Origin of the sequence: Sphingomonas sp. (genome assembly GCF_036387595.1) — a bacterium.
Classification (GTDB): domain Bacteria; phylum Pseudomonadota; class Alphaproteobacteria; order Sphingomonadales; family Sphingomonadaceae; genus Sphingomonas.
The window spans coordinates 1-57,671 of the sequence record NZ_DASVTL010000036.1; the positions used below are offsets into that span (position 1 = coordinate 1).

At 66.5% G+C, this 57,671-nt stretch carries 50 protein-coding genes (1 of these 50 running past the window's edge); 18 read left to right on the forward strand and 32 right to left on the reverse strand.

All coding sequences use genetic code 11. The features are described 5' to 3' along the window. A partial coding sequence (locus VF643_RS03260; protein WP_331041937.1) for a hypothetical protein occupies positions 1-237 on the reverse strand: 237 nt, incomplete at its 3' end. Positions 238-365: 128 nt separating this feature from the next. Continuing rightward, a complete protein-coding gene (gene rpoB, locus VF643_RS03265) occupies positions 366-4,547 on the reverse strand; it encodes a DNA-directed RNA polymerase subunit beta (RefSeq protein ID WP_331041938.1) in 4,182 nt (1,393 codons plus the stop codon). 671 nt (positions 4,548-5,218) lie between these two features. Here rpoB and VF643_RS03270 point away from each other — a divergent pair. Then, complete coding sequence (locus VF643_RS03270) at positions 5,219-5,851, forward strand: hypothetical protein (RefSeq protein WP_331041939.1); 633 nt, start codon at positions 5,219-5,221, stop codon at positions 5,849-5,851. Between the two features lie 146 nt (positions 5,852-5,997). Here VF643_RS03270 and rplL read toward each other — a convergent pair whose 3' ends face one another. Together rplL and rplJ are read right to left on the reverse strand one after the other, a co-directional pair. Further along, positions 5,998-6,375, reverse strand: a complete 378-nt coding sequence (gene rplL, locus VF643_RS03275; protein ID WP_331041940.1) for a 50S ribosomal protein L7/L12 — start codon at positions 6,373-6,375, stop codon at positions 5,998-6,000. 27 nt (positions 6,376-6,402) lie between these two features. Then, entirely contained in the window at positions 6,403-6,936 is a 534-nt protein-coding gene (rplJ, locus tag VF643_RS03280; RefSeq protein ID WP_331041941.1) for a 50S ribosomal protein L10, read from the reverse strand. A 417-nt stretch (positions 6,937-7,353) separates the two neighbouring features. Between rplJ and VF643_RS03285 the strand changes: the two genes are divergently transcribed. Next, complete coding sequence (locus VF643_RS03285; RefSeq protein ID WP_331041942.1) at positions 7,354-8,271, forward strand: manganese catalase family protein; 918 nt, start codon at positions 7,354-7,356, stop codon at positions 8,269-8,271. A 260-nt stretch (positions 8,272-8,531) separates the two neighbouring features. Here the strand turns inward: VF643_RS03285 and VF643_RS03290 are convergent, their stop codons facing one another. After that, positions 8,532-11,135, reverse strand: a complete 2,604-nt coding sequence (locus VF643_RS03290) for a CheW domain-containing protein (RefSeq protein ID WP_331041943.1) — start codon at positions 11,133-11,135, stop codon at positions 8,532-8,534. 141 nt (positions 11,136-11,276) lie between these two features. On the opposite strand from VF643_RS03290, the gene VF643_RS03295 reads away from it, so the two are divergent. Next, complete coding sequence (locus VF643_RS03295; RefSeq protein WP_331041944.1) at positions 11,277-12,110, forward strand: hypothetical protein; 834 nt, start codon at positions 11,277-11,279, stop codon at positions 12,108-12,110. Here VF643_RS03295 and VF643_RS03300 read toward each other — a convergent pair. From VF643_RS03300 to rplK, 5 genes are all read right to left on the reverse strand, one after another. Next, positions 12,105-12,689: a hypothetical protein gene (locus tag VF643_RS03300; RefSeq protein ID WP_331041945.1), complete on the reverse strand. Its 585-nt coding sequence runs from the start codon at positions 12,687-12,689 to the stop codon at positions 12,105-12,107. The genes VF643_RS03295 and VF643_RS03300 overlap by 6 nt on opposite strands. Then, positions 12,686-13,855: a M48 family metallopeptidase gene (locus VF643_RS03305; RefSeq protein WP_331041946.1), complete on the reverse strand. Its 1,170-nt coding sequence runs from the start codon at positions 13,853-13,855 to the stop codon at positions 12,686-12,688. Before VF643_RS03305 ends, VF643_RS03300 begins: the two co-directional genes overlap by 4 nt. 3 nt (positions 13,856-13,858) lie before the next feature. Next, positions 13,859-14,608, reverse strand: coding sequence for a hypothetical protein (locus VF643_RS03310; protein ID WP_414713784.1), 750 nt, complete (start codon positions 14,606-14,608; stop codon positions 13,859-13,861). A gap of 181 nt (positions 14,609-14,789) precedes the next feature. Further along, positions 14,790-15,482, reverse strand: a complete 693-nt coding sequence (gene rplA, locus VF643_RS03315; RefSeq protein WP_331041947.1) for a 50S ribosomal protein L1 — start codon at positions 15,480-15,482, stop codon at positions 14,790-14,792. A gap of 4 nt (positions 15,483-15,486) precedes the next feature. Further along, complete coding sequence (rplK, locus tag VF643_RS03320) at positions 15,487-15,918, reverse strand: 50S ribosomal protein L11 (protein ID WP_331041948.1); 432 nt, start codon at positions 15,916-15,918, stop codon at positions 15,487-15,489. Between the two features lie 209 nt (positions 15,919-16,127). Between rplK and VF643_RS03325 the strand changes: the two genes are divergently transcribed. From VF643_RS03325 to VF643_RS03335, 3 genes are all read left to right on the forward strand, one after another. After that, positions 16,128-19,295 carry an Eco57I restriction-modification methylase domain-containing protein gene (locus VF643_RS03325; protein WP_331041949.1) on the forward strand — a complete coding sequence of 1,056 codons (3,168 nt, stop codon included), beginning with the start codon at positions 16,128-16,130 and terminating at the stop codon, positions 19,293-19,295. Positions 19,296-19,689: 394 nt separating this feature from the next. Continuing rightward, a complete protein-coding gene (locus tag VF643_RS03330; protein ID WP_331041950.1) occupies positions 19,690-19,986 on the forward strand; it encodes a DUF6894 family protein in 297 nt (98 codons plus the stop codon). Between the two features lie 43 nt (positions 19,987-20,029). Continuing rightward, on the forward strand, positions 20,030-20,227 hold the full coding sequence (locus tag VF643_RS03335; protein ID WP_331041951.1) for a hypothetical protein: 198 nt from the start codon (positions 20,030-20,032) through the stop codon (positions 20,225-20,227). 138 nt (positions 20,228-20,365) lie between these two features. Here VF643_RS03335 and nusG read toward each other — a convergent pair whose 3' ends face one another. The 6 genes from nusG to pgi form a co-directional block, all read right to left on the reverse strand. Continuing rightward, on the reverse strand, positions 20,366-20,902 hold the full coding sequence (nusG, locus tag VF643_RS03340) for a transcription termination/antitermination protein NusG (protein WP_331041952.1): 537 nt from the start codon (positions 20,900-20,902) through the stop codon (positions 20,366-20,368). 14 nt (positions 20,903-20,916) lie between these two features. Continuing rightward, positions 20,917-21,120, reverse strand: coding sequence for a preprotein translocase subunit SecE (gene secE, locus VF643_RS03345; RefSeq protein ID WP_331041953.1), 204 nt, complete (start codon positions 21,118-21,120; stop codon positions 20,917-20,919). Positions 21,121-21,300: 180 nt separating this feature from the next. Continuing rightward, positions 21,301-22,650, reverse strand: coding sequence for a glutathione-disulfide reductase (gorA, locus tag VF643_RS03350; RefSeq protein ID WP_331041954.1), 1,350 nt, complete (start codon positions 22,648-22,650; stop codon positions 21,301-21,303). Next, positions 22,650-23,063 (reverse strand): type II toxin-antitoxin system VapC family toxin, encoded by a 414-nt coding sequence (vapC, locus tag VF643_RS03355; protein ID WP_331041955.1) that lies wholly within the window; start codon positions 23,061-23,063, stop codon positions 22,650-22,652. Before vapC ends, gorA begins: the two co-directional genes overlap by 1 nt. Next, complete coding sequence (locus tag VF643_RS03360) at positions 23,060-23,272, reverse strand: type II toxin-antitoxin system VapB family antitoxin (RefSeq protein WP_331041956.1); 213 nt, start codon at positions 23,270-23,272, stop codon at positions 23,060-23,062. Before VF643_RS03360 ends, vapC begins: the two co-directional genes overlap by 4 nt. A 44-nt stretch (positions 23,273-23,316) precedes the next feature. Next, a complete protein-coding gene (gene pgi / locus VF643_RS03365; RefSeq protein ID WP_331041957.1) occupies positions 23,317-24,807 on the reverse strand; it encodes a glucose-6-phosphate isomerase in 1,491 nt (496 codons plus the stop codon). Positions 24,808-24,916: 109 nt separating this feature from the next. On the opposite strand from pgi, the gene lepB reads away from it, so the two are divergent. From lepB to cyoD, 7 genes are all read left to right on the forward strand, one after another. Beyond that, entirely contained in the window at positions 24,917-25,723 is an 807-nt protein-coding gene (lepB, locus tag VF643_RS03370; RefSeq protein ID WP_331041958.1) for a signal peptidase I, read from the forward strand. Continuing rightward, positions 25,720-26,385, forward strand: a complete 666-nt coding sequence (gene rnc / locus VF643_RS03375) for a ribonuclease III (RefSeq protein WP_331041989.1) — start codon at positions 25,720-25,722, stop codon at positions 26,383-26,385. Before lepB ends, rnc begins: the two co-directional genes overlap by 4 nt. Next, positions 26,382-27,275 carry a GTPase Era gene (era, locus tag VF643_RS03380; RefSeq protein WP_331041959.1) on the forward strand — a complete coding sequence of 298 codons (894 nt, stop codon included), beginning with the start codon at positions 26,382-26,384 and terminating at the stop codon, positions 27,273-27,275. The genes rnc and era overlap by 4 nt, the downstream gene beginning before the upstream one ends. Positions 27,276-27,371: 96 nt before the next feature. Then, positions 27,372-28,268 (forward strand): ubiquinol oxidase subunit II, encoded by an 897-nt coding sequence (gene cyoA / locus VF643_RS03385; RefSeq protein WP_331041960.1) that lies wholly within the window; start codon positions 27,372-27,374, stop codon positions 28,266-28,268. Further along, positions 28,268-30,274 carry a cytochrome o ubiquinol oxidase subunit I gene (gene cyoB, locus VF643_RS03390; RefSeq protein WP_331041961.1) on the forward strand — a complete coding sequence of 669 codons (2,007 nt, stop codon included), beginning with the start codon at positions 28,268-28,270 and terminating at the stop codon, positions 30,272-30,274. The genes cyoA and cyoB overlap by 1 nt, the downstream gene beginning before the upstream one ends. Then, positions 30,271-30,933: a cytochrome c oxidase subunit 3 gene (locus VF643_RS03395; protein ID WP_331041962.1), complete on the forward strand. Its 663-nt coding sequence runs from the start codon at positions 30,271-30,273 to the stop codon at positions 30,931-30,933. The genes cyoB and VF643_RS03395 overlap by 4 nt, the downstream gene beginning before the upstream one ends. Beyond that, entirely contained in the window at positions 30,930-31,328 is a 399-nt protein-coding gene (gene cyoD / locus VF643_RS03400) for a cytochrome o ubiquinol oxidase subunit IV (RefSeq protein ID WP_331041963.1), read from the forward strand. Before VF643_RS03395 ends, cyoD begins: the two co-directional genes overlap by 4 nt. A 1-nt stretch (position 31,329) precedes the next feature. Here cyoD and VF643_RS03405 read toward each other — a convergent pair whose 3' ends face one another. The 9 genes from VF643_RS03405 to VF643_RS03445 all read right to left on the reverse strand — a co-directional run bounded on the left by VF643_RS03405 (position 31,330) and on the right by VF643_RS03445 (position 43,614). Further along, on the reverse strand, positions 31,330-33,045 hold the full coding sequence (locus tag VF643_RS03405) for a carboxypeptidase regulatory-like domain-containing protein (protein WP_331041964.1): 1,716 nt from the start codon (positions 33,043-33,045) through the stop codon (positions 31,330-31,332). 8 nt (positions 33,046-33,053) lie between these two features. Continuing rightward, the gene (locus tag VF643_RS03410) at positions 33,054-35,123 is read right to left on the reverse strand and encodes a DUF4175 domain-containing protein (protein WP_331041965.1); all 2,070 of its coding nucleotides are present in this window, start codon (positions 35,121-35,123) and stop codon (positions 33,054-33,056) included. After that, on the reverse strand, positions 35,120-36,226 hold the full coding sequence (locus tag VF643_RS03415; RefSeq protein ID WP_331041966.1) for a BatA domain-containing protein: 1,107 nt from the start codon (positions 36,224-36,226) through the stop codon (positions 35,120-35,122). The genes VF643_RS03410 and VF643_RS03415 overlap by 4 nt, the downstream gene beginning before the upstream one ends. Further along, complete coding sequence (locus tag VF643_RS03420) at positions 36,223-37,068, reverse strand: DUF58 domain-containing protein (RefSeq protein WP_331041967.1); 846 nt, start codon at positions 37,066-37,068, stop codon at positions 36,223-36,225. Before VF643_RS03420 ends, VF643_RS03415 begins: the two co-directional genes overlap by 4 nt. A gap of 4 nt (positions 37,069-37,072) precedes the next feature. Then, positions 37,073-38,059, reverse strand: coding sequence for a MoxR family ATPase (locus tag VF643_RS03425; protein WP_331041968.1), 987 nt, complete (start codon positions 38,057-38,059; stop codon positions 37,073-37,075). Between the two features lie 13 nt (positions 38,060-38,072). Then, complete coding sequence (locus VF643_RS03430; protein WP_331041969.1) at positions 38,073-38,768, reverse strand: DUF4159 domain-containing protein; 696 nt, start codon at positions 38,766-38,768, stop codon at positions 38,073-38,075. Positions 38,769-38,870: 102 nt separating this feature from the next. After that, positions 38,871-40,205 carry a TldD/PmbA family protein gene (locus VF643_RS03435; RefSeq protein WP_331041970.1) on the reverse strand — a complete coding sequence of 445 codons (1,335 nt, stop codon included), beginning with the start codon at positions 40,203-40,205 and terminating at the stop codon, positions 38,871-38,873. 13 nt (positions 40,206-40,218) lie between these two features. Then, positions 40,219-41,853, reverse strand: a complete 1,635-nt coding sequence (locus VF643_RS03440; protein WP_331041971.1) for a TldD/PmbA family protein — start codon at positions 41,851-41,853, stop codon at positions 40,219-40,221. A 126-nt stretch (positions 41,854-41,979) separates the two neighbouring features. After that, on the reverse strand, positions 41,980-43,614 hold the full coding sequence (locus VF643_RS03445) for a TldD/PmbA family protein (RefSeq protein WP_331041972.1): 1,635 nt from the start codon (positions 43,612-43,614) through the stop codon (positions 41,980-41,982). Between the two features lie 170 nt (positions 43,615-43,784). Here VF643_RS03445 and VF643_RS03450 point away from each other — a divergent pair, with 170 nt between their 5' ends. Both VF643_RS03450 and VF643_RS03455 read left to right on the forward strand, forming a co-directional pair. Next, positions 43,785-44,795 carry an adenosine deaminase gene (locus VF643_RS03450; protein ID WP_331041973.1) on the forward strand — a complete coding sequence of 337 codons (1,011 nt, stop codon included), beginning with the start codon at positions 43,785-43,787 and terminating at the stop codon, positions 44,793-44,795. A gap of 404 nt (positions 44,796-45,199) precedes the next feature. Next, positions 45,200-45,700: a MucR family transcriptional regulator gene (locus VF643_RS03455; RefSeq protein ID WP_331041974.1), complete on the forward strand. Its 501-nt coding sequence runs from the start codon at positions 45,200-45,202 to the stop codon at positions 45,698-45,700. Positions 45,701-45,828: 128 nt separating this feature from the next. Here VF643_RS03455 and pepN read toward each other — a convergent pair whose 3' ends face one another. Continuing rightward, positions 45,829-48,423, reverse strand: a complete 2,595-nt coding sequence (gene pepN, locus VF643_RS03460; protein ID WP_331041990.1) for an aminopeptidase N — start codon at positions 48,421-48,423, stop codon at positions 45,829-45,831. Between the two features lie 121 nt (positions 48,424-48,544). On the opposite strand from pepN, the gene VF643_RS03465 reads away from it, so the two are divergent. Further along, positions 48,545-50,224: a M20/M25/M40 family metallo-hydrolase gene (locus VF643_RS03465; protein WP_331041975.1), complete on the forward strand. Its 1,680-nt coding sequence runs from the start codon at positions 48,545-48,547 to the stop codon at positions 50,222-50,224. Further along, the gene (locus tag VF643_RS03470; protein ID WP_331041976.1) at positions 50,221-51,051 is read left to right on the forward strand and encodes an NAD(P)-dependent oxidoreductase; all 831 of its coding nucleotides are present in this window, start codon (positions 50,221-50,223) and stop codon (positions 51,049-51,051) included. Before VF643_RS03465 ends, VF643_RS03470 begins: the two co-directional genes overlap by 4 nt. On the opposite strand, the gene VF643_RS03475 is transcribed toward VF643_RS03470, so the two are convergent. The 6 genes from VF643_RS03475 to VF643_RS03500 form a co-directional block, all read right to left on the reverse strand. Next, a complete protein-coding gene (locus VF643_RS03475) occupies positions 50,961-51,875 on the reverse strand; it encodes a DMT family transporter (protein WP_331041977.1) in 915 nt (304 codons plus the stop codon). The two genes, VF643_RS03470 and VF643_RS03475, sit on opposite strands and share 91 nt — an antisense overlap. Next, positions 51,872-52,873 (reverse strand): threonine aldolase family protein, encoded by a 1,002-nt coding sequence (locus VF643_RS03480; RefSeq protein WP_331041978.1) that lies wholly within the window; start codon positions 52,871-52,873, stop codon positions 51,872-51,874. The genes VF643_RS03475 and VF643_RS03480 overlap by 4 nt, the downstream gene beginning before the upstream one ends. A 219-nt stretch (positions 52,874-53,092) precedes the next feature. Continuing rightward, the gene (gene pnp / locus VF643_RS03485) at positions 53,093-55,480 is read right to left on the reverse strand and encodes a polyribonucleotide nucleotidyltransferase (protein ID WP_331041979.1); all 2,388 of its coding nucleotides are present in this window, start codon (positions 55,478-55,480) and stop codon (positions 53,093-53,095) included. Between the two features lie 152 nt (positions 55,481-55,632). Next, entirely contained in the window at positions 55,633-55,902 is a 270-nt protein-coding gene (gene rpsO, locus VF643_RS03490) for a 30S ribosomal protein S15 (protein WP_331041980.1), read from the reverse strand. A gap of 20 nt (positions 55,903-55,922) precedes the next feature. Further along, positions 55,923-56,927 (reverse strand): tRNA pseudouridine(55) synthase TruB, encoded by a 1,005-nt coding sequence (truB, locus tag VF643_RS03495; RefSeq protein WP_331041981.1) that lies wholly within the window; start codon positions 56,925-56,927, stop codon positions 55,923-55,925. Beyond that, positions 56,927-57,529 carry a thymidine kinase gene (locus tag VF643_RS03500; RefSeq protein WP_331041982.1) on the reverse strand — a complete coding sequence of 201 codons (603 nt, stop codon included), beginning with the start codon at positions 57,527-57,529 and terminating at the stop codon, positions 56,927-56,929. The genes truB and VF643_RS03500 overlap by 1 nt, the downstream gene beginning before the upstream one ends. Positions 57,530-57,559: 30 nt before the next feature. Between VF643_RS03500 and VF643_RS03505 the strand changes: the two genes are divergently transcribed. Continuing rightward, positions 57,560-57,671, forward strand: the 5' end (the start) of a protein-coding gene (locus VF643_RS03505; protein WP_331041983.1) for a hypothetical protein. The gene runs 230 nt beyond the window's last position; only the first 112 of its 342 coding nucleotides appear in the window; the start codon lies at positions 57,560-57,562; its stop codon lies beyond the right edge, outside the window.

Below are 57,671 nucleotides of genomic sequence, written 5' to 3' on the forward strand. Positions count from 1 at the left end.
CTTCATGCGCTTGTACTTGCCGCACAGGCACTCGTAATCCTTGATCGGACCGAAGATGCGCGCGCAGAACAGGCCGTCACGCTCGGGCTTGAACGTGCGATAGTTGATGGTCTCGGGCTTCTTGATCTCGCCGAACGACCACGAACGGATCTTGTCCGGGGAGGCGATGCCGATCTGGATCGAGTCGAAGGTTTCCGGCTTGGCCACCGGGTTCGCGAAATTGGTCAGTTCGTTCATGTTGAACTCCTTAGCCCCTCCCGTGAAAGCGAGGGGTTGAGGTGGGGCTATCCATCAAGCCGCCACCGCAATCCTGTGGGGACAGGCCCCACCCCAACCCCTCCCCTGAAGGGGAGGGGCTTTGAAGGTCATTCCGCCGCGATGGCCAGGCCGTCCGCGTCGAGTTCGGGCGCCATCGTCTGCAGATCGACGTTGAGGCCCAGCGAGCGCATTTCCTTGACGAGCACGTTGAAGCTCTCCGGAATGCCCGCCTCGAACGTGTCGTCGCCCTTGACGATCGCCTCGTAGACCTTGGTGCGGCCGACCACGTCGTCGGACTTCACCGTCAGCATTTCCTGCAAGGTATACGCGGCGCCGTAAGCCTGCAGCGCCCAGACCTCCATCTCGCCGAACCGCTGCCCGCCGAACTGCGCCTTGCCGCCCAGCGGCTGCTGGGTGACGAGGCTGTATGGCCCGATCGAACGCGCGTGGATCTTGTCGTCGACCAGATGGTGGAGCTTCAGCATGTAGATGATGCCTACCGTCACCTTGCGGTCGAACATCTCGCCGGTGCGGCCATCGAACAGGTCCGACTGCCCCGACGAATCGAGACCCGCCAGCGCCAGCATGTCGGTGACGTCGCTTTCGCGCGCGCCATCGAACACGGGGGTGCCCATCGGGATGCCGGTCTTCAAATTCTCGGCCAGTTCGACGATTTCGTCGCCGTCACGCGCCTCGATATCCGCGGCATAATGATCGCCGTAGACCTCCAGCAGCCGTGCCTTGACCGCGTCAGGCATCGCGCCTGGCTTCGGGTTCGGATTGGCCTCGCGCCATTCCTCCAGCGCATCCTTGATCTGGTGGCCCAACTGACGCGCCGCCCATCCCAGGTGCGTTTCGAAGATCTGGCCGACGTTCATGCGCGACGGCACGCCGAGCGGATTGAGCACCAGATCGACCGGCGTCCCGTCCGCCAGGAACGGCATGTCCTCGGCCGGCAGGATGCGGCTGATGACGCCCTTGTTGCCGTGGCGGCCGGCCATCTTGTCGCCCGGCTGCAGCTTGCGCTTCACCGCGACGAAGACCTTGACCATCTTGAGCACGCCGGGCGGCAGTTCGTCGCCCCGCTCCAGCTTCTCACGGCGGTCGTGGAACTTGTCGGTGATCCGCTTGGCCGCTTCGTCATATTGCTGCTTGACCGCTTCGAGATCGCTCTGGACCTTGTCGTCGGCCACCGAGAACTTCCACCATTCGTGGCGGTCGACCTGATCGAGCAGGTCGGCGTCGATGACCGCGCCCTTCTTCAAGCCCTTGGGCACCGAGGTCGAGGTCTGGTCGAGCAGCATCTCGCGCAGCCGGCTCCAGGTCGCGCGGTTGAGGATCGTGCGCTCGTCGTCCGAATCCTTCTTCAGGCGCTCGATCTCCTCGCGCTCGATCGCCATCGCGCGCTCGTCCTTGTCGATGCCGTGGCGGTTGAAGACGCGCACGTCGACGACCGTGCCCGACACGCCCGGCGGCAAGCGCAGCGACGTGTCGCGCACGTCCGACGCCTTCTCGCCGAAGATCGCGCGGAGGAGCTTTTCCTCCGGCGTCATCGGCGATTCGCCCTTGGGGGTGATCTTGCCGACCAGGATATCGCCCGGCTCGACCTCGGCACCGACGTAGACGATGCCCGCCTCGTCCATGTTGCGCAGCGCTTCCTCGCCGACGTTGGGGATGTCGCGGGTGATATCCTCCGGTCCCAGCTTGGTGTCGCGGGCCATCACCTCGAACTCGTCGATGTGGATCGACGTGAACACGTCGTCCTTCACGATCCGCTCGGAGATCAGGATTGAATCCTCGTAATTGTACCCGTTCCACGGCATGAAAGCGACGAGCGCGTTGCGGCCCAGCGCCAACTCGCCAAACTCGGTGGACGGACCATCGGCCAGCACGTCGCCCGCCTGGATCACGTCGCCCACCTTTACCAGCGGCCGCTGGTTGATGCAGGTCGACTGGTTCGATCGCTGGAACTTCATCAGCGTGTAGATATCGACGCCCGACTTGCCGGCATCGACCTCACCGGTCGCGCGGATCACGATACGCGCGGCATCGACCTGATCGACGACGCCAGCGCGGCGTGCCGAGATCGCCGCGCCCGAATCGCGCGCCACGGTCTCTTCCATGCCGGTGCCGACGAACGGCGCCTCGGCCTGGACCAGCGGCACCGCCTGGCGCTGCATGTTCGAGCCCATCAGCGCGCGATTGGCGTCGTCGTTCTCCAGGAACGGGATCAGCGACGCCGCGACCGACACCAGCTGCTTGGGACTGACGTCCATCAGCGTGATATTGTCGGGCAGCGCCATCAGGAAATCGCCCGCCTGGCGCGAGGACACCAGTTCTTCCGAGAAGCCGCCTTCGCCGTTCAACTCGGCCGACGCCTGGGCGATCGTGTGCTTGGCCTCCTCCATTGCCGACAGATAGACGACGTCGTCGGTGACCTTGTGGTCGACGACCTTGCGATACGGCGTCTCGATGAAGCCGTATTTGTTCACCCGGCTGAACGAGGCGAGGCTGTTGATGAGACCGATGTTCGGGCCTTCCGGCGTTTCGATCGGGCAGATTCGGCCGTAATGCGTCGGGTGGACGTCGCGGACTTCGAAGCCCGCGCGCTCGCGGGTAAGCCCGCCCGGCCCGAGGGCCGAGACGCGGCGCTTGTGGGTCACTTCCGACAGCGGGTTGGTCTGATCCATGAACTGCGACAGCTGCGACGAGCCGAAGAATTCACGCACTGCCGCGACCGCGGGCTTGGCGTTGATGAGGTCGTTCGGCATCACCGTCGACACGTCGACCGAGCTCATCCGCTCCTTCACGGCGCGTTCCATGCGGAGCAGGCCGACGCGATACTGGTTCTCCAGCAGCTCGCCGACCGACCGCACGCGGCGGTTGCCGAGATTGTCGATATCGTCGATCTCGCCGCGGCCGTCCTTCAGCCCCACCAAAGTCTTAATGACCGCAAGGATATCCTCGGTGCGCAGCGTCGTCACCGTATCCTCGGCATCGAGGTCGAGGCGCATGTTGAGCTTGACGCGGCCGACCGCCGACAGATCGTAGCGATCGGGATCGAAGAACAGACCCGAGAACAGCGACTCCGCCGTCTCCAGCGTCGGCGGCTCGCCGGGGCGCATCACGCGATAGATGTCGGACAGCGCCTGCTCGCGCTCCTCGGCCTTGTCGGCCTTCAGCGTGTTGCGGATCCACGGGCCAGTCGAGACATGGTCGATGTCGAGCAGTTCGATGCGCTCGATCCCCGCCTTGTCTAGCAGTTCCAGATTCTCGGCGCCGATTTCGTCGCCCGCCTCGACATAGATCTGGCCGGTCGTCTCGTTGATGAGGTCATAGGCCGAATAGCGGCCGTAGATCTCCTCGGTCGGGATCAGCAATTCGGTCAAGCCGTCCTTGGCCGCCTTGTTGGCGGCGCGCGGCGAGATTTTCTGGCTGGCGGGGAACACCACTTCACCCGACTTCGCATCGACGATGTCGAACAACGGCTTCACGCCGCGCCAATTCTCGGGCGCGAACGGGATGATCCAGCCGCCCTGACCACGGCCATAGGTGACGCGGTTGTAGAATTCGTTGAGGATATCCTCGCTGGTCATGCCAAGCGCGTAGAGCAGCGCCGTCACCGGCAGCTTGCGCTTACGGTCGATGCGGACGTTGACGATGTCCTTGGCGTCGAATTCGAAATCCAGCCACGACCCGCGATACGGGATCACGCGCGCCGCGAACAGATACTTGCCCGACGCGTGGGTCTTGCCGCGGTCGTGGTCGAACAGAACGCCCGGCGAACGGTGCATCTGGCTGACGATGACGCGCTCGGTGCCGTTGATGAAGAAAGTGCCATTCTCGGTCATGAGCGGCATGTCGCCCATGTAGACGTCCTGCTCCTTAATATCGATGACCGACTTGGCCTCGGTATCCGGATCCACCTCGAACGCGGTCAAGCGCAGGGTGACGCGCATCGGCGCGGCGTAGGTGATGCCGCGCTGACGGCATTCCTCGACGTCGAACTTCGGCGGCTCGAGGACGTAATCGTCGAAGTCGAGATAGGCGGTGCCCGCGAAATCCTGGATCGGGAAGACGCTGCGCAGCGTCTTTTCCAGGCCCGAGACATGGCCGATCGACTTGTCCGACCGCAGGAACTGTTCGTAGCTCTCGCGTTGCACTTCGATCAGGTTCGGCATCTGCACGACTTCGTGGATATTGCCGAAAACCTTGCGGATGCGCCGCTTTGCAGTCCCGCCCTGGGTCTCACGCCGCGCCGTGCCGCCGTCGATCGCTTTGGTCGCCATGAAATTTTCTCGCCTTCAGCCGAAATATCGTGCCCGGAAACCTCCGGAGCGGAGCGTGCAAATACGCCGAAAAGCCGCGCGCATATCCATGCGGCGGCGTCCGGCGTCCAAGATACCACAATCCCCTATACGTCCGGTGCGCTGCGCGACGGCACGCCGTGTTCCGAGGATCGTGATTACGGCGATATAGGTCGGGGGGCTTGCCCTGTCAAACCGTCGCCGCCAGAAGCGCGTCGCCTCGCCGGAGTTGGCCGACCTTGAATTACACTAATGTTGTCAGGGTTGCGGGGGTCGGGATGCTGTCGAGCATCGCTGCCGCGCAAACCGATCCGCCCACCGGCGCGCCGACCATCCCGATCCCAGCGCCAGCGGTTATCGTTCTGCCCACGCCCGCTCCGGCGTCAATACCGCAAGTTACGCCGACCGCTGAGCCAAGTCCAAGTCCGACACCAACATCCACCCCGTCGGCCACGATAATGCGTCCCGCGCCGACCCCCGGGGCCAAATCGCGTCCAAAACCTGCCCGGGTGCCTGCTGCCGCGACGACGCCAGCGCCGTCGGCCACGCCGGTGTCCTCGGCAGCCGCCCCGCCTCCGCCGGTGTCGTTGGCACCATCGCAACCGAAGCGCAAAGGGGCAGACCTGCTTCGGTGGCTGTTCGGTGGGGCCGGCGTGCTGCTGATCTTGCTGCTGTGGCTTCGTTATCGGCGCGAGACGGGGATTGCGGTGGTCGAGACCAGCGTAGCGGAGCCGGGCGCCGCGGCGCTGCCTCTCGCGCCATCCGGCGCCTTGCTGAACGTGAGCCTTCGCCCGATCCGTGCCGGTCTAAACATCCTGACCGCGGTGGCCGATTGCGAGATCACGGTCGTCAACGATGGCGAGGCATCTGCGCGCTCGATCCGCACCGCGCTCCATCTGATCGCCGCGCATCGCGGCCAATCCACCGACATCGACGCGGTCAATGAGGCGCCTATCGTCCGCCCGATCCTGCCAGCCTTCGATCTGGCACCAGGAGAATCGCGGTCGTTCAGGGGCATCGCCGCAGCGCCGCTCGGCAGCTTGGCAACGATGCGCGCGGGCGGGCGCAACATGCTCGTGCCGCTGGTGGTGCTGAACCTCCAGCACCGCGACGATGCGGGCGCACAGCATCTGACGTCACAGTTGTTCGTGCTGGGTGTAGAGCGCGCGGACTCTCCGAGGCTCGCCCCCTTCTGGCTCGATTCGGTGCGGATGATTGACCAAGTCGCGGCGCGTGCCAGTGGCGCGCCGCTACGTCGCCGAATCCAAACAGGACTCAAGAGGTAGAGTAGCTATGAGAAAGGGACGACTCCGTTGCCGAAATCGCCCCTTATCTTTCGCCCAACGTCATCGGCAAAGCCAATGATGCTGATGCGGCTCCCACGTCGTGCCGCCGGGATTCGGCTTGCGCCAAACCCCGAATGCGTGTAGTTTTACTTGACCTCGACCGTCGCGCCAGCTGCTTCCAGCTGAGCCTTCAGCTTGGCGGCTTCGTCCTTGGACACGCCTTCCTTGACGGCCTTGGGTGCGCCTTCGACGAGGGCTTTGGCTTCGGTCAGGCCCAGGGCGGTGATCGCGCGGACTTCCTTGATGACGTTGATCTTCTTGCCACCGTCGCCGGTGAGGATCACGTCGAATTCGGTCTGCTCTTCAGCCGCCGGAGCCGCTGCGCCGCCGCCTGCTGCAGGCGCTGCTGCAACCGCTGCTGCGGCCGAGACGCCCCACTTTTCTTCGAGCATCTTGGAAAGCTCGGCCGCCTCGAGGACGGTCAGTTCGCTCAGGCTGTCAACCAGCGCGTTCAGGTCTGCCATGTCTATATTCCTTCGTTTGGATTGAATTTACGCTGCTTCGCTCACCGCTTGCGTGTCCTTTTCGGCATAAGCCGAAAGTACGCGTGCCAGCTGCGCCGCCGGTGCCTGGGTAATCGTCGCCAGCTTGGTGGCGGGTGCCACGATCAGGCCGACGATCTTGGCCCGCAGCTCGTCGAGCGACGGCAGCGTGGCCAGGCTTTGGATGCCAGCGACATCCAGCGCGGTTGCGCCCATCGCACCGCCCACGATTTCGAACTTGTCGTTCGTCTTCGCGAACTCCACCGCGACCTTTGCGGCGGCGACCGGATCGGTCGAAGAGGCGAGGCCGACGGGGCCGGTCAGCATGTCGCTGAGCGAACCGTAATCGGTCCCGTCAAGGGCGATCCTGGCGAGCTTGTTCTTCGAGACCTTGTAGGTCGCGCCGGCTTCACGCATCCGATTGCGCAGGACCGTCGATTGCGCGACGGTCATGCCGAGGTTGCGGGTGACGACCACCACGCCGACCTCGGAAAAGGTGCGGTTCAGTTCGGCGACGGCCACGGCCTTTTGAGCACGATCCATGCCATTCTCCACATTCTGGACACAGCCCATAAGGCTGCATCCGGTTACGAGCCGGAGAGTGGGAACACCCCCCGGGGTGTCCAGCGACAAGGGCATGGGCGACGCGGCGAAGCGCGACGGACCGGCGGGCGCAGGAGCACCGGCCGGCAAAATCCATTTCCCCATCTCGGCGGGCGGTTTAAGCCGGTGGGCGAACCCTGCGGCACCTGCTGTCTCGGACGGACCCGCCTGCCGAAGCCTGCGAGGTTGCGCTGCCCATAGCAGCCGCGGCCGGCAAGTCAATCCTGGGCACGCGCGGGTGCAATCGTCGTAACCTGCATCATCTATCCCACCGGATGGCCTATATTGGCGCTGGGCGAGCAACTTAACCACGTCATGGCCGGTCGCGGACATTCCTCTCAAGAAAGGTCCGACCCCATGTTCATGCGCGTCGACAAGCTGCAAGCCGATCTCCCCCCGCCCAAGGAGGCCGATCCCAATGCCGCCGCCGCGCTTCAGGAACTGCTCGGCGGCAAATATGGAGAGATGTCCACGCTGGGCAATTACATGTTCCAGAGCTTCAACTTCCGCTCCAAGAGCAAGCTCCGACCGTTCTACAGCCTGGTCGCGTCTATCACCGCGGAAGAACTGGGCCATGTCGAACTGGTATTGGCCGGCGTCGCGATGCTCAACAACGGTCCCGATGGCGACCACACCGGCGACGGTGGCGACATCTCCGGCGCCGAATGGGAGGGGATGAAGGACATCCGCCTGGCCGCGTCGTTCCTTTCGGGCGCAGGCGGTGCGATGCCGGTCAACAGCAACGGCCATTCTTGGAACAACGACTTCATCACCTCGACGGGCAACGTCATCACCGACCTGCTCCACAATTTCCACCTGGAATGCGGCGCAAGGCTCCACAAGCTGCGCGTGTACGAGACGCTGAGCGATCCGACGGGGCGCGAAGTGTGCGGTTACCTGCTCGTGCGCGGATCCGTCCACGCCCATAGTTATGCGCTGGCGATCGAGAAGCTGACCGGCGTCGATCTGAAGAAGATGCTGCCGACACCCAATATCGACCTGTCGAAGATTCCGGAAAGCCAGAAGTATCTGGACGAGGGCTCGCACCGGCGGCTCTATACCTTCAGCCCCGACGATTATACCGAGATGGCGGGCATCTGGAGCAACGACGAGGTCGCGCTGCCGGGTGATCCCAAGGGCAATCTGGAAGTCGTCTCCGGCATGCCCGACGGCGGCAAGATCGCCGAACTGGCGGGCGTGCCCAACGTATTCACGCCCAATTATGCGCCCGAGGAAATGTACGAGATCGCGAGCAAGCTGACCAAGAAGATGTGAGGGCAGGGGGCGGGTCGCGGCCCGCCCTGGTATTGGTGCAGGCTGAGGCGTGTGTAGAGGGATCTGGAGACTCACCTGTCCTTCGAGACGGCGTTTCGACTTCGCTCAATGCCTCCTCAGGGCGAACGGAAGATATTCGGGGCAGCCTCGCAGGACGAACGGATTAACCCTGGAGTCCGTTCGAAAATCCGCAAGGGAGCGAGTTTCGGCGCCGCCTCACAGCATCTCAGTTGATGATGCTCCAGCGACGGCGCCCGAAGTCATGCAAGCCGGCGGGGTTGATCCTCGTCGGTGGCTGTGGCGGCCGATGATGGCAGCAGAACCTGGGTCAGCATGTCGGCATCGAGCAGCAGCAGCATGTCCGCGCCGTCGGTCGGGTCCGCCCGGACGACAGCCTTGACGATCTGGGCATCTTCGCCGACCGCGGAGCGGCCGATGCGGTCGGTGTCGATGTCGAGGATGCCGCCGAGACTGTCGACCTGAAGGCCGAGCAGCCGACCCCGGCCCTGAAACACGATCACCGGGCGCGTGGCATCGGTAGCGAGTGGCAGCAGGCCGAGGTGGTCGCGCGCATCGAGGATGATGATGCTGCCGCGCCCGTGCGGCACATAGCCCGCGATCGACACGGGTGTGTTGGGGGCGGGGGCGATGTGGTCCGGCAGGATCGCCTCGACGATATCGTTGCGGTCGAAGGCGAAGCGGCTGTTGCCGATCGCGAACGTCGCCAGTTCACGGCGCGTTCCGGCGTCTCGCCGGGGGGCAGTGGCGGACGACGTGCGCGCGGGCGGCGCGGCCATGGCAACCGCGTCGTCGGCACCGAGATGGAGCAGCGAGACCGCGAACACCGGATTGCGATAGGCATCGCCTGGCCCCTTGTATTCGCGATAGCCGATGCTTGCGCCGATTCCCACCGCGAACAGTTCCCCGCCGATCGCGAGCACGCGCGCCAGTGGTCGGGCCGTGGCTTGGGTGAGGAGGTCTGCCGGCACCTCTAGCGTCGTGCCGATGACGTCGTCCGCCGCAGTGCTGGCGATGATACGGCGCTGAGCGTCCACGAACAGGCTGCGGCTGCCAGATGCGAGCCGCCCGGCCGCCTGGAACAGGCCCGCATCGTCCAGCATGGCGCGAAACTGTGGTTCGGCATCGAAGACGATCGCGATGCCGCCGACGGCAATGTGTGGAGCGGCTTCACGCAACACCGGCGCGCCGTAGATGTAGGTGGCGCGATCGTCGTAGAGCGGGCTGTCCACGAAATCGGAGACGCCGTAGAATGCAGTCTCGGCGCGTGCGGTGAGGCGCTGGGCGAGTTTGGGCGGTAACGGGGTGCCGACGAGCGCGCCCTGGCGGGGATCGGATACCGCCTGGATCAGCCCGTGCCTGTCGAACAGGATCAGATTGGTATAGACCGTGTAGAGATCGTTGATCCGGGTGAGAATCTCGGTCATTTCCGCCCGTGCCGCCTCGTCGATCATCGGCGTGGTCAGGATCTGGCGGAAGCGCGTGGTCAGCGCCCACCACCGGCAATCGTTGGCGCGTTCATAAAGATTGCGGTCCATCAGATCGACAGCGAGCGCGGCGGAGAAGGCGCAATTTTCGATCAGAGTGCCGATCGCGGTGCGATTGAGCGCACCGACCGCATCGGCGAACACCTGTTGCGTGCGGCTGCCTGCGGCGCTGATTTCCGAGAGCAAGGTACGCCGCGCGGCATTGTCGTCCGTCGCGGGATCGCTGGCGTCGGTCAGCCGCGACATGGCCAGCTTGCCGTTCCATACGGTTCGGTTCAGTTCCGCCTGAACCGCGTCGGCGCGCTGCGGAATACCGCGCACCGTTTCGGAGAACAGCCGCGGATTGCCCGCGATCGCGCGGTAATGCCGGTCGGCGAGCACGACACGGCTGTCGTCATTCTCCTCGAACGCGCCCTCCACCGGAATCAGCGCGCAGCCGCGCCAGCCGGGGCCGAGATAGCCCTGATAGCCCTTGGTCGTCCGGGTAGCGGCGATGTAGCGGCGGCCGGCGTGGCGGATGAACTGATAATCCTTGGCAGGATCGACCAGGAGCCGGCTGGCCAGCGGCAATTGCACGACGTCGCTGCACGCCAGCACCGCGCCGGAGGCGTCGAGGAGCGCGAGGACCGTCCAGTCTTCCGGCGCCAGCAGCTTGGCGAAGACGCCGTCGAGTTCGTCGGCGAAGCGGAACACCAGTGCCAGCACACCGAGGACACGTGCCGCCGGCCCGCCGGATTCGGCGACGCGCGCGGCATAGATGAGGGCCGACGCCCCGCCGGGGCTGAGATCGGACGGCGCGAAGGTTTCCAGATAGCTGCCCGCGTCGACCAGGGCGCGAGCTACCCAGGGGTCTGCGCAGAGAGCAGGTAGCGCGGCGGTGCCCGCCTGGGCACGCACCTTTCCTTCCGCGTCCATCAGGACGACGTTTTCATAGACCGAATATTTATCGCGATATTCGATCAGCCGGGCGTGAATCGCGTCGGGGGAGGGGCCGTCACCGCCCTTCAGAAAGTCGCGCAGATCGTCGTCGGTCGCCAGGAAGCCGATGTCGGCGGTGCGTTCGAACAGGTTCCGGATGACGATGTCGACGCTCACCTGGGCCTTGGCGGCGAGCGCACCCACGAGTTTGTTCAGGCTTTCGTCGCCCAGCGCCGCGATCAGCGCGGCGTTCAGGGCCTGAAAATCGGTGCGCGTCCGATCGACCTGGGTTCCAGTCTGCACGACGCGGCTGAGCACATCGAGCAGATCCCATTGCTGGCCCAGGATCAGCAGCGCCTCTCGCGTCGCCTCCACGAGCCGCATGTGCGGCAGGACGCCGTGAAGATGATCGGGCACATCCATCCCGCGATACGTCGCCACGCTTCGTAAACTCCCGAACCCCTCGGCCATTATAGGCTGTCCGGGCAGGATGGCGCGCCGGGGGCAGCAAAGATGCTGGAGAACCCTGTGTCGGCGCGGGCGATTGACTTGTTGGAAAAGCAATGCGCGAAAAGGCGCGGCATGGCCGACGATCCGCAACCCAGCCCCAAGCGCCAACCCAAGACCCGCCGGCCGCGGCCGATGCGCCCGGCCGCGGTGCAGGAATGTGCCGCATTCGTGCGTCACCTGCGGCAGACCGGCAATGCGCGGATCGCCGCCGAGGCGGTCGGGGTGAACGCGACGACTTTGTGGTGCCGCCGCCGCGATCACCCCGACTTCGCGGCCGAATGGGATGCGGCGCTCGTCTTCGCGCGGGCCGCGCTGGCCGACAAGCGCAGTGCCCCGGCCGGCGAGGGGTTGCGCACTGCGGGCGGCGAATATCAGATCCGGACGAACAAGCACGGCCATCTCCAGGTCAGCCGCGCGGCGCGCGGGCGACTGACGCGGGCGGGCGAGCGCGCCTTTCTGAAAGCGCTGGCGAGCACCGCCAACATCCGCCTTGCCGCACAGAGCATCGGCTTCGCGGTCAGCGCCCTTTATGAGCGGCGCTATCGGTCGAACGCCTTCGACGAGGAGGTGCGTGCCGCGCTGGCGATCGGTTACGAGACCGTCGAATTCGCGCTGCTGGCCTGCGCGCGGCAGTCGCTGGGGGCGCCCGAGGACGTGCTGGATGGCGGGGCCGAGACCTGGGAGGGGGGCACTGGCGTCAACCCGCTGATCCGGACGACGCCGTTCGAGGCGATGATCCTGCTCGGCCTGCACCGGCGCACGGTGAAGGAAAGCGCGCACGGCTGCCACCGCACGCTGCCCACCGCGACGCGCGAGGAGACTAACGCCGCCGTCATGAAGGAGTTGGAGCGCCTGGAGCGGCGGCGGCGGCGCGACGCCGGCGAAGCCGAAGGGGGTGGGCTATAGCCGGGCGGTATCGGCGACCTTGCGGAATTGATCGACGCTTCGGTCGAAATAATGGAGCCGGGGCGCCTCGAAGGTCATCATGTACAGCTTGCCGTCGATGATCGCGGTGCGGCCTTCGCCCTTGCGCGGGAGATCCTCGCCCGGACGGGTGTAGCTGTAGGTGAAACGCAGCCCTGCGCGGCCCGCGAACAGCGCGGGCTCCATCGCGTCGAGCGTGAACAGCGGCGTATTGAGCGCGATGCGATAGCTGTTCTCGACCAGCACGGGGACGTCGGTAATCAGCATCGTCGCGGAGACGCGGGGCAGGGGGCGGTTCTTCTTGTCGACTTCGCGGAACAGCGTCTTGCCCGCCGGAATGCCGCCGTAGAAGGTCAGGTCGTTTAGAGCATCGCCGTCGATCGTCCACGTTTCGGAATTGCGGCCAGGCCGCGCGCCCAGCTTGTTCCATTCGGATGGCGGCGCGACCGTCAGCGCCGATTTGGCGACCGCGACGCGGGTGCCAGCGGCGATCAGCGAATTGCCCGCCTGCGCGGGAGACGCGACCATGGCGAGTGCGATCAGGAAGGCGGCTGGCTTCATTTTACGTCTCCGGGGCCGATGAGCATGGACATGGCGGCGCGATCGGTGGCCTGCGGTGCGCGTTCCAGATAGGTGGTCAGCGCGGCGCGGCCCGCCTCGGCCTGCTGCGCGCGGAGCAGCGACACGCCCAGCCCGCGCCAGGCGATCGGATCGTCGAACCCGCGGTCGATCGCCTCGCGGTAGAATTCCGCCGCGCTGACGAGGTCGCGCGGGTTGCCGCGTTCGCGGTAGAGTTCGGCGCGGGCGAACAGCAGGTCGGGGGACCAGTCACGATCGGCGAGTTGACCCAGCAGGTATTCGGAACCGCCGAAGTCGTTCAGCTTGATCTGGTCGGCCAGGAACTGCGGCCGCCACGCACGCATCGCCGCCAGGAACGGGTCGACCCCTTCCTCGCCGGTGTCGATTTCGGCGCCGGCGGCGGCGCGCAGGTTGGCCGCGCGCGCCAGTTCGGTCGGGTGCGAATCGAAGAAGCCGGCGCTGTACCGATGGGTCACCTTGCGACGGCGGCCCAGCGCGGACGCGTCGGTTTCCGCCATCATCCGCTCCCACACCCGCGGAAACGCGGCGGGGCGATAGCGTGCGGCGCGCATGTAGCGCAGGCCCATCAGGTCGGCGTCGCTCTCCTGCGTGCGGCCATAGGAGAAGTGCAGGCCGATGAGCGACGTCGCCAGCGAGCCGCTGTTATACGGCGCCAGCACCGACGCCCAGGACATGATGTCGGTGGTGGTCCGCGCACGCTTGAAGCTCGACAGGCTGTGGCGAAGTTCGAAATGGCCGAATTCATGGCCGAGGATCGCGGCCAGTTCGGCCTCGTTGCGAACGCGCAGGAGCAGGCCGGTCCACACGATCATCGTGCCGTTCGGCGACATCGACGCGTTGAAGGCGGGCACGCGGACGATGTAGAGCCGCACCGCACGGCAGCGATCCTCACCGACCGCATGGCACAACACGCCGCGTACATAGGCGTTGAGCGCCGCGTCGCGGATCACCGCCGGCGAATCGCGCAGCGCACGCTCGTGCTCGTCGGCCTGTTGCCACAGCCCGCGTTCGTCCACGGTCACCGGCTGATAGGCGGCGGCATAAGGCGGCAATGGCGCGAGCGTCTCGGCTGTAGCCGGGGCGGGGAGAAGGGCGGTGGCGAGCGCGGCGGCGATCAGTCGGCGCATGCCCTATTTGCCCGCGATGGCGGGCACCACGGCGAGCGGCGCGCCGGGGAAGCCTTCGAGCAACTGGCCGACACGCTTCTGCGCGCCTTCGGGCGAGCGGACATCGCCGCCCATCTTCAAATCCGCGTTCAGCCAGACGAGATCGCCGGTCTTCAGGTCGATCAACCCGGCATAGCCCTTGTGCACGCCCGACGACACGCCCGCCCCCAGCAGCCCCGCCGCGGCGAACTGGAGCAGCTTGCGGCCGGTCGAGCCATATTGGTCCTCGGTCGTGATGAACAACGCGTAGTCCGCGCCCTCCAGCCCCGGCAGCGCGGCGACGTCGCGGCCGATCCCCCATTCGAAACTGCCTTCGCGCTTCTTGGTGGGCAGGCGGTTGCCCTTGAAGAACTGATACGCGATCACCGAATCCGCCACCGCCGAGAACAGCGCGCGATATTCGGCGGTCTGGCGCACCGCGTCGCCCGCGGGTTCCACATAGTCGGCGACCGTATTGCCGAGCTTGCCCTGCGCCTGGGCCAGCGCACGGCCGAGGTTTTCGCGCGCCTGATCCGTCCAGTCGGCATTGGGTTCGAACATGCCGCCCGTCGATTGCGCGCCGACCTTGATCGAAGGACGCATCAGGACGATGCGCGCGGAACCGGGGGGAAGCGTGAAGCCGGGCTTGTTCCCGGTCTTCTCCTGCGCGAACACCGGCGCGGCGGCAAGCGATACCGCCAGGCCGAGCGCGAGTGCGCGGCGAATCATGGTCATCTGGTCCTACCCCCCTCAACGGGCCTCCCCAGGCCCGGCACACGTACTTGTCGCAAAAGCGTTGCGTGATGAAAAGGGGGTTTCTTTCCTCACACCCCGGGGCGGATCGGCAGGCATGAAAAAAGGGCCGGGGATGACCCGGCCCTTTCGTCTCATCAACGGCGGCGTGCGCGTTGGGGGGTTAAGCGCCCGCCACTTCCGCGGTGTCGACCTTGATCCCGGCACCCATCGTGCTGGAGATCGCGACCTTGCGCACGTACTTGCCCTTGGCGCCCGAGGGCTTGGCACGGACCACCGCATCGACAAGCGCGTCGAAATTGGCGCGCAGGTCTTCTGCCGGGAAGCTCGCCTTGCCGATGCCGGAATGGATGATCCCGGCCTTTTCGACGCGATATTCGACCTGGCCCGACTTGGCGTCCTTGACCGCCTGCGCGACGTTCATCGTGACCGTGCCGAGCTTGGGGTTCGGCATCAGGCCCTTGGGGCCGAGCACCTTGCCCAGGCGGCCGACGATGCCCATCATGTCGGGCGTCGCGATGCAGCGGTCGAAGTCGATCGTGCCACCCTGGATTGATTCCATCAGATCCTCGGCGCCGACCACGTCGGCCCCCGCCTCACGCGCCTCGTCGGCCTTGGGGCCGCGCGCGAACACGCCGACGCGCACCGTCTTGCCGGTGCCCTTGGGCAGGTTCACGACGCCGCGGACCATCTGGTCAGCGTGACGCGGATCGACGCCGAGGTTCAGCGCGACCTCGATCGTCTCGTCGAACTTCGACGTGGCGCCCGAACGCGCCATCGCGATGGCTTCGTCGATGCCGTGCAGCTTCTCGGGATCGACGGTCGTGGCCTTCTGCTTCTTGCTGAGCTTCGCCATCGTCTTAACCCTCCACCACTTGCAGGCCCATGGCCCGTGCACTGCCTTCGATGATCTTGATCGCCGCGTCGATGTCGTTGGCGTTCAAGTCCTTCATCTTCGTCTCGGCGACCTGCTGGAGCTGCGAGCGCCGGATCGTGCCCGCGGACACCTTGCCCGGCTCCTTCGAACCCGACTTGATGTTCATCGCCTTCTTGATGAGGAAGGTCGCCGGCGGCGTCTTCGTCTCGAAGGAAAAGCTGCGGTCGGCATAGACGGTGATCTTCGTCGGGAGCGGCGTGCCCTTTTCGACGTCGGTCGTCTGCGCGTTGAACGCCTTGCAGAATTCCATGATGTTCACGCCGCGCTGACCCAGCGCGGGGCCGATCGGCGGGGCGGGCTTCGCCTCGCCCGCGGGCACTTGCAGGTTGATGTAACCGGTAATCTTTTTAGCCAAAACAGCCTCCTAGTGGTGCAAGCGGGCGCAAACGCCCTCCCACGGTCCGAATCCATAGCGTATGTGCGGTGGAAGCGCCGGCGCATAGCAGCGAGGCCGCGCGCGTGCAATGCTTGGCAAAACCGCGAAACGCCGTAAGGCCAGGCGCGCAGGGGCGGGAGCGGGCGACGCCGGGTTGCCGGGCGCGCCCGACCGGCTAAACCGGCCCGATGCCCTTATTCAACGAAAAGACGATCGCGCAGGCACTGGCGAGCTGGTCGCGCGAGCCGAGCGAGGCGGAGCGCGAGGCTGCGGCGCAATGGGCCGCGCTGGCCGCCGTGGAATTCAACGCGCAGAACGAATCGCAGCTGGAGCCGGAATTCAACGCGGTCGTGATGCAGCGCGTTCTTGGCTATCGCGCCGCGGGTTCGGACGGCGTCGGCACGATCAAGGCCAAACAGCCGATCGGCGGCGGCATCGTCGATCTGGCGCTAGGCGCCTTCACGGCCACCGCCGCACGCGTGATCGCACCGGTCGAGCTGAAAGGGCCGAAGGTGCCGCTGGACGCGATCATGGCGGGGCGGGCCAAGACCCCGGTCCAGCAGGCGTGGGAATATGCGATGGACGCGGTTGGCGCACGCTGGGTGCTGGTCAGCAACATGCGCGAGCTGCGGCTGTATGCGGTGGGCCATGGCCGCACCGTCCATGAGCGGTTCGACCTGAAGCGGATCGCCGAACCCGCCGAACTGACACGGCTCCAGATGATGCTCCATGCCGATCAACTGCTGTCGGGCGGGACCGCCGACCTGCTGGCACGCAGCGCGAGCGAAGACCGCGACATCACCGGCCAGCTTTACGCCGATTTCCGCAGCCTGCGCGACGACCTGCTGCAGTTCGTGCGCGACCAGCGCGCGCATGTCGGAGCAGAGGCGCGCATCACCCTGGTCCAGAAGCTGCTCGACCGTATCGTCTTCATCGCCTTTGCCGAGGACGGCCCGCTGCTGCCCGACGACAGCCTTCGCAAGGCGGTCGAGTTCCACAATCCCTATGACCCGCAGCCGCGCTGGACGCAGGTGAAACGGTTGTTCGACGCGGTCGACAAGGGTGCGCCGCCACTCGACATCCCGGTCTATAACGGCGGTCTGTTCGCCAGTGACCCGGCGATCGACGCGCTCGACCTGCCCGATCATCTGGTCGAACGCTTCCTGGACATCGCCAAATACGATTTCGCGAGCCAAGTGTCGGTCACCATCCTGGGCCACATCTTCGAACAGTCGATCAGCGACATCGAAGCGCTGCGCGCCGAAGCGATCGGCCAGGCCCCGCCAAAGACGACCACGCGCAAACGCTTCGGCGTGGTCTATACCCCCGATTTCGTCACCCGCTTCATCGTCGAACAGACGATCGGCCGACATCTGGCCGAGATCGCGGGTGCATTGATGGCCGATCATGCCGACGGCATCGACGAAAGGGGCGCGCGGGGCGGGGACATCGTGCGGTGGCGCGACGAGCGCGGCTATTGGCGGGCGTATCTGGATCGGCTGACGACGCTGAGGATCGTCGATCCCGCGTGCGGATCGGGCGCGTTCCTGATCGCGGCATTCGACGTGCTGCTGGCGGAACAGCGCCGGGTGCGCAACCGGCTGGGCGAATTGGGGGGCGGCATGTTCGACTATGCCGATCCCAATTCGGATGCCGAGATCATCACGCGCAATCTGTACGGGGTCGACGTCAACGCCGAATCGGTCGAGATCACCAAGCTGGCGCTGTGGCTGAAGACCGCCAAGCGCGGCAGGCCGCTGGAAACGCTGGAACTCAACATCCGTAGCGGCAATTCGCTGATCGAGGACAGCGACGTCCACCAGCGCGCGTTCGTTTGGAAGGACGCGTTTCCGCAGGTGTTCGAGGAGGGCGGATTCGACATCGTGCTGGGCAACCCGCCCTATGTGGCGATGGGGCTGATAAAGGACATCAAGCCGTATCTGGCGCGGCGCTATGCGGTCGCGGCGGATCGCGCCGATCTGTACGCCTATTTCTTCGAACTGGGCGTGCGCATCCTGCGCCCGGGCGGGCGGCTGGGCTATATCTCATCCTCCACCTTCTTTCGCACCGGATCGGGGGTCAACCTGCGCCGCTATCTGGCGGATGCGGCGGCGATCGAGACGGTGGTCGATTTCGGCGACCTGCAGGTGTTCGAAGGCGTGACGACCTATCCCGCGATCGTGACGCTGCGGCGGGACGGGGGCGAAGCGGGTGAGGGCGAAACGGGTGAGGGCACGCAGGACGACGTGCGTTTCCTGAACGTGCGTGCCTTGCCCGCCGATCTGTCGCTGGCGTTCCGCGAGGCGGCCGAGCCGATGCCGCGCGCGCGGCTGACCGCGGGGTCGTGGCGCTTCGAGGGCGACCGGCTGGACGCGATCCGCGCCAAGATGGCGGCGGGGCGGCCGACACTGGCGCAGGTCTACGGGGCGCCGCTTTATGGCATCAAGACCGGGCTGAACGAGGCGTTCGTGCTGTCTCGGGAAGAACGCGACGCGCTGGTCGCGCGCGACGCGCGGTCGGCCGATCTGCTGAAACCGTTCCTGATCGGCGAGAATCTGAAGCGGTGGCATGTCGAGAGCGACGATCTGTGGCTGATCTATACGCCCAAAAACCGGGTGGACATCCAGGCCTATCCCGCGGTGCGCGATCACCTGCTGCCGCACCGCGCCCGTCTGGAGGCCCGGGCGACAAAGCAGGAATGGTGGGAATTGCAGCAGGCGCAGGCGGCGTATGCGGCTCGGTTCGCGGCGAGCAAGATCGTCTACTGCGACATCTCCAATCAGCCCACTTTTTCCATTGATCGTTCGGGAGCGATGCTGGCGAATACCGCATATTTCCTGCCGACAGACGATGCGGACGTCTGTGCCCTGACCGGAAGCAGGGCGGCGTGGTTCTTCTTCTCGGGCCTGACGAATATCGCACAAAACGGCTACCTGCGACTTCGGACGGAATTCGTCGGCCAACTCCCTGTGCCGACATTCGACGGATCGCTTGCGGCACTGGCATCTGGGGTGCAGTCCGCAGCAGAACAAAGAAGTGCGATTATCGGCGCAACGCTCCACCGCCTCGCCGATATCGACCCGCGGATCGAACAAACCGCCGCTTTCCGCGCCTGGCCGGACCTGCCGCTCAAGGCCCTGCGCGCGCTGATCGCCAAGCGTTTCCGCGGCGTCGACGTGCCACTGGCCGAGCGCGACGCCTGGGAGGCGTGGTACGAGGGCAAGCGCGCCGAGGTGGCCACGCTCGGCACCCGCATCGCCGATGCCCAGGCCGAGATCGACGACCGCGTCTATCGCCTGTTCGCGCTGGACCCGGACGAGCGCGCGATGATCGAGGAGTCGCTTGCGGGGCGGTAGCGACCCGGTTCGTCATGGCGGGGCCGGGTTGCGGTATGTGCTTGGCCGCGGACCTGATGACGCGGGTGTGGAACGAGGGGGGTAGCGGCATCCCCCCTCGTTCCTCCCGCTCAATCCTGCGGGCATTCGCGCTTCCCGGTTATGGGCCGGGCGCCGCATATGCCGCGCGATTACCCCGGCAGCCAGTCGAACGCCAGCCTGACGTCGCGTGCGCGGGAATCGAGGCGGGACGCGGGCCTGGAAACGCCCGCCCGCGTCCATCATGGGTGCGATCGCAAGATCGAACGGGTTTCGGCCGAACGGGTTTCGATCGGGGGGCGGGCATCGGCGGAACAAACGTGTGAACTTGGATCAACCGCCGAAACCCTTGAGTTTCAAAGGCGTTTTGAGGGGCATGACCCAGTTTCTCCTGCGAACATGCGACCGTGCCGGGCGCATCCTCCATGACCGGAGCGTCGAGGCCGGCGACGTCTATGCCGCGCTCGCCCATGCCCACCGCTCCTTGCGCAAGATGGTGCACGGCGCGGGCGACGGGCGGGTCGATCCGCAGGGGTGTATCGACGTGACGGACCGTAACGGCTGCACGGTGGCGCGCCTGGTGTGCGCGGAGGCCATCGCCACGATGGCGAAGGGCCAAGGCTGGTCGCGGTTGCGCAAGGATCTGCCGGTCATGCCGATGCCCGCGCGATAGCCGCCGGAGCCGGCCACACCATTAGGAACAAGGGAAATCCGTCATGGGACCAGGCACCAGCAGCGACATCCTCGTCATCCTCTATGTCGCGATCGCGGCGACGCTGCTGATCGTGGCGGTCGGCTTCGGCGCGCGCAGGAGCGGGCGCTGGCGCGGACGGCGTGCGGGCCTGGTGTTCGCCTGCGCCTGCGTGCTGCCGATGCTGGTGGGGCTGATCGCCTTCGGGGGCGCGTCCGTCTAGCCGGCATCCGTTTTGCCCGAGAGGCGAGCGTTTGCCCGAGAGGCGGGTGGACGCGGGAGTTGATCCCGCGTCTGCACGTCGGACGGGTTCGCTCGCGCGCCCCGCCGGCCGGTCGAGCGCTCGAAGTCGGGCCGGGCCTTACTTCGAGCGTTCGACCTGCTCGAACTCCAGCTCGACCGGGGTCGCGCGGCCGAAGATCGAGACCGACACCTTCACCCGCGAGCGTTCGAAATCGAGTTCCTCGACGATGCCGTTGAAGCTGGCGAAGGGGCCTTCGAGCACCTTGACCGCATCGCCGATCTCATAGTCGACCTTGACCTTCTGCTTGGGCGCGGCGGCGGCTTCTTCCTTGGAATTGAGCATCCGCGCGGCTTCGGTCTCGCTGATCGCCTGGGGCTTGCCCATGCTGCCCAGGAAGCCGGTGACCTTGGGGGTGTTCTTGACGAGGTGGTAGACGTCGTCGTTCATGTTCAGCTTGGCCAGCACGTAGCCGGGCATGAACTTGCGCTCGACCGCGATCTTCTTGCCGCGGCGGGCCTCGGTGATCGTCTCGGTCGGCACCTCGATCTGCTCGACCAGCTGGTCGAGGCCCATGCGGGTCGCCTCCGCCATGATCGAATCGCGGACCTTGCCCTCGAAACCCGAATAGGCGTGGATGATGTACCAGCGTGCCATTTTTACTGCCCCAATTACTGGCTTTGCGCGATCTTGAGCAGCGCCCGCACGATCGCTTCGAAGATGGAATCCACGGCCAGGAAGAACAGCGCCAGGATGGTCGTCATGATGACCACCATCACGCCCGTCATCACCGTCTCGCGACGCGTCGGCCAGGTGACCTTCTTGCGCTCGGCTTGAACCTGGCGGAAGAATTCGGATGGGGACGTCTTGGCCACGGTCTCGGCTCTACCTTTGTTCGTGGACCGCGGGACATGAGGCCCCGGTCGCTGCCCTGCGGGGCAAGCGAGAGGAACCGTCCGCGCTGTCGGATGGATTGGGGAGATAGCGGCGGTGTGCGCCCAACGCAAGCGGCACCGTGAGGGAGGTCGTGCTACGGCCGGTTGTGCTGCGCACCCTCAGCGCAGCAGGACCAGTTCCTCCGCCATCGTCGGGTGCAGCGCCACCGTCGCGTCGAAATCGGCCTTCGTCAGCCCCGCCTTCACCGCGACGGCGGCGACCTGCATCATCTCGGGCACGTCGGGGCCGATCATGTGGATGCCGACGATCCGGTCGGTCTCTCCGTGGCAGACCATCTTATACAGCGCGCGCTCGTCGCGTCCCGCCAGCACGTTCTTCATCGGGCGGAAGTCGGCGGTGTAGACGCGTACCGTTCCCAGCTTCTGGCGGGCCTGCGTCTCCGTCAGGCCGACCCCGGCCATCGGCGGGTGGCTGAATACTGCGGAAGGGACGCAATCATAATCTATCCGCGTCGGCTTGCCGCCGAAGAAGGTGTCCGCGAACGCCTGCCCCTCGCGGATCGCGATCGGGGTCAGCTGGATGCGGTCGGTGACGTCTCCGACCGCGAAGATCGACGGGCAGGTCGAGCGGTTGTCCGCATCGACGCAGATCGCGCCGCGATCGTTGATGGCGACGCCCGCGCTCTCCAGGCCGAGGCCGTGGGTGTTGGGCACGCGGCCGGTGGCGAACAGCACGAGGTCGACCGTGATCGGCTCATGCCCCGACATGCTGACGGTGAGGCAGCCGTCGTCGTGCTTCTCGATGCCCCGAAAGGTGGCGTCGAAGCGGAATTCGAGGCCCTTCATCATCGAAATCTGGAGGAGCCGGTCGCGGATCGCCAGATCGTAGCCGCGCAGGATTTCCTTGCTGCGGTTGATGAGGGTGACGTGGGCGCCGAACTGGTGGAAGATGCCGGCGAATTCATTGGCGATATAGCCCGCGCCGGCGATCAGGATGCGCTTGGGGATGTCAGGCAGGTCGAACACCTCGTTGGAGGTGATGCCGTGCTCATGCCCCGGACATTCGGGAATGGCGGGGTGCGCGCCCACCGCTACGAGGATGGTCTTGGCGGTGACCTCCCGCCCGTCGCCCAGGCGCAGGCTGTTCGGGCCGGTGACGACGGCGCGCGCGTTGATGATCTCGACGCCGTTGTTCTCCAGCGTGGCGGTGTAGGCGCCGTTGATCCGGTCGACCTCTGCCATCACGTTGTCGCGCAACGTCGGCCAGGAGAAGGCGCATCGATCCGGCACGTCCCATCCGAAGCGCTTGGCGTCCTTTAAATCCTCGGCGAAATGCGATCCGTAGACGAGCAGCTTCTTGGGCACGCAGCCGCGGATAACGCAGGTGCCGCCGACGCGATATTCCTCTGCCACCGCGACCCTGGCGCCATGCGCCGCCGCGACGCGCGATGCGCGGGTGCCGCCGGAGCCTGCGCCGATGACGAACAGATCATAATCGTAGTCGGGCATCAGTTCACTCCGATATCGTCGAGCGCGGACCGAAGTCCGAGATGCTGGACGAAGGGGTCGAAATCGCGGTCGCTATAGAGCAGCGGAATATCGTCGACGATGCAGCGGGTGGCGATCAGCGTGTCGATCGTCTTGCGGATCGTGATGCCCTTGCCGCGCAGAAGGCGGTAGTTGCGGGCGGCCTGGACGGCAATCCTGTGATCGACGATCCTGACCGGCCTGAACTCCGAAAGTCGCACGCCGATCTCGGCCGCGGCGCCTTCATCGCGGGCACCTTGCAGAACCTCGGTCAGTACAAGGTCGCCGATGGCGATCGCCCGCTCGGATCGAACGCACGCACGTACAGCCAGCGTCTGCAATGTCACGCGCGCGGCGAAGAAGTCGATCCATACGCTGCTGTCGATCAGGATCACCCGTATTCCGGCAGCGGCTTGTCGGTGCGCATCTCGTCGAGATCGCCTTCCCAGCCGATCCCCCAAAGCGTGTCGAGCGCCTTCGATTGACGCGCGATCTGGACCATACGCTTCAGGGCAATCTCGACTGCCTCGCGCTTCGTTTTGGCACCGCTGGCCGCCATTGCCTCAGCGATCAACGTCTCGTCGATCTCGATGTTGGTCCGCATGTGTATGACTCCGCTGTTCCATACACATAAGCCCGCAGTCTGCCTCAGTCCAGACCCGCCCGGCGGATCAGGTCATTGGTCGAAGCGTCGAAATCGCCGCCGCCCTTCTCCGCCGCTTTGGCCATCTCCTTGCCGAGTTCGACGCCGAACTGGTCGAAGCTGTTGATCCCCAGCAGCACGCCGTTCACGAACACCCGGTGTTCGTAGAACGCGATCAGCGCGCCCAGCGTGCGCGCGTCGAGGACGTCGAGCAGCAGCGTCGAGGACGGGCGGTCGCCCGAATAGCTGCGTGCGGGGTCATCCGCCTGCTTGCCCGCCATCAACGCCGCCCCTTGCGCAAAGGCATTGAGCAGCAGCGCGCGGTGATGATCTTCGGCCAACGTGTCGAACGGCTCAACGACCGCGAGAAATTCGACTGGCACCAGATGGGTGCCCTGGTGGAGAAGCTGGAACACCGCATGCTGCGCATCGGTGCCGACCCCGCCCCAGGTGATCGCCGCGGTCGGACGGCCGACGGGCTTGCCGTCGACGGTCACACCCTTGCCGTTCGACTCCATCTCAAGCTGCTGGAGATAGCTCGGGAGCAGCCGCAGTCGTTCGTCATAGGCGAAGGGGGCACGCGTCTCGGCGCCGCGTACCTGCGTATAATAGAGGTCGGCGAAGGCGGCGATCGCCGGCGCGTTCTCGTGCAGTGCGGACAGGCGGAAATGCCGATCCATCTCGGCGGCGCCTTCGAGCAGTTCGGAAAAAGCGTCCCAGCCGAGCGCGAGCGCGGCAGGAAAGCCGATCGTCGACCACAAGGAATACCGTCCGCCGACACTTTCGGAGAACGGCAGGATGCGCGTTTCGTCCACGCCCCATTCGACCGCCTTTTCGGGCGCCGCGGTCAGCGCGACGACGCGGCCATAGGGGTCTTCCACGCCATGTTCGCTCATCCAGGCGAGTGCGGAGGTGGCGTTTAGGATCGTCTCGGTCGTGGTGAAGGTCTTCGACGCGATCACGATCAGCGTCGCGGCGGGATCGAAGCGGTCGAACACGTCCTCCAGCGCGATGCCATCGACGTTGGAGACGATCGCGACGTCGTAGCGCTTCTCCTCGCGCCCCAGCGCATCGACCAGCAGGTTCGGTCCCAGTGCCGATCCGCCGATGCCGATGTGCAGGATGTGGCGCACGGGGCCGAGGGCCTCGGCTTCGATCGCGTCGATCAGCGTGCGCATGCGGCTGTGGCTGGCGCGCGCGATCGCGACGCTCTCCGCCTTGCCCTCGCCGCGTTCGGCGGTGTGTTCGACCGCGCGGCCCTCGGTGACGTTGACCGCCGCGCCGCCGAACAGCGCCTCGCGCTTGCCCGCCAGGTCGCTTGCCTTGGCCAGCGCCTCGAATGCCGCGATGGCATCGCGGGTCAGATGGGTCTTGGCCCAGTCGAAATGGATGCCGCACACATCGAGGCTGAGTGCGCCCAGCCGGTCGGGATCGTCGGCGAAGAGTTCGACAAGGGTTTGCCGGGGCAGGGCTTCGATCGTCGACCAATCGGTCATGGGGTCTCGTCCTCCAATGAAGGTGGGGGGAAGAAGGTTCGGGCGCGTCGTATCGGCTGTGCGCGCTAATGGCTACTCACGACGCACGGACGCGGGTAAGGGTCCGCGCATGGCCGCCAAACCCGCCCGCTCGACCGCCGTTCCCTCCGAACCAGGCGACACGATCCGCTTCCTGCTGAAACTCGCGCTGTTCGTGCTGATCTTTCGCAGCTTCTTCATCACGTCCTTCTCGATTCCCTCGGAATCGATGCTGCCGCGGCTATTTATCGGCGACTACCTTTTCGTCTCCAAATGGAATTACGGCTATTCGCGCTGGTCGATGCCGTTCGGAGTGCCGCCGGTGCCGGGCAAGATATTCAGCCGGGTGCCGCCGCGCGGCGATGTCGTCGTCTTTCGCGCGCCGGAGGTGCTCGATCACGATGTCGTCAAGCGCGTCATCGGCCTGCCCGGCGACACGATCCAGATGCGGCGCGGGCAGTTGATCCTGAACGGCCTGGCCGTGCCCAAGCAGCGCATCGCCGATTTCGTCCTGCCGCTGACGCCCAGCTTCGGCGCGGATAAGTGCGACGCCGCGTTCCAGGATGTGGATGACGGACGCCCGGTCTGCCGTTACCCGCAATATCGCGAGACGCTGCCCGGTGGCGCCAGCTATGCAGTGCTCGACCAGGGGCAGATGCCCGATCGCGACGATACCGACGTCTATACCGTGCCCGCAGGACATGTGTTCCTGATGGGCGACAATCGAGACGATTCGGGCGACAGCCGCTTCGCGCCGCCCGGCGGCATGGGCTATGTCCCGCTCAAAAATCTCGAAGGCCGGGTGCTGGTCACCTTCTTCTCGACCGACGGCACCGCTGAGTGGATCAAGCCGTGGACGTGGTTCTCGGCGGCGCGCTGGAACCGGATCGGCGGTTGAGCGACGCACTGCGATCCTGGCTCGTCGCGACGTTCGGGCGGGCGCCGTCCGACGTGGCGCCGTTCGAGCGCGCGCTGACCCACGGCAGCCAGGCGGCGGCCAATTACGAGCGGCTGGAATTCCTGGGCGATCGCGTGCTCGGGCTGGCGATGGCGGAATGGCTGTTCGAACTGTTCCCGCAAGAGGCCGAAGGGCAATTGTCCAAGCGGCTGAACGCGCTGGTGACCGGCGCGGTGTGCGCCGACGTCGCACGGACGCTGGGCGTGCGGACGCATCTGAAGCTGGGCAAGCAGGCGCGCGACGATGGCGCGTTCGACAGCGACAACGTGCTCGGCGACGCCATGGAGGCGTTGATCGGCGCCTGGTATCTGGACGCGGGCTTTGCCGCCGCACGCGATTTCGTCCGCGCTTCATGGGGTAACCGGGCGCAGGCGCATCTGAAAGCACCGCAGCATCCCAAGTCGCAGCTTCAGGAATGGGCGGCCGCGCACAACCGCCGAACGCCTGACTATAGCGTGGTCGATCGCTCAGGCCCGGGCCACGCGCCGCGTTTCACGGTCGCGGTCACGATCGGCGCCGATGCGCACGCGTCGGCCAGCGGCAGCAGCAAGCAGGAAGCCGAGACAGCGGCCGCCCGAGCCTTATTGGACAAATTGACATGATTCAGAAATGCGGCCTGGTGGCCGTCGTCGGCGCGCCCAATGCGGGCAAATCCACCCTCGTCAACGCGCTGGTCGGCCAGAAGGTCGCGATCGTCAGCCCCAAGGCGCAGACGACGCGCGCGCGGCTGCTCGGCGTGGCGATCGAGGGCGAGACCCAGTTGCTGCTGGTCGATACGCCCGGCATCTTCGAGCCGAAGCGCCGGTTCGACCGCGCGATGGTGGCGGCGGCATGGGGCGGTGCGGAAGGCGCGGACGTGCTCGCTCTGGTCGTAGATGCCAAGGGCGGGCTGGGAGCCAAGGTGACGGCCATTGCCGAAGCGCTGGCGGCGCGGCCCGAGCCCAAGCATTTGATCCTCAACAAGGTCGATCTGGCGGACAAGGCCAAGCTGCTCCTCCACGCCGAGCGCCTCCACACATTGGTCAATTTCGCTGAGACCTGGTTCGTCAGCGCGCAGACCGGCGACGGCCTGCCCGAATTGAAGCGTGCGCTGGCCGCGGCGATGCCCCAGGGGCCGTGGCATTATCCCGAGGACCAGGTATCCGACGCGTCCGAACGCGCGCTGGCGTCCGAGGTGACGCGCGAACAATTGTTCCTCCAGCTCCACGCCGAACTGCCTTACGCCAGCACCGTCGAGACCGAGAAATATGTCGAGCGCGCCGACGGATCGGTCGAGATCCACCAGCAGATCCTGGTCGAGCGCCCGACCCAGCGCGCGATCGTGCTCGGCAAGAGCGGCGAGCGCATCAAGCAGATCGGCGCCCGCGCCCGCGCCGAACTGGCGGCGATCACCGGGCGCGGCGTCCACCTCTACCTCCACGTCAAGGTGAAGCCCGGCTGGGACGAGGACCGCTCGATCTACCGCGACATGGGGCTGGACTGGGTGGACTGACCCGTTCCGCGCGCGTCGGGCGCGCGGGTGAATTTATTGCCGCTTGCGCGCGCATGCCCCCTGTTCGCTGCGTTGCGGCGGGCGTAGGGAAGCGGGGTGATCGCCGCCCGAGTCCTCGCGTCGTTTCGCCGCCTTGCGCTGCGGTTTGCGGTGCTTTTCGCAGGATTGGCATTGCTGCCCGCGTGCGAGCCCGGTGTTCTGTCGCCGGCCGGCCCGGTGGCCGCTGGTGAGCGGACGATCCTGCTCAACTCGCTCGGCATCATGCTCGCGATCGTCATCCCCACGATCCTGCTGACCCTCGTCTTCGCGTGGTGGTTTCGTGCAGGCAACGCGCGGGCGATCTACCGCCCCGAGTTCACATATTCGGGCCGGGTCGAATTGCTCGTCTGGTCGATCCCGGCGCTGGTTGTGATCTTCCTTGCCGGCATCGCGTGGATCGGCAGCCACGAGCTTCATCCGCCCAAGCCGCTGGTGTCGAAGGTCCGTCCGCTCCAGGTCGAGGTGGTCTCGCTCGACTGGAAATGGCTGTTCATCTATCCCGAGCAGGGCGTCGCCAGCGTCAACAGGCTGGTGATCCCGGCGGGCACGCCCGTCAGCTTCCGCATCACCTCGGCCAGCGTCATGAACAGCTTCTTCGTGCCGCGGCTGGGCAGCCAGATGTACGCGATGTCGGGGATGACGACCCGGCTGAACCTGATGGCCGACCAGCCCGGCCGGTATCGCGGCCTGTCCGCGCATTACAGCGGCAAGGGCTTTCCGGGCATGGCCTTCTTCGCCGACGCGGTGACGGCGCAGCAGTTCGCCGGATGGGCGGCGGGGGCGAAGGCGAACGGACCGGTGCTCGACGGACGCGGCTATCTGGCGCTGCTTGAGGAAAGCGAGAACGTGAAGCCTTTTACCTATCGTGCCGTCGGGCCGGGACTGTTCGACGAAATCGTCCGTCAGTCGGGCACCCTGTCGGCACGGACCGCGTCCAGCGGCCGGGAACGCTGATGCTCGGCAAGCTCACCCTCGATTCGATCCCCCTGCACGAGCCGATCCAGATCGTCGCCTCGGTCGTCGTCGCGCTGGTCATCACCGGCGTGCTGGCCTGGGTCTGGCGCAAGGGGCATTTCCCCTATCTGTGGCGCGAATGGATCACGTCGGTCGATCACAAGCGCGTCGGCATCATGTATTGCCTGCTGGCGGGCGTGATGCTGCTCCGCGGGTTTTCCGACGTGCTGCTGATGCGCTCGCAACAGGCGATCGCGATGGGCAATCCGGGCTATCTGCCGCCCGACCATTACGACCAGGTGTTCACCGCTCACGGCACGATCATGATCTTCTTCGTGGCGATGCCGTTCATGATCGGGCTGATGAACTTCGCGCTGCCGCTGCAACTCGGCGTGCGCGACGTCGCCTTTCCGACGCTCAACTCGGTAAGCTTCTGGCTGACCGCGAGCGGCGCGCTGCTCATCAACATATCGCTCTTCGTCGGCGAGTTCGCGAAGACCGGGTGGGTCGTCTATCCGCCACTGAGTGAACTTCGCTATTCGCCCGGCGTCGGCGTCGATTATTATCTCTGGGCGATCCAGATATCGGGGGTCGGCACGCTGCTGAGCGGCGTCAACCTGGTCACCACGATCCTCAAGATGCGCGCGCCGGGCATGGGCTATACCCGGATGCCGATGTTCTGCTGGACGTCGCTGGCGACCAACCTGCTGATCGTTGCCGCCTTTCCGATCCTGACCGCAACGCTCGCGATGCTGACGCTCGACCGTTATCTGGGCTTTCATTTCTTCACCAACGATGCCGGCGGCAACCAGATGATGTTCGTGAACCTCATCTGGGCATGGGGGCATCCGGAAGTCTATATCCTGATCTTGCCCGCATTCGGCATCTTCTCCGAAGTCGTCTCGACCTTTTCGGGCAAGCCGTTGTTCGGCTATCGCTCGATGATCGTGGCGACGATGGTGATCTGCATCCTGTCGTTCATGGTGTGGCTCCACCATTTCTTCACGATGGGGGCGAGCGCGGACGTCAATGGCTTCTTCGGCGTGATGACGATGATTATCGCGGTGCCGACGGGGGTGAAGGTCTTCAACTGGCTGTTCACGATGTACGGCGGCCGCATCCGCTTCACCACGCCGATGCTGTGGGCGGTCGGCTTCATGGTCACCTTCGTGATCGGCGGGATGACGGGCGTGCTGCTGGCGGTGCCGCCCGCCGATTTCCAGCTCCACAATTCGGTCTTCCTGGTGGCGCACTTCCACAACGTCATCATCGGCGGCGTGCTGTTCGGCGCGTTCGCGGGCTTCACCTACTGGTTTCCCAAGATGTTCGGCTTCCAGCTCGACGAGACATGGGGCAAGCGCGCGTTCTGGCTGTGGATCACCGGCTTCTACGTCGCGTTCATGCCGCTCTACGTGCTCGGGCTGATGGGGATGACGCGGCGCCTGCAACGCTATGACGTGCCCGAATGGCAGCCGTGGCTGATCGTCGCGGGGATCGGCGCGCTGATGATCTTCGCCGGCATCCTCTGCCAGATCGTGCAACTGTGGGTGAGCATCCGCGACCGCGAGCGGCTGCGCGATGTGAGCGGCGATCCCTGGGACGGCCGCACGCTGGAGTGGATCACCACCTCGCCGCCGCCGGTCTTCAACTTCGCGGTGCTGCCCGACGTGGAGGGCGAGGAGGCGTATTGGGATTTGAAGGCCAAGGCGCGCGAGGAACGCCGCCTGAGCGAGCGTCCCGATTACGAGGACGTCGAAATGCCGAAGAACTCCCCCACCGGCATCGTCACCGCCTTCTTCTCGACCGCCATGGGCTTCGCGCTGATCTGGCATATCTGGTGGCTGGTGATCCTGGGGTTCGTCGGCGCGTGGGCGACCTTCGTGATCTTCGCCTGGCGCGACGAGGCGGAGTATGAAATCCACGCCGGCGAAGTGGAACGCCGGGATCACGCGCGGCGGCAGGGCAAGGCGAAACTGCTCGACCTGCCACCGGAGGCGCACACATGAGCGGTGCTGTACAGGCAAAGGGTGGAAGCAGGCACGGCGACCCCAACCGCCTCGGTCATGGCGAAGTGCCCGCCAGCGAACGCGGGCCTGCGTCCAAGCGGATCGTGGTATCCTATGGCTTCTGGATATTCCTGCTCTCCGACTTCGTGATGTTCTCCGGCTTCTTCGCCGCCTATGCGGTGCTGGTCGGGAACACCGCCGGGGGGCCGAGCGGACGCGAACTGTTCGACCTGCCGCTGGTGGCGGCAGAGACCGCTTTCCTGCTGCTGTCCTCCTTTTCCTGCGGGATGGCGGGGATCGCCGCGGCGGCGCGCAATGCGTTCTGGTTCCAGGTCGCGATGGCGGTGACCGCGCTCCTGGGCGCGGCTTTCCTTGCGCTTGAGCTCTATGAGTTCGTCCATCTGATCGGCGAGGGGGCGGGGCCGGATCGCAGTGCCTTCCTGTCCGCCTTCTTCGCGCTCGTCGGTTGCCACGGGCTGCACGTCGTGCTGGGGCTGCTGTGGCTGACGACGATGATGGCGCAGGTGTGGGCCAAAGGTTTCCGCGAGGACATCCTGCGCCGGATCACCTGCTCCGCGCTGTTCTGGCATGCGCTCGACATCATCTGGGTCGCGCTGTTCACAATCGTCTATCTGCTGGGATCGGGAGCCGGTGCATGAGCGAGGAGATGCAGGACCACCCCGGCATCGGCGACGATCGCGCGCCCGGCGACAGCCCCGACGACGTGCCGATCGGCCAGGAAGTTCGCGGCTACGTAATCGGTCTGGGCGCGGCGGCGCTGCTGACCGGGGCGTCGTTCTACGTGGCGGGCAGCGGGCTGATCTGGGGGCCGGGCATCCCGGTTGCGCTGATCGCACTGGCGGTGGGGCAGATGGGAATCCATCTGGTGTTCTTCCTCCACGTCACCAGCGGCCCCGACAATACCAACAACGTGCTGGCGCTGGCGTTCGGAGTCCTGATCGTCGCGCTGGTGCTGGTCGGCACGTTGTGGATCATGGCCAACCTCGACCACAGCATGATGCCGATGGACGAATTGATGAAGATGCAGCGATAGCTTACGCGGCGTCGGCGGCAGGCGCGGCTGCCCGCCGCCCATAGCGGGCGCGTTCGAACCACCACAAGCTTGCCGCGGCCACGAGGAACGCGAGGAACCACGGCCACGACGCGCCGGGCGCTGCCTTTGCCGCATCCGTCGGTGCGGTCATGCGGCGCAGACGTGCGGTCGCCTCTATGCGCGCCTGCGCGCGCACGCCCGGCAGGGCGTCGGGCGGATACACGTAGAAGGGTTCGGTTTGGCCGCGGTCCACCAACGCGTGCCATCCCGCACGTCGCGGCCAATATCCCGCGCATCCGCCGCTGGAGCCGTCGATCTGGAGCGCGCCATCGTCGCCGGGCGCCTCGACGCGCGCAGCGGGGCTGATCGCGCACAGGGTCATGCGTTCGCCGGCGCGGGGCAGGGGCGTGATGTCCCGGCTACGCGTGTCGCGGGCACGCGATACCGCGGCGAGCGCGGACGCCCACGCGCCGCCATATCGATCGCCGTGTCCGCTGAGCACCAGTGCGAAGGCGTCGTCGACAGCCCAGAGCGCCACCCGCCCGCGTCCGAGCGCACGCCAATCGGCCAGCACCGCACCGCGCGCATCGCGCCAAACCGGCACCGCATCGGCTGAGCTGGCGACGGTTCGGCGATTGAGGATCGGTACGCCACTGGCCAGTGGCGCGGGCATCGTCTTGCCGGCGGACCCGACCGCTACGCCCAACGATCGCCACTGGCGGCTGGTTGCGGCGGGGACCGGGCCGGTGATGCGGAGGATCAACCCCATGCCGCTGCGAACCGCGCCTGCAACAGCCGCGCGCTGACCCGCGGCAAGGCCCGCCCAGCTGCGCTCGTCGATGATCGCGGCGTCGAAGCGGGCGAGCGTCGCGGAGTCGATGAGTACCGGCGCGTCGCCGAGTACTACGCCAGCGCCCGCGGCGATGCGCGTGGTGACGGCAAGTCCCGCATCGGTGGCCCAGCGGCGCAGGTATTTCACCTCCGGGTGCGCCGCGCCCGCCAGCAGGAGCAGTCGCGGCTGCGGATCGTCGACGGTGCGGATCGGCACCTCCGCCTCCTCCACCGATCTGCCCGCTGCGTCGCGCACGCGGACGCGGGCCAGCGCCACTCCTGCGGCGCGTGCGGTGCCAGTGAGCCGGAAACCGCCGTCTGCATCGAGCGGAACCACGTCGATACGTGCGCCTGCGGGATCGAGGAGTTCGACCCGGCCACCCGCCACGCCCAAGACGCGTCCGCCGATGCGATATGCGGCTCCCGGCGCGGCGGGCGCTGGCGGGGCCAGCCCGACGAGGCCGCGGGGAGGTCGAGGGGGATCGAAGGCCAGCGCCTGACCCTGCACCGCGGGCACGTCGCGCGGCTCCAGCCCTTCGCCGACGACGCGGATGCGCGCCGTGCCCGGATGGCGGCGCAGCGCGGTGGCGAGATCGGGCATCCGTTCAACGCCGGCCAGTGTGGGTGCTTCCGGCAGTGCGACGATCGCGGCGGCGGTGGCGGTGCGCGGTGCCTGCGCCGTCGCGACGATCAGGGTGGCCACCGCGCCCGGCGTCGTCGGCGGTGCGAGCGTGCAGTAGAGCAGTGCGGCGCAGACTGCCTGCATGGCCGCAAGCACGCCCACGCGCCAACCGCGCGCGCGGACGGCACGTGGCGCGCTCGCCTGCCACCAGGCGAGCCGTGCCCAGGCGAGCACGACCGCGGTGGTCAGGATTGCGGGCAGCATAGCCGCGTTCATCGCGCGATGGCGTCCAGATAGCGGCGCCCCTGCGCATCGCCGCCCTCCCTACGCGCGACCCGCGGGACGGGGCGGGGCAGCGCGGTCCACAAGGCCGCACGCAACGCGGCGCGGCATGACCCGCATCCGGGATCACGCCGCACCGCGTCGATCGCGGCCGCGAGCGCCAGCCGATCGGGCACCCGGCCGCCGCCGCGCAGCCAGCGATCGAGCGCATCCAGCCCGACCGGACCCGGCGATGCCAGCGCGCGCCAGGTGGTTGCGGGTTCGGGGCCATCGGGAGTGGGCGGGGTGAGTGCCAGCGTCCCGACCGCCAGCCCCTCGCGCTTGCCCGTCATCCGCCGTGCCTCCTCGATCGCAGGCTGGGCGCTGCCGGTGCGGGCAAGGTAGATGCGGGTCGCCTGCTGGACGCGCTTGATGAAAACCAGCGCCCGGTTTGCGAAGGGCAGCGCGCCCGCCGGGTCGCCCTGCCGCAGGTGCAGTTCGGACTGCCACATCTGATCGAGCGCCTGGCGCAATGTCGCGCGGGTACCCGGATCGAGTAACGTCGCCGCCTCGGGCTCGTCGTGGGTATGGCCGAAGTCGGCGAGCACGTCGGTGTCGCGGCCGAGCGTGGGGGACGGTTCGGTGGCATGATCGTGGCCGTCGTCGGGGGTATGGGCTTCCGCCTTCTCCGTGTCGCTGGTGGGCAGCGCGACGCTGGGGCCTTCGGCTTCTTCGCCGAGGAACTGGCCGTAGCGCATCCGCAACAGCCGTTGATCGATCCCGATCGTGTCGGATCGCGAAACGAAATCGTCCGGCGCCAAGGTGCGGCGCCGGCGGATGAGCGCTTCGGCGTCGATGATGATCTGACGCTGACTGCGGAAATACGCCGGCAACGCCTTCTTCACGGCGCCATCCAGCCCGGTTCCCGCCTCGGCGGTCGGGGCGGCGCGGCGCAGGATCAGGCTGGGGCCGCGCACCGCATGCCCGCGGGCATCGGCGACGGTAAGTTGGACGATCAGGTCGCCGACGCCGCCGAAGCCGACGCCGGCGAGATCGAGGCGTGGTGCGAAGCGGCGCGCGCGCGGCGCGCCGGTGCCGTCGATCGGCATCATGCGCTCGCGGAAGGTGACGTTCTCGCCTTCCCCTTGCGCCAGGGTAATGCGCAGCGATCCCCGGACGGCGACGCCGTAATCGTCGGTGGCGGCGAAGGCGGGTGCCCACATGCGCTGGCCGGCCGCGACGAGGGCGAGGGTGGGCAGTGCCGTGGTGATGCGTGGCGGCCGATCGGCGATGGCGTCTAGCCGGTGGAGCGGGGGCAGGCGATCGGTGCCGCGTGGCACGACGCGGTACAAGGCGGAGCGGGCGAGGACGATACTCGTCCGCCAGGTCGCGCCGCCCCTTGCCATCGCCACGCGGCCGCCGTCGTGGAATGCGAGTGCCGCCGCATCGGGCGCGGGCGCGAAGCTCAGGGTCCAGGCGATGCGCGATCCCTCGGGTGCGCGTGCGTCGAGCGTGGTCACGTCGCGGGGCGGCAGGCCGGTGTAGGCGGGTGGCGTAATGCGCAGGGCCTGACCGGTCAGGCGCGGGATGCCGGGTGCCGCGGGCAGACCTTCGGCACTGGGCGACAAGGCGGGGGGGCTTTTCGTAAAAGGTGAGAGCAGCGCGACGGCGGCCAGGGCACCGGCGATCCACGCCAGGAGGATCGCGCGCCGTGACCAGGCCGGGCGGAGGTCCGGCCCGGCGTCGGCGGCGAGCCGTTCGAGAAGGCGCGCACGCTGAAGCTGCTGGAGCGCGGTCAGCGGCGCATCGGTCGCGAACAGGAGGTCCGCGCTATCCTCCATGTCGCTGCGCCGCGCGTCGAAGCCCCGGACGAGCCAACGGGCATCGTAGCCGCGGGTGCGGACGTGCGCGATGGTCGCGACGATCGCCAGGGTTGCGACGACGACGAGAATTGCCGCGATCGTGCCGCCGAAGCGCCATGCTGCCACCACGGCGGCGATCGCGAGTGGCGCGCTGATCGCGGCGGTGTCGGCCGCGGCGCGGGTGCGGGCGGGGGCGATGAAGCGCTCGGGTGCGGTCATGGCGCCACCGCCCTTCGCGCGCGCGTCGCGAGCAGGCGTTCGATGAGGAACAGCGCAGCGATCACCAGCGCCAGCCAGGGCCGCAGGTCAGCCGCGGGTTGCGAATAGGCGGCTGCGCCGGCAGACGGCGCGTAGTCGGCTGCGGCGACGCGCACGGGCGCTGGTGCATCCGGGGTGAAGAGCGCGCGCAGGCGGCGGGGGAAATCGGGGTCGAGAAGCTCGGGCATCGCAGCGGGGGTGAGCGGACGGGTGAAGCGGAGCAGTCGGCCGCGGGGAACCGCGATGCTTTCCACCAGCGGCATGCCGAGCGTATCGCGCCAGACGGCCACCGTCGTATCCTGCTCGATCGGAGTGGTCGCACCTGTCAGCACGGTGCCGCCGCCATCGAGGACCGCGCGTATCCTTTCGGGCAGAGGGCCGGCCGCGATCCAGGCCACCGCTCTGGTGTCGCTGCGCAGCGCGACGTCTGCCGATGCGATGTCTCGCGTTCCCCACGCCGCTGCCGCCGCGGCTATGTAGCGCGACGCCCCGCGCACCGCGATCACCGGCGCCGATGTGCGCGCTGGCGGGGCAGCGGGCATGATGCCCGGTACGATCTGCCAGTCGACCGCGCGGGTGAGGCGCGGGCGTTCGGCGTCGGCACCTTGCAGGATGGTGGGCACGACGATGCGCAGACGCACGCCCGCTGGCAGTTCGGCGTCGAGCTGGCGAATGAGGCTGGGGATCGGTCCCGATGCAGCGGGTGCGTCGCTGACCGACGGGAAGCCGGGGGCGAGCCACAGTGCGCGAACGCCGCCGGCCGCAAAGCGTGTCGGGTCGACCCCGGGCGCGAGCGCGACGACCGGGGTGTCGTCGGCGGCACCGAACACCGCCGGGCGCGCCAGCCACAGCGCGAGCAAGGCCAGCAGCGCCAGTCGCGCGATCAGCAACGGCCATTCGTCCAGGCGCGGACGGTGGCGCGGGCGGGGCCGTTCACGCAGCCAGCGCAATGCGGCAAAGTCGGTCGGGCGTTGCTCGGTCCGCCGCGCCAGATGGATGAGCAGCGGCAGCGCGAGCGCGGCCAGTGCCGCCAGCGCGGCGGGCAGGAGCAGGACGGGCGTCATCTGAACAACGCGCGCAGCGGCGCATCAAGCGGTCGATCGAGGACATGCTCGACATGGGTGACGCCGGCGTTTTCGAGTTCGGCGCGAAGCGCCGCGCGTGCCGCGCCAAAGCGGGCCAGGTAATCGGCGCGCATTGCGGGCGCATCGGCGATCAGTTCTTCGCCGGTCTCGGGATCGCGAAACCGGTGGCCGCCGTCGAAGGGGAAATCGCGCTCCTCGGTCGTGAGCAGCTGTATGCCGAGCACCTCGCGCCCCGCCGCCGCCAGCTTGGACGCGGACGCGGTCACCGCCGGATCGAACCAGTCGCTGATGACGACGACCAGATCGCGCTGGCCGATACGCTCCCAAAGCGGCGCGAGCGTGGATTCTGCCGGAAAGCCGCCGGCCGGAGACAGCGTGTGGAGCGCGAGCAGCAGACGGTCGCGCTGGCGGGCGCCGGTGCCGGGGGGGACGAGCGCCAGCCCGGCTTCGCTGAGCCCGATCAGCGCGAACCGATCTCCGCCCGCGATGGCGAGTTCGGCCAGGCACGCGGCCAGCGCCTTCGTGGCGCCGAGCCGCTGCGCCATCGAGGCGCTGCCGTCGACGACGATCCACAGCGCGAGCGGGCTTTCGCGCTCGGCTTCGCGCACGAAGAACTTGTCGGAGCGCGCGTAGAGCTTCCAATCCACCTGCCGCAATTCGTCGCCGCGCTCATAGGCGCGGTATTGCGCGAATTCGAGGCCGGCGCCCCTGCTGCGGCTGGAATGCAGGCCCAGGCCGTGGCCACCGATCGCCCGGCGCGAGACGAGGACGAGACCCTTCAGGCGCGCGCGGACGTCCGCGGGGATCAGGTCGTCCGCCACTGCGTCAAGCGGCCGGAGGCGCCACGTCGCGCAGCACGGCGGCGATTATGTCGTCGGGGGTGCGTCCCTCGGCTTCCGCGGCGAACGACAGCAGCAGGCGGTGGCGCATGACCGGGGCAGCGAGCGCCATCACGTCCTCGCGCGTCGCCGCCAGGCGCCCGTGGAGAAGCGCGCGGGCCTTGCTCGCCAGGATCAGGGATTGGCCGGCGCGCGGGCCGGCGCCCCAGCGCACGTAGCGTGCGACGACCTCGGGCGCGCCCTCTCCGGGCCGGGTCGCCCGGACGATGCGATTGACCCAGCCGAGCAGGTCGCCGCCGACATGGACGTCGCGCACCCAGCGCTGAAGCGCGAGGACGGTCTCACCCGTCATTACCTGCGGCACCTGCCCCCCCGCCGCGCCGGTCGTCTGCATCAGGATGTCGCGCTCCTCGGCTTCGGTCGGATAGCCGACGCGAACGTGGAGCAGGAAGCGGTCGAGCTGCGCCTCGGGCAAGGGATAGGTGCCTGCCTGCTCCAGCGGGTTCTGCGTCGCCAGCACGAAGAATGGGGCGGGCAGGACGTGGGTGACACCGGCGTAGCTGACGGTGCGTTCCTGCATCGCCTCCAGCAACGCGGCCTGGGTCTTGGGGGGCGTGCGGTTGAGTTCGTCGGCGAGCAGCAGGTTGGTGAACACCGGACCTTGGCTGAAGCGGAAGGCACGATGGCCGGTGCCATGATCCTCCTCCAGCACCTCGGTGCCGAGGATGTCGCTGGGCATCAGATCGGGGGTGAACTGGATGCGGCGGAAGTCGAGGTGCAGCGCCTGGCCGAGCGTGCGCGCGAGCAGGGTCTTGCCCAGCCCGGGAACGCCCTCGATCAGGCAATGGCCGCCCGCGAGCAGCGCGATCAGCAATTGTTCGACCACGTCGTTCTGCCCGACGATCGCCTGGCCGATCGCCGCGCGCAAGGTGCCCAGCTTGGCGAGCTGGTCCTGGACCTCCTGCTCGGTCATCGCTTTGTATTCCTCAAACGCTCAGCGCATACATCACGATGTTGACGGCAAACCGGGTGTTGTCCTCGGCCAGGAAGCGCTTGTTGCGCCAGTCGTAATCCCATTCGCACCCGTAATCCTTATTGCTGTAGAGTACGCCCAGCCGCCCGCCGATCTCGATACCGCGCAGATAGTCGTGGACCAGATCGTCGCCCCAGCCGTTGAGTTCGAGGCCGGTATTGGGCGGCCCGGGGAATTTGAAGAAGCTGCGGTAGAGCGGATGGGCGTTGGGCAGTTTTCGGAGCGCGCGCGGGCCGAAGATCGCCGCCATCTGACGCTCGAAGGATTTGGCGAACAGCCCGTCTATGTCGTGGTTGCAGTCGTCGACCAGCACGAACCCGCCGTTGCGGACGTAGCGTTCGAAGTTGCCGCGTTCCGCGGCGGAGAATTCCACCAGCTTGTGCCCCGCGAGGTAGCAGAAGGGCGCGGTCAGCATCTTCGGGTCGGCGAGCGCGACCACGCGTTCCTTGGGATCGACCCGCAGGTTGGTGTAGTCGATCAGCGCGGTGATGACGCTGGCGGGCATCCGCTGATCGACGTCCCAGTCGCCCGATTGATAGCTGAGGCGGGTGAACCAGAAGTCGTAGGCTGGGGCGGCCGCGAGGGCGCGGGGGAGCGATGCGGCGCCTAGACCGGCGACGGTCAGCCGTAGGAACTCCTGCCTGGTCACCCTCACCCTTTCCACTGCCTTACGGCAGCGGGCCCCTTCCCTCTCCCGGCGGGAGAGGGAGGGAGCGGCGAAGCCGCGGAAGGGTGAGGGTGATGCGAGGGATCACACCGCGTCCGACAGCGAGGTGAAGGTGAAGTCGCGCAGTTTCATCGGCGGGATCACCATGATGAGGTTCGATTCGTCGCCCTGCACGCGGATGGGGCGGCCGAATTCCTCGACGTTGTTGAGCATGATGACCGGCGATTCGTTGAAGCGGAAGTTCTTCACCGGATATTTGATCTGACCGCCCTCGATATAGAAGGTGCCGTCGCGGGTCAGGCCGGTCAGCAGAACGGTCTGCGGATCGACCATGCGGATGTACCAGGTGCGGGTGACCAGGATGCCGCGCTCGGTGGTGCGGACCAGGTCGGCGGTCGATTTCGTGCCGCCTTCCATGATGAGGTTGCCCGGCTGGCCCACCGCGCGCTTGCCCTGCTTTTGCGCCCAATAGCGCGAATATTGCAGGTTCGCGACCTTGCCCTTGTCGATGATCGGCATCCGCTCACGCGCCAGGAAGTCGTTGTCCCAGGGCAGCACGGGTGCGCCGGCAAAGGAGGGGTCGGTGAACATCGTCACGCGCGGGTCGTAGACCTGCTCGCCAATCTTGTTGCCGCCGCCCTTCTTGGACAGGAAGCTGCGGCCCTCGTCGGCTTGCCGGGCGTCGAAGAAGTTCATCATGAACGAGATGAGCCCCGCCGCGGCGGCGGGTTCGAGGATCACGGTGTATTTGCCCGGCTCCAGCGCCTTGGCATCGGCAGACGCGCTTGCCTTGCGCATCGCGGTGCGGATTTCGGTGCCCGCATCGAAGCTGGTCGCGTCCTGAAGATTGCGTCCCACCCAGCCCGATCCGCGGCCGTCGTCGGTGCGCACGGTGCAGGTGTAATCCAGGCTGGTCGCGCGCTGGTAGCCGCGGTTGCCCTTGGAATTGGCAAAGGCGCTGAAGCTCTGCCCGTCCTGGAGGAAACCCGCCGCGACCAGCTTGCTTGCGCGGCAGGGCTGGATCGAATCGGCGGCCACCTTGGCGCGATAGTCGGGGGTGATCGCCGCGGTCGCCGCGCTGAACGTCGACGTCGGCTTGTACTCCTGCTTCGCGACAGCGGGGACGAATTCGGGGTTCTCGGGCGCTAGGCGTGCCAGGTCTTCGGCGCGTGCGACCACGCGCGCCAGGCTTGCGTCGTCGAACTGGTTGATCGTCGCGATGCCGACCCGCTTGCCGAACGCCACCTCGACCGCGAGATCGACGTTCGAGACGATGCCGCTGGTCGATACGTTGTTCAGCGCGAAGCGCACGTTGCCGTCGATCGAACCGGTCAGCTGCGCGGTACATTGGTCGGCCTTGGAAAGCTTCACGACCTTGTCGAGGATCGTATAGGCTTCAGCCTCGGTGAGGATGCTCATGGGTTCAGTCTCCTCAGCCGAGCGTGCGGGCGGTGTTGATGACGTTGATGCCGTCGAAGCGGGCGGTCGACGAGCCGTGGCTGACCGCGGACGACTGGGCAGGCTGGCCCTTGCCGTCGAAGAACGATCCGCCGAGGCGGTAGTCGCTTTCGTCGCAGACCGCCGAACAGGCGTTCCAGAATTCGGGCGTCCTGATCTGATAGGCGACGTCTTCGATCTGCTGGGTGATCTTGCCGTTCTTGATCTCGTAGAACAGCTGACCACCGAATTGCGCGTTGTAGCGCTGCTGGTCGATCGAGAACGATCCGTCACCGACGATGTAGATGCCGTTCTCAACGCCTGCGATCATGTTGGCCACCGACAGCTTCTTCTTGCCGGGCAGCAGCGAGATATTGGCCATCCGCTGGAACTGCACGTTCGACCAGCTGTCGGCATAGCAGCAGCCGTCCGACGCAGTCTTGCCCAGAATGTGCGCCTGGTCACGGATCGCCTGGAAATCGACCAGCTTGCCGTCGCGGATGATGTCCCAGCGCTTGGTCTTCACGCCCTCGTCGTCATAGCCGACCGCACCCAGGCTGCCCGGCTGCAACTTGTCGGCCACGATCGTCACCTCGGGGCTGCCATATTGAAACCGCGCCTGACGCTTGTCGAGGGTGGCGAAGCTGGTGCCAGCGTAATTGGCTTCATAACCGAGCACGCGGTCGAGTTCGGTCGGATGGCCGACCGATTCGTGGATCGTCAGCCAGGTGTGCGAGGGATCGAGGACGAGGTCGTATTTGCCGGGCTTGACCGAGGGCGCGGTGAGCTTGGCACGCGCCTGCTTGGCCGCGGCAATTGCGTCTTCCTTCATGTCGTAGGACAGGCCGTAGTTGACCACGCCGTTCGGGGAGACGAACTTGCCCGATGCCGCTCCGTCGAGATATTCGAAGCCCATCCCCATCGGCGAAGACAGCCCCTCACGCGTGCGGAATTTGCCACTGGCCTTGTCGATCGCGGTGATCGTCATCGGCGCCCAGATACGGTGCACGTCCTGGTCGATATACGATCCATCGGTGGAGGCGAAATACTTCTGTTCGTTGACGAGGAACAGGATCGAGTTGACGAAATCGGCGCCCGCGGCGGTCGCGGCGGCATTGACCGACAGCAGCAGGTCGGCCTTGTCCTTGATCGGCACCGCCATCGAATTCTTGACGATCGGCGTCTTCCACGAAACTTCGCCGACGCCCTTCACGGGGGCGAGCTGGACCGGCGCGGTCTGCGTCCTGGCGTTGGCCTTGGCGATCGCGGTCGCCTGACGCGCGGCGGCGGCAACGGCATCGGGCGACAGATCGTTGGTTGCCGCAAAACCCCAGGCGCCGCTCGCGATCACGCGGATGCCGACACCGGTCGATTCGGTGTTCACGACATTCTCCACGTTCTTCTCACGCGTGATGACGAACTGGCGCAGATAGCGGCCGACACGGACGTCGCAATAGCTGGCACCCGCGGACGTCGCGGCGTTCAAGGCGGCGTCGGCCAGGCGCTTCTTGAGCGAGACGTCGATCGTCGATTGCAGATCCTGCGCGGCGATCGCGCGGCCCAGGAATGCGGGCACCATGCCACCGCCCAGCGCGAGGCCCGTTGCGGTAAGGAAGTCGCGTCTATGCAATGCCTTGTCTCCACACGATGGCTGAACGCTCGAAAATCTTGCCGATTATTCGCCCCAGGTGTCTTACATCGCTCAAACGCTTCGCGACGTCAATTCGCGCTGTCGAGCCAATGATGAATAGCTCCATCAGCCCAGCGACCGGGCGGTGTTGATGACGTTTATCCCGTTGAACCGGGTCGTCGCCGATCCATGGCTGACCGCAGAGACCTGAGAGGGCTGGCCCTTGCCATCGAAGAACGATCCGAACAGCCGGTAATCGCTTTCGTCGCAGATCGCGCTGCACGCGTTCCAGAATTCGGGGGTGCGGATCTGATAGGCGACGTCGGCGAGCGGCTGGGTGATCTTGCCGTTCTTGATCTCGTAGAACAGCTGCCCCCCGAATTGCGCGTTGTAGCGCTGCTGGTCGATCGAGAATGATCCGCGGCCCAGGATGTAGATGCCGTTGTCGACGCCGGCGATCATATCGGCCGCGCTCATCTTCTTCTTGCCCGGCAGCAGCGATACGTTGGCCATCCGCTGGAACTGCACGCTGGACCAGCTGTCGGCATAGCTGCATCCGTCCGATGCGGTCTTGCGGAGGATGTGTGCCTGGTCGCGCGTGGCCTGGTAATCGACGAGCTTGCCGTCGCGGATGATGTCCCAGCGCTTGGTGGCAACGCCTTCGTCGTCGTAGCGTACTGCCCCCAGGCTGCCGGGCTGCGTCTTGTCGGCGACGATGGTGACCAGCGGGCTGCCATATTGGAAACCGGATTCGCGCTTGTCGAGGGTGGCGAAGCTGGTGCCCGCGTAATTGGCTTCATAGCCCAGCACACGATCGAGTTCGGTCGGGTGACCTACCGATTCGTGGATCGTGAGACCCAGATTATTAGGATCGAGCACGAGGTCGTATTTGCCCGGCTTCACTGACGGAGCGCTCAGCTTTTCGCGCGCCTGCCGGGCGGCGGCGACCGCGTCCTCCTTGATGTCGTAGGACATGCCGTAGCTGACCACCCCATTCGGGGCGACGACCTTATCCTTCGCACGGCCGTCGAGATATTCGAACCCCATACCCATCGGCGCGGACAAGCCGTCGCGGGTGCGGAACTTGCCCGTCTGCTTGTCAATCGCGGTGACGGTGAAGGGGGCCCAGATGCGGTGAACGTCCTGGTCGATGTACGATCCGTCGGTGGAGGCGAAATACTTCTGTTCGTTGACCAGGAACAGGCGCGAGGCGACGAAACTGGCACCCGCGGCCTGCGCGGCGGCATTGATGCCCAGCAGCAGGTCCGCCTTGTCCTTGATCGGCACGGCCATCGAATTCTTGACGATCGGCGTCTTCCAAGACACCTCGCCGACGCCTTTGACCGAGGCGAGCTGGACCGGTGCGGTCTGCGCCCTGGCATTGGCCCTGGCAATCGCGGTCGCCTGACGCGCGGCGGCGGCGACGGCGTCCGGCGACAGATCGTTGGTCGCTGCAAAACCCCAAGCACCGCCCGCGATGACCCGGATGCCGACGCCGGTCGATTCTGTGTTCACGACGTTTTCGACATTGGCTTCGCGGGTGATGACAAACTGACGCAGATAACGCCCGACACGGACGTCGCAATAGCTGGCCCCGCCCTGTGTAGCCGCATTGAGCGCGGCATCGGCGAGGCGCTTCTTGAAGCCCATGTCGAGGACCGAGATCAGATCCTGCGCGGCGATCGCGCGGCCCAGGAACGCGGGCACCATGCCGCTGCCCAAGGCGACGCCGGAGGCGGTGAGAAAGTCACGTCTGTGCACGGTCACACTCCAGGGGATGCCGGGCTGCTGCCCCTTGAAGTCTCATCCTAATGCCGACGGTCGGGGCGTCAATTGGTGAATGAGGCTGTCGTACTTTCGCGCGCGCGCCCGACCAGCGGTTGCCGCGTCGCCGAAGCGGCGATAGCGTCGACGGCGAACCGGAGACCATCATGATCGACGACGCCTTCCTGACCGCGCTGCCCAAGGCCGAACTCCACCTGCATATCGAGGGTAGTCTGGAACCCGAGATGATGTTTGCGCTCGCGGCACGCAATCGCGTGGCCATTCCGTTTGCCAGCGTCGACGCGGTACGCGCCGCGTACAGCTTCACCGACCTCCAGAGTTTTCTCGACATCTATTATGCGGGTGCCGAGGTGCTGCGAACCGAGGAGGATTTCCACGATTTGGCGCTCGCCTATTTCGATCGGGCGGCAGCGGACGGCGTCGTCCATGCGGAAATCTTCTTCGATCCGCAGACCCACACGCATCGGGGCATAGCGTTCGACGTCGTCGCGCGCGGCCTGCTTGCCGGGATCGACGCGGCGCGCGCCAAGCACGGGATGACGGTGGGCCTCATCATGAGCTATCTGCGCCACTTGGACGAGGAGGATGCGTTCGCTACCCTTGCCCAGGCCGAGCCGTGGCTGGATCGTCTGGTCGGTGTCGGACTCGATTCCTCCGAGGTCGGCCATCCGCCGTCGAAGTTCGCGCGGGTCTTCGCCGCATCACGCGAGCGCGGGCTGAAACTGTGCGCGCATGCCGGAGAAGAGGGGCCGCCCGCCTATGTCCGCGAAGCACTGGATGTGCTCCACGTCGACCGGATAGACCACGGCAATCGCTCGCTCGAAGATCCGGCGCTCGTGGCGCGGCTGGCGCGCGACGCGATGACGCTGACCGTGTGCCCGCTATCCAACGTCGCGCTGCGCAACGTCGCCTCGCTTGACGTCCATCCGATCGACCGCATGCTCGATCTGGGCCTGCGCGCCACGATCCATTCGGACGACCCGGCGTATTTCGGCGGCTATATCGGCGATAACTTCCGACAACTCGCGGCCGCGCGCGCGTTGTCGCGCGAACAGATGGTGACGCTGGCGCGTAACAGCTTCCTTGGCAGCTTCATCGACGACACCGCGCTGCCCGCACAGCTGGAGCGACTCGATGCCTTCGTGAAGGCGCATTGATGAGCGTGTGCTGACCCGCGTCGTGCTCTGCGAGCCCAAGAAAACCCGAGCGTCTGATGTCCTGACGGCCCGTGCTTTGTTTTCGGTAGCCGAGGCCGGCGTGGTACTATCGCCGTCGATGCTGGCCGGCCAGACGACCTGATCGTATGCGTCATGATCGCCGCACCCTCGGCCATGACCGCACAAGCACGTACCCTTCAAGCGGCGCCGCGCGCCAACCGTAGCGTCAAGGCTAGGCGTGTTTGCTGCCCAACTACATTGTGACTTCCAAGGAAGCAGCCCGGTCCCCATACAAATCCGCGAGGCTGAAGCGGCGTTCATCATGCTGTGCGTGTCGTATTCGTACAAATAAGACATTGACGTCCGTTGTCACGTCGCTAGTGACCAGACGGCAGGAGTATTAGATGAACGAAGATCAAAACGACACCAGCGCCGTGGAGCTGGCAACCGAACTGACGATTGCATGGTTGGGCAATCCCAACACACGTACCACTGCCGAAGATGTTCCGGCATTCCTCGGAAAGATGCACGAGACCGTCTCGATGCTCTTCGGGCGAACCGCTGCGCCGGCTCCGGCCGAGTCCGTGGCGGAATATACGCCCGCTGTATCGGCGCGGAAGTCGCTCGCGTCGAAGGACCACATCATCTCGATGATCGACGGCAAGCCCTATAAGACTTTGCGTCGTCATCTGGCGACGCACGGCATGACGCCCGCCGAATATCGCGAGCGTTATGGCCTGAAGGCCGATTATCCGATGGTTGCCGAGAATTATTCGGAAAGCCGCCGTGCGATGGCCAAGAAGATCGGACTCGGCCGCAAGCCCGGTGCGCGCAAGCCCGTCGAGGACGCGGCTCCCGCACCTGCGCCGCGTAAGCGCAAGGCGGCGGCGAACGTGGAGGCGTAGTCTTCCCGATTTCACCATGCCGATAGAGGCCGCGGACGTTGACGTCCGCGGCCTTTTTTCATGCCTGTGACGAGGCGTTCACGCCTGACCAGCGAGAAATGGGAATGCCGTGCTGCCTGCGCCGTGGGTCAATCCAGGCTCTTGGACGCTTGTTCGAACGTGTCCTTCGACAAGCCCGGCGTCTCCACGATCCTTTGCAGTTCTGCGCGCATCAGCGCGGCGCGTGGTTCGGCGAAGCGGCGCCAGCGGCCCAACGGCGGCAGCAATTTGGCCGCCGTCTGCGGGTTCAGCGCATCAAGCGCGATCAGCTGGTCCGCCAGGAACCGGTAGCCGCCGCCGCCGGGGGTGTGGAAGGCGCGCTGGTTGACTCCGAAGGCGCCGATGAGCGCGCGGGCGCGATTTGGGTTGGACAGGGTAAAATCGCGGTGATGCGCCAGATCGGCGACGATCGTGGCCGTGTCGTCCCGGCTCGCAAGCGCCTGGGTCTGAAACCATTTGTCGAGCACAAGCGCATTGCTCAAATAGCGATTGTAGAAGATGTCGAGCGCGGCGACGCGCCTGTCCGACGTGCCGCTCGCTAGCGTGGTCAGCGCACCCTGGCGGTCGGTCATGTTGTCGGCCGCTTCGAACTGCGCGAAGGCGAGCGCGTCGGCGTCGGCCGCGCCGCTGGCGGCGATGTAGCCCAAGGCGACGTTGCGCAGGCGGCGGCAGCCTTTGGCGTCGGGGGTAAATTCGTAAGGGCCGGTCGGTGCCTGTTCGAGCGCGGTTCGCCATTGATCGGCGAGCGCGCGGCCGAGATCGCGGCGCAACGATTCACGTGCGCGGAAGATGGCCTCGGGATCGACAAGCGGCATCTGGTCGCCAATGAAATTCTCTGACGGAAGCAGCACGGCCTCGGCGACGAAGGCGCGATCGAGCATCGGATCGGCGAGGGTGTTGCGGACTGCGGCGACGACCGCGTCATGGTCCGCGCGCCCGTGGGCGGCGCTCGCGACGAGCGTATCGAGCATGAGTTGCTGCATCGCTTCATAGCGCGCGAACGGATCGTCGTCGTGCGCGCTGAGGAAGGCGAGATCGGCGGCGGTACGATCGCTTTCGATCGCCACAGGCGCGGAGAAACCGCGATTGACCGACAGTATCGGACGTTCCGGAAGGCCTTCGAAGGTAAGCGCGGCGTCCGCACGGTCGAGCAGGATAAGTTGTTCGTCGGTCAGCGGCCGGCCGGTTTCGGCACCGAACAGGCGCAACTTCAGGGGCAGGACCATCGGCTGCTTGACCGGCTGACCCGGGGTCGGTGGCACCGTCTGCGCTAGGGTCAGCGTGGCGCGACCCCCTTTGTGGTCGAGCGACGCGGCGACCCGCGGGGTGCCGGCCTGACTGTACCACAAGCGGAATTGGGTCAGGTCGATGTCGCCTGCCTCCTCCATGCACGCGACGAAATCTTCGCAGGTGGCGGCGGTGTTGTCGAACCGCTGAAAATACAGGTCGGTCGCGGCGCGGAATGTCTGCGGCCCGAGGATCGTCGCCAACATCCGGACGATCTCGGCGCCTTTGTTATAGATAGTGGCGGTATAAAAGTTGCTGATTTCGAGATAGCTGTCGGGGCGAACCGGGTGCGCGAGCGGGCCGGAATCCTCCGGGAACTGCGCGGCGCGAAGGCCGCGGACATCCTCGATCCGCTTGACCGCGGCCGAACCCTGATCCGCCGAGAAACCCTGGTCGCGGTAGACGGTGAACCCTTCCTTCAGGCTCAGCTGGAACCAGTCGCGGCAGGTGATGCGGTTGCCCGACCAGTTGTGAAAGTATTCGTGCGCGACGACTGCGGCGATGGAATCGTAATCGTAGTCGGTGGCGGTGTCGGGATCGGCCAGGATGTAACGGCTGTTGAAGATGTTCAGCCCCTTGTTCTCCATCGCGCCGAAATTAAAATCGTCGACGGCAACGATGTTGAACACGTCGAGATCATATTCACGCCCGTAGGTGCGCTCGTCCCACGCCATCGCCAGTTTCAACGCGTGGAGGGCGTGTTCGGTACGCGCTAGGTCGGCTTCTCGCACCCAGATGCCGAGTTCCACGTCGCGCCCCGACATGGTCGTGAAGGTGCCGCGATTGACGGCCAGATCGCCAGCGACGAGCGCGAAGAGATAGGATGGCTTGGGAAAGGGATCGTTCCACTCCGCCCAGTGGCGGCCGTCGTCGAGCTTGCCCTGCGCGATGGGATCGCCGTTGGCGAGCAAGACGGGAAAACGCGTGGCATCTGCGGTCATCCGCACGCGGTAGGTGCTGAGCACGTCGGGGCGGTCCGGGAACCAGGTGATGCGCCGGAAGCCCTCTGCCTCGCACTGGGTGCACAGATTTCCCCCGCTGGCATAGAGGCCCATCAACTGGGTATTGCGATCGGGGGCGATCTTCACTTCCGTCACGATCGTGTGCGCGGGGCCGGTGAGCGGTATGACGAGCTGGTCGCCCTCGATCCGCCAGTCGTTCACCGCGACGCCGTCGACCAGCACCGACAGCGGCGTCTGCCCGGCACCGTCGAGGCGAAGATCATGCGACGTGCCGTTGCGGACGACGGAAAGGGTGGCGCGGACACGGGTGGCGGCAGGGTCCAGGTGAAATTCCAGCGACACATCGGGCACGAGCCAGGCCGGCGGCGTGTAGTCGGCGCGACGGATCGGCTGCGGGGCGAGCGCGGGGCGGCTGGGGCTGGTCTGCATGTCCATGAGGATGGATATAGAGGGTGGCGGTGAAGCTGCCAGCCCGTTCGATCCTGCACGGGGGGAGGATTGCATGGTCGTTGCGCTCTGCTACCGACGAAGGCTTGTTCCGGCGAAGGTTTTTCCGATGGTTCGCAGGTTTGCAGCAGTTTCGATGATGGTGTTCGCGGGGTTGCCCCTACAGGCGCAGACGCCGCCTGCGGCTCCGGCCAAACCGCTGTCGGTCGCAGCGATCAATGCTAGGCTCTACGCCCCGCTTCCCGACGATCAGGCGGCGCTGAAGGCGCATGTCCTCTTTCTCGCGTCCGACGCTATGCGGGGGCGCGAGGCGGGAAGCCCAGAATATGACATCGCTGCGCAATATGTCGCTGCGCAATTCCATGCCGCGGGGCTGAAGCCTGCGGGCGACGAGGGCGGTTACCTGCAGCAGGTGCCGCTGGTCACGTACACGGCGGCAGGGGAGGGCGAGTTCGTCTGGACGCGGCGCAAGGGTTCGGGCGAACGGCTGGTGTTCGGGCAGGATTATGTGCCCGCCGGCAACCCGACCAGAGCAGCGCAGTCGATCGCGGCGCCGGTGGTATTCGTCGGATATGGTATTCGGGCGCCGCAATACGGCCAGGACGATTACCGCGGGGTCGATGTGCGCGGCAAGATCGTCGCGTATCTGGGCGGCGCGCCGACGCGGTTCGGGGGCGAGGAGCGGGCTTTCTTCGGATCGCCGCGTACCAAGTTGCAGACGGCGGCGGCGCGCGGGGCGGTGGCGGTGATCCAGATCGCCAGCCCGAAGGCAACGCCGGCCGACGTGACGCGCAGTGCCACCGCGTATCGAGCCGCGCGCGTCACGTGGGCGAACGCCGACGGCACCGGCCATGCCGAGGCGTCGATCGCGTTGCTGGGCACCTTGTTTCCGGCAGGGGCGGCTAAGCTGTTCGGTGGCGCGCGCATGCCCTGGGCCGCGGTGGTCGCCGAGGCCGCCAAGCCTCAACCCGCCTACACGGCTACGCGGCTGGTTGGCACATTGTCGGCGGCGACGAAGACCGCATTCGCGGCGGCGCGAAGTTCCAACGTAGCGGGGATAATACCGGGCAGCGACCCCAAGGTCGGGCGCGAGGTCATCGTGCTTTCGGCGCATCTGGACCACATCGGCGTATCCTCCGGAAGCGAAGGCGACCGGATCAACAACGGCGCGCTCGACGATGCGGTCGGCATCGCCAGCCTTATCGAGGAAGCAAAGCGGTTCAAGGCGAGCGGGGTGGCGCCCAAGCGCTCGATCTTGTTCCTGGCGGTGACTGCGGAGGAGAAGGGGCTGATCGGGAGCCAGTATTTCGCCGAACATCCGACTGTTCCGCTGGAGCATATCGTTGCGGATGTGAACCTGGACATGCCGATCCTGCTCTACCGGTTCGAGGATATGGTGGCGTTCGGCGCGGAGCGATCGACTTTGGGGCCGATCGTGCGCCGCGCCGCCGCCGCGGTGGGCGTGGCCTTGTCGCCCGATCCTATCCCCGAGCAGGGCATCTTCGTGCGATCGGATCATTTCCGCTTCGTCGAGAAGGGCGTGCCGTCGGTCTTCCTCTGGCCTGGGCCGGCGAACGCGGGCAAGGCGGCGAGCGAGGCGTTCCTGGCGGGGTGCTATCACAAGCCGTGTGACGACGTGAATCAGCCGATCCTGTGGGACCAGGGCGTGCGCTTCGTCGACATCAACTACCGCATCGCGCGCGAGATCGCCGACGGGGAGGAGCGACCGGTGTGGAACCGCGGCGATTATTTCGGCACGCTCTACAAAGGGCGGATGGCGGTGAAGTGAGGCTGCTGGTTTTCGGGCTGGGCTATACCGCGCAGGCGATTGCGGCGCGTTTGTCGGGGTGGACGGTGACCGGAACGACGCGCGACGGGCGCGGCGGGACGTTGCGCTTCGACGACTCGCAGGGAATCGCGCGGGAGATCGCCACCGCCACGCACATCCTGTCTTCGGTGCCGCCGGCAGACGGAGTCGATCCGGTGCTCGCGGCCTATGGAGCGGCGCTGGTGCGTGCGCGGACGTGGATCGGGTATCTGTCGTCCACCGGCGTGTACGGCGATGCGCAGGGTGCCTGGGTCGACGAGACCGCGCCGGCGGGGGGCGGGCGGCGGGCCGCGCGGGTGCGCGCCGATGCGGACTGGCTCGCGCTCGGGGCGCGGGTGTTCCGGCTGCCGGGTATCTACGGACCGGGGCGTTCGGCGCTGGAGCGGGTGCGCGAGGGCAAGGCGCATCTGACCGGGCTGGGGGATCAGGTGTTCAGCCGGGTTCATGTCGAGGACATCGTGGCCGGGGTGATCGCCGGGTTCGACGGGCCGCCGGGGGCCTATAACCTCGCCGACGACGGGCCGTGTTCGCAGGACGACGTCGTGAGCTTCGCGGCGCGGTTGCTTGGCCTGCCGCCGCCGCCGCTCGTGGCGCTGGAGACGCTGTCGCCGATGGCGCGTGGCTTTTATGCGGAAAACCGGCGGGTCGCCAATGCGAAGGCCAAAAGACTGCTCGGCTGGCGTCCGCTCTACCCCGATTACCGCGCGGGCCTGCGAGCCCTCAGCGCGATGACCAGCCCGATCCCGGCGAGCACCGCCCCGGCGAGCGCGAGTGGCGACCAGCGGTAACTCTCGAACACGGTCGACAGCAGCATCGCGATGACCGGCACGATCACGCCGGAATAGGCCGCCTTCGCCGGGCCAATCGCGCGGATAACCTGGAAATAGAGCGTGAACGCCACCGCCGACGCGAACAGCCCGAGGTAGAGGATGCCCAGGATATAGCCGGCGCGCCATTCGAACGTCGGCGACCCCGCGGTGGCGAAGGCAAAGGCGGCGTCGATAGCGGCGCCGATCAGCATCGCGACCGCAAGCACCGAGGCCATCGGATAGCGCTTGGCGGTTTCGCTCGCCTGCATGACGTTGGCGGTGGAGGCCGAGACGATGGCACACAAGGTCAGCCCGATCCCGATCAGGGAGGCGGCAGGGCCGTTGGGGTCGCTGCGCGTCTCGTGCACGAACAGCAAGGCCACGCCCGCCATCGCAACCGCCGATCCCGCGATCAACTGCCGTCCCATGCGCTGTCCGAGGAAGATGCGCGCGAACAGGGCATTGGGGATCAGCAGCATGCCGAACACGACCGCGACCAGCCCCGAGGTGATGTAGCCTTCCGCCCGATAAACGAAGTTGAAATTGAGGACAAATTGCGCGGTGCCCAGGATGGCCGCAAACCCCCAGCCGCGCGCGCCGAGTGCCAGCCGCTCGCCCTTTGCCAGCGCATAGACGGCCATGGCGACGCCGCCGATCAGGAAGCGGTACGAGATCGACCAGGAGGCCGGCACGACCGCGATCTGATCGCGGATGACGATCCAGGTCGATCCCCAAAGCAGGGTGACGATCGCGAATGGAATGAGGATCGCCGCGCGTGTCGATTGTACGGGGGTTGCGCTCACAGGGCTGCGATCGCCGCGGCCAGCGCCGCGACGTGCGCCGGGTCTGTGTCCCAGGCGGTGACCAAGCGGACTTCGCCTTCCGCCCAATCATAGAAGTCGAAGCCTGCGTCGCGCAGCCGAGCCGCCTCCTCCGGAGTGGCGCGCAGGAAGACTTCATTGGCCTCGACGGGGTGGATCAGGCGCGCGCCTGCGCTTGCCGCCAGCGTGGCCGCGGCGGCGTTGGCGGCGCGTGCGGTATCGAGCCACAGGTCGCCATCGAGCATCGCCAGCACCTGCGCCGCGAGATAACGGCCCTTGCTGAGCAGCAGCCCGGCCCGCTTGCGGCGCTGCAAGGTGGCGCCGAACAGGTCGGTGCGGAAGAACACCAGCGCCTCGGCGCTCATCGCACCGTTCTTGACGAAGCCGAAGCTGAGCGCGTCGACGCCAGCGCGCCAGGTGACATCGGCGGGTGAACAGCCGAGCGTCGACACCGCATTGGCGAAGCGGGCGCCGTCCATGTGGAGGCTCAGGCCCTTCGCCTTCGCCAAGGCGCCGATGGCGGCGACCTCGTGCGGCGCATAGACGCGGCCGTACTCGGTGGCGTTGGTGATCGAGATCGCATGCGGCTGGACCCGGTGAACGTCGTTGGCGATGGCGTCGATCACGGCGGCGAGCGTCTCCGGCGCTACCTTGGCGCCGTCTCCTTCGGCCAGCAGCAGCTTGGCGCCGTGGGTGTAGAATTCCGGCGCCCCGCATTCGTCGTTCTGGATGTGCGCGTCGCGGTGGCAGACCACCCCGCCGTGTGGCGGGCACATCGCGGCGAGCGCAAGGGCATTTGCGGCGGTGCCGCTGGGCACCCAGATCACGCGTACGTCGGTCTCGAACACCGCGGAAAGCCGCGCGTCCAGGCTACGGCTGAGCGCGTCGCCGTCATAGGCGGTGTCGAGCGTGTTGGCGGCAGCCATCGCCGCCATCACCTGCGGATGGACGGGGGCGGCGTTGTCGGAGAAGAAGCGCATCGGTGACGCATGCTGCGGGTGCGAGCGTGCGTCAACATTGGGGTGAGCCTCAAGGCGGGGAGAGGCATGCGCCGGTCTGGCGGTTCCGGGTTCTTGCATGGCTGAACGAAGCCAAACCCCGGCCCTGCTCCGGGTCGACTATCCAGTGGCCGCCACGAACGAAAAAGGGATCCGGTCGCCCGGATCCCTTGTCGTCGGTCATCGCTTACGCAAAGCCGATCAGTCGCGATCGCCCGTCAGGAAGGCGGGTGCGAATTCCGGCGCGGGGCCGTCTTCGTTGCCCGAACGCTCGGCGCGGGGGGCGCCGCCTTCGGGGCGGGGACCACGGTCGCCGCGGTCGCGGCGCGGGCCGCGGTCGCCGCCTTCACCGCGGGGGCCGCGATCTCCGCCGCCGCCGCCGCTGCGCGGACCACGGTCGCCACCGCCACCGCCGTCGCGGCGTGGGCCGCGCGGGCCGCGGTCGCCGCCCTCACGGGGTTCGCGGGCCGGACGGGTATCCTCCAGCTCGGCGCCGGTTTCCTGATCGACGACGCGCATCGACAGGCGAACCTTGCCCCGCGGGTCGATCTCGAGAACCTTGACCTTGACCGCCTGGCCCTCGGTCAGCGCATCCGAGACCTTCTCGACCCGCTCGTTGCGGATTTCGGAGACGTGGACGAGACCGTCCTTGCCACCCATGAAGTTCACGAACGCGCCGAAATCGACCATGTTGACGACCTTGCCGTCATAGACCTTGCCGACTTCGGCTTCCTCGACCAGGCCCTTGATCCACTTGATCGCGGCTTCGATCTGCGCGGGGTCGGAGGACGAGACCTTGATGACTCCCTCGTCGTCGATGTCGACCTTGGCGCCGGTGGTCGCGACGATCTCGCGGATCACCTTGCCGCCGGTGCCGATGACTTCGCGGATCTTCGACTTGTCGATCGTGAAGCTCTCGATCCGCGGTGCGTGTGCCGACAGCTCCTCACGCGTGTGGTCGAGCGCGCGCGCCATCTCGTTCAGAATATGCGCACGGCCTTCGTTGGCCTGGGCGAGCGCGACCTTCATGATCTCCTCGGTGATGCCGGCGATCTTGATGTCCATCTGCAGCGAGGTGATGCCCTCGCTGGTGCCGGCCACCTTGAAGTCCATGTCGCCGAGGTGATCCTCGTCCCCGAGGATGTCGCTGAGCACCGCGAAGTCCCTGCCCTCCAGGATCAGGCCCATCGCGATGCCCGAGACGGGGCGCTTGAGCGGCACGCCGGCGTCCATCATGCTGAGCGAACCGCCGCACACCGTCGCCATCGACGACGAGCCGTTGCTCTCGGTGATGTCGGACAGGACACGGATCGTGTAGGGGAAATCCTCCTTCGACGGCAGTACCGGGTGCAGCGCGCGCCAGGCGAGCTTGCCGTGGCCGACTTCGCGGCGCCCCGGCGCGCCGAAGCGGCCGACTTCACCGACCGAATACGGCGGGAAATTGTAATGGAGCATGAAGTTTTCGTAGGACAGGCCGTTCAGGCCGTCGATCATCTGCTCCGCGTCGCGGGTGCCGAGCGTCGTGGTGCAGATCGCCTGCGTCTCGCCGCGGGTGAACAGCGCCGAACCGTGCGCGCGCGGCAGGAAGTGGACCATCGCCTCGATCGGGCGAATCTGCTTGGTGTTGCGGCCGTCGATGCGGATGCCGTCCTTCAGGATCGCGCCGCGGACGATATCGGCTTCGAGCTTCTTCACGAGCTTGAGGCTCGCGAGATATTCGGCCGGGTTCTCGGTCTTGGTCGCTTCCATCTCGGCGCGCGCCTTGGCGCGGGCGTCGTTGATCGCGTTCTGGCGCTGCTGCTTGTCGCGCAGCTTATAGGCGGCGGTCAGGTCGTCGCCGATGATCGCCTTCAGCCTGGCCTTCACCGCGGCGGTGTCGATCCCGGCCTTCAGCTCCCAGGGCTCCTTGGCGGCCTGTTCGGCGAGGTCGATGATCGCGTCGATCACCTGCTGCGACGCCTTGTGCGCGAACATCACCGCGCCGAGCATGACGTCTTCCGACAGCTCCTTGGCTTCGGATTCGACCATCATCACCGCATTCTGCGTGGCGGCGACGACGAGGTCGAGATCGCCGGTCTTCACCTGGTCCAGCGTCGGGTTGAGGATGTAATCGCCATCGACATATCCGACGCGCGCGGCGCCGATCGGCCCCATGAAGGGCACGCCCGAGATGGTCAGCGCGGCGGATGCGGCCACCATCGCGAGGATATCGGGCTCGTTCTCGCCGTCATAGCTGAGCACCTGGCAGATCACGTTGATCTCGTTCAGGAAGCCTTCGGGGAACAGCGGGCGGATCGGGCGGTCGATGAGACGGCTGGTCAGCGTCTCCTTTTCGGTGGCGCCGCGCTCGCGCTTGAAGAAGCCGCCGGGGATGCGGCCGCTGGCGGAGAACTTTTCCTGATAATGGACGGTGAGCGGGAAGAAATCCTGGCCCTCCTTGATCGAGCGCGCGGCGGTGACCGCGCACAGTACGACGGTTTCGCCCAGGGTTGCGAGGACTGCGCCATCGGCCTGGCGCGCGACGCGGCCGGTTTCGAGGGTCAGCGTCTTGTCGCCCCACTTCGTCGTAACGGTTTTCGTATCGAACATCTTATTTCCTTCACTCCGCGACGCCAAATGCGTGCGGGGCCTCTAGTGCAGGCTAAGCCGGCCTGCGTCGGTGTGAGGCGCGTTGTCGCCCCATGCCGCGTCGCCGGATTGCGGCGCGGCGAATACGAGAAGGGCGCCCGAAGGCGCCCTTGTTACTTGCGAAGGCCGAGCTTCGCGATCAGGTCCAGATACCGCTGGCCTTCGGTCTTGCGCAGATAGTCGAGCAGCGTGCGCCGCTTGTTGACCATCATCAGCAGCCCGCGGCGCGAATGGTTGTCCTTCTTGTGACCCTTGAAATGCTCGGTCAGGTTGCGGATGCGCTCGGTGAGGATCGCGACCTGGACTTCGGGCGAACCGGTGTCGCCCTCGGCGCGGGCATGTTCCTTTACGAGTTCGGTCTTGCGCTCTGCGGTGATCGTCATGTGTATTCCTTCGACATCGTCTAAAGATTGAACCCGCGGACGACGCGGACCTCGCGGTCCAGAACCTCGACGAGCGCGACGGGAACGCAGTCCAGCATCGCGAAGTGTTGGCCATCGTCTGCGACGATCCCGGCCAATAGGCGCCCCTGTCGGAGCGCTCCTGCCTGGTCGGGGGTGAGGGGTAGAGCCGGGATGTCGTCCAGCCCCGCCCTCAATGGCAGGAGTAAGTATTCAAGATCGCGCGCCTTAGCGGCTTCATCGAGTTTGTCCAGCGATATCGCCTGTGTGAGGTCGAACGGACCCGCCTTCGTCCGGCGCAACATGGTGACGTAGCCGACCGTGCCGAGCGCCAGCGCGATGTCGCGCGCCAGGCTGCGGATATAGGTGCCCTTGGAGACATGGGCGGTTAGGGTGATGCCGTGCAATTCCTCCCCGGGACGGGGAGGGGGACCATCGCGAAGCGATGGTGGAGGGGGTTCGCCGCCGGGTGATCCGCTCGTGGCGGCCCCCCCTCCACCATTCGCCTTCGGCGAACGGTCCCCCTCCCCACGATGTGGGGACGAATGGAGGGCGTGGATCACCACGTCGCGGCTGGCGAGCACCACGTCCTCGCCGGCACGCGCGCGGTCGTAGGCGCGCTCGCCGTCGATCTTGAGCGCGGAATAAGCGGGCGGCACCTGGGCGATCGCGCCGGTGAAGCGGGGCAGGATTGCCGCGACCTGCGCCGCGGTCGGGCGCAGGTCACTGGTCGCGATCACCGCCCCTTCCGCGTCCAGCGTGTCGGTCTGTTCGCCGAACGCAATCGTGAAATCGTAGATCTTGTCGCTGTCGAGCAAGCGCCCGGCCAGCTTGGTCGCCTCGCCGATCGCGATCGGCAGCACGCCGGTGGCCAACGGATCGAGCGTGCCGCCGTGGCCGACCTTTGCCTTGGCATAGCCGCCCTGGCGCAGAGCGCGCTTGACCGCGGACACGCCTTGCGTCGAGCCGAGCCCGAGCGGCTTGTCGAGGATGATCCAGCCGTGCATCAGCCGCGTGCCTCGGCGCAATGCTTGCGGCCGAGCGCTTCGTTGAAGTGCCTGCGGCATAAGGCGACATAGCGGTCGTTGCCGCCGATCTCGGTCTGGCGGCCGTGCGCGACCGCATGGCCTTGCGCGTCGATGCGCAGGTTCATCGTCGCCTTGCGTCCGCAGTCGCACACCGACTTGATCTCGACCAGCGCGTCCGCCAGCGCCAGCAAGCGTGCCGCCCCCTCGAACAGGTCGCCGACGAAATCGGTGCGCAGGCCATAGGCGAGGACTGGGATGCCGACGATGTCCGCCAGGTATGCGAGCTGGTCGACCTGGGGTACGCTCAAGAACTGCGCCTCGTCAACGAGGATGCAGGCGAGGGGAGCGTGCGCGTGCTCTGCCTCGGCCAGCGCGGCGAGGTCGGTATCGGCGTCGAACGGCGTCGCCGGCGCCTCGACCCCGAGCCGCGAGGCGATCACGCCATGCCCGGCCCGCTCGTCCACCGCGGCGGTGAACAGCATCGTGCGCATGCCCCGCTCGCGATAGTTGAAGTCGGCCTGGAGGAGGGTGGTCGACTTTCCGGCATTCATGCTGGCATAGTAGAAATAGAGCTTGGCCATCAGGTGCTCCAAGAGCCGTAAGGGACGACAATGTCCAGCGATCCTCCGATAAACCTTTACCCGATCATGGTGGTGGAAGACCGATATCAGGGCGTCTATAGCGGCGGATGCTGGTGGGCGGTGGCGTGTGCTGACGAGCTGC

Coding starts and splice junctions, on each gene's coding strand:
- rpoB (WP_331041938.1), bottom strand. CDS start 4,547: ATGGCGACCAAAGCGATCGACGGCGGCACGGCGCGGCGTGAGACCCAG.
- rplL (WP_331041940.1), bottom strand. CDS start 6,375: ATGGCAGACCTGAACGCGCTGGTTGACAGCCTGAGCGAACTGACCGTC.
- rplJ (WP_331041941.1), bottom strand. CDS start 6,936: ATGGATCGTGCTCAAAAGGCCGTGGCCGTCGCCGAACTGAACCGCACC.
- VF643_RS03285 (WP_331041942.1), top strand. CDS start 7,354: ATGTTCATGCGCGTCGACAAGCTGCAAGCCGATCTCCCCCCGCCCAAG.
- VF643_RS03295 (WP_331041944.1), top strand. CDS start 11,277: ATGGCCGACGATCCGCAACCCAGCCCCAAGCGCCAACCCAAGACCCGC.
- VF643_RS03300 (WP_331041945.1), bottom strand. CDS start 12,689: ATGAAGCCAGCCGCCTTCCTGATCGCACTCGCCATGGTCGCGTCTCCC.
- VF643_RS03305 (WP_331041946.1), bottom strand. CDS start 13,855: ATGCGCCGACTGATCGCCGCCGCGCTCGCCACCGCCCTTCTCCCCGCC.
- VF643_RS03310 (WP_414713784.1), bottom strand. CDS start 14,608: ATGACCATGATTCGCCGCGCACTCGCGCTCGGCCTGGCGGTATCGCTT.
- rplA (WP_331041947.1), bottom strand. CDS start 15,482: ATGGCGAAGCTCAGCAAGAAGCAGAAGGCCACGACCGTCGATCCCGAG.
- VF643_RS03325 (WP_331041949.1), top strand. CDS start 16,128: ATGCCCTTATTCAACGAAAAGACGATCGCGCAGGCACTGGCGAGCTGG.
- VF643_RS03330 (WP_331041950.1), top strand. CDS start 19,690: ATGACCCAGTTTCTCCTGCGAACATGCGACCGTGCCGGGCGCATCCTC.
- VF643_RS03335 (WP_331041951.1), top strand. CDS start 20,030: ATGGGACCAGGCACCAGCAGCGACATCCTCGTCATCCTCTATGTCGCG.
- nusG (WP_331041952.1), bottom strand. CDS start 20,902: ATGGCACGCTGGTACATCATCCACGCCTATTCGGGTTTCGAGGGCAAG.
- gorA (WP_331041954.1), bottom strand. CDS start 22,650: ATGCCCGACTACGATTATGATCTGTTCGTCATCGGCGCAGGCTCCGGC.
- VF643_RS03360 (WP_331041956.1), bottom strand. CDS start 23,272: ATGCGGACCAACATCGAGATCGACGAGACGTTGATCGCTGAGGCAATG.
- pgi (WP_331041957.1), bottom strand. CDS start 24,807: ATGACCGATTGGTCGACGATCGAAGCCCTGCCCCGGCAAACCCTTGTC.
- lepB (WP_331041958.1), top strand. CDS start 24,917: ATGGCCGCCAAACCCGCCCGCTCGACCGCCGTTCCCTCCGAACCAGGC.
- era (WP_331041959.1), top strand. CDS start 26,382: ATGATTCAGAAATGCGGCCTGGTGGCCGTCGTCGGCGCGCCCAATGCG.
- cyoB (WP_331041961.1), top strand. CDS start 28,268: ATGCTCGGCAAGCTCACCCTCGATTCGATCCCCCTGCACGAGCCGATC.
- VF643_RS03395 (WP_331041962.1), top strand. CDS start 30,271: ATGAGCGGTGCTGTACAGGCAAAGGGTGGAAGCAGGCACGGCGACCCC.
- cyoD (WP_331041963.1), top strand. CDS start 30,930: ATGAGCGAGGAGATGCAGGACCACCCCGGCATCGGCGACGATCGCGCG.
- VF643_RS03405 (WP_331041964.1), bottom strand. CDS start 33,045: ATGCTGCCCGCAATCCTGACCACCGCGGTCGTGCTCGCCTGGGCACGG.
- VF643_RS03410 (WP_331041965.1), bottom strand. CDS start 35,123: ATGACCGCACCCGAGCGCTTCATCGCCCCCGCCCGCACCCGCGCCGCG.
- VF643_RS03415 (WP_331041966.1), bottom strand. CDS start 36,226: ATGACGCCCGTCCTGCTCCTGCCCGCCGCGCTGGCGGCACTGGCCGCG.
- VF643_RS03425 (WP_331041968.1), bottom strand. CDS start 38,059: ATGACCGAGCAGGAGGTCCAGGACCAGCTCGCCAAGCTGGGCACCTTG.
- VF643_RS03435 (WP_331041970.1), bottom strand. CDS start 40,205: ATGAGCATCCTCACCGAGGCTGAAGCCTATACGATCCTCGACAAGGTC.
- VF643_RS03450 (WP_331041973.1), top strand. CDS start 43,785: ATGATCGACGACGCCTTCCTGACCGCGCTGCCCAAGGCCGAACTCCAC.
- VF643_RS03455 (WP_331041974.1), top strand. CDS start 45,200: ATGAACGAAGATCAAAACGACACCAGCGCCGTGGAGCTGGCAACCGAA.
- pepN (WP_331041990.1), bottom strand. CDS start 48,423: ATGGACATGCAGACCAGCCCCAGCCGCCCCGCGCTCGCCCCGCAGCCG.
- VF643_RS03465 (WP_331041975.1), top strand. CDS start 48,545: ATGGTTCGCAGGTTTGCAGCAGTTTCGATGATGGTGTTCGCGGGGTTG.
- VF643_RS03480 (WP_331041978.1), bottom strand. CDS start 52,873: ATGCGCTTCTTCTCCGACAACGCCGCCCCCGTCCATCCGCAGGTGATG.
- pnp (WP_331041979.1), bottom strand. CDS start 55,480: ATGTTCGATACGAAAACCGTTACGACGAAGTGGGGCGACAAGACGCTG.
- rpsO (WP_331041980.1), bottom strand. CDS start 55,902: ATGACGATCACCGCAGAGCGCAAGACCGAACTCGTAAAGGAACATGCC.
- truB (WP_331041981.1), bottom strand. CDS start 56,927: ATGCACGGCTGGATCATCCTCGACAAGCCGCTCGGGCTCGGCTCGACG.
- VF643_RS03500 (WP_331041982.1), bottom strand. CDS start 57,529: ATGGCCAAGCTCTATTTCTACTATGCCAGCATGAATGCCGGAAAGTCG.